Origin of the sequence: Pseudomonas citronellolis (assembly GCF_001586155.1) — a bacterium.
Taxonomy (GTDB): Bacteria; Pseudomonadota; Gammaproteobacteria; order Pseudomonadales; family Pseudomonadaceae; genus Pseudomonas; species Pseudomonas citronellolis.
In genome coordinates, this window is sequence record NZ_CP014158.1 from 2,704,017 (window position 1) to 2,760,786 (window position 56,770).

At 68.8% G+C, this 56,770-nt stretch carries 46 protein-coding genes (2 of these 46 only partly in view); 23 read left to right on the forward strand and 23 right to left on the reverse strand.

Translation table 11 applies throughout. From position 1 onward, the window contains the following. On the reverse strand, positions 1 to 627 hold the 5' portion of the coding sequence (locus tag PcP3B5_RS12030; protein ID WP_043266618.1) for a LysR substrate-binding domain-containing protein. Its footprint begins 240 nt before the window's first position; 627 of the gene's 867 nt are visible here — the first part of the coding sequence; its start codon is at positions 625 to 627; its stop codon lies off the left edge, out of view. A 132-nt stretch (positions 628 to 759) separates the two neighbouring features. On the opposite strand from PcP3B5_RS12030, the gene PcP3B5_RS12035 reads away from it, so the two are divergent. The 6 genes from PcP3B5_RS12035 (at position 760) to PcP3B5_RS12060 (ending at position 6,094) form a co-directional block, all read left to right on the forward strand. Then, on the forward strand, positions 760 to 1,818 hold the full coding sequence (locus PcP3B5_RS12035) for an agmatine deiminase family protein (RefSeq protein ID WP_043266616.1): 1,059 nt from the start codon (positions 760 to 762) through the stop codon (positions 1,816 to 1,818). Continuing rightward, a complete protein-coding gene (aguB, locus tag PcP3B5_RS12040; RefSeq protein ID WP_043266615.1) occupies positions 1,815 to 2,714 on the forward strand; it encodes an N-carbamoylputrescine amidase in 900 nt (299 codons plus the stop codon). The genes PcP3B5_RS12035 and aguB overlap by 4 nt, the downstream gene beginning before the upstream one ends. After that, on the forward strand, positions 2,711 to 3,808 hold the full coding sequence (locus PcP3B5_RS12045) for an extracellular solute-binding protein (RefSeq protein ID WP_061561350.1): 1,098 nt from the start codon (positions 2,711 to 2,713) through the stop codon (positions 3,806 to 3,808). The genes aguB and PcP3B5_RS12045 overlap by 4 nt, the downstream gene beginning before the upstream one ends. 136 nt (positions 3,809 to 3,944) lie before the next feature. Further along, entirely contained in the window at positions 3,945 to 4,289 is a 345-nt protein-coding gene (locus PcP3B5_RS12050) for a metalloregulator ArsR/SmtB family transcription factor (protein WP_061561351.1), read from the forward strand. 22 nt (positions 4,290 to 4,311) lie between these two features. Beyond that, entirely contained in the window at positions 4,312 to 5,595 is a 1,284-nt protein-coding gene (locus PcP3B5_RS12055; RefSeq protein WP_009619491.1) for an arsenic transporter, read from the forward strand. A 28-nt stretch (positions 5,596 to 5,623) separates the two neighbouring features. Beyond that, the gene (locus PcP3B5_RS12060; RefSeq protein WP_061561352.1) at positions 5,624 to 6,094 is read left to right on the forward strand and encodes an arsenate reductase ArsC; all 471 of its coding nucleotides are present in this window, start codon (positions 5,624 to 5,626) and stop codon (positions 6,092 to 6,094) included. Positions 6,095 to 6,234: 140 nt separating this feature from the next. Here PcP3B5_RS12060 and PcP3B5_RS12065 read toward each other — a convergent pair whose 3' ends face one another. The 5 genes from PcP3B5_RS12065 to PcP3B5_RS12085 all read right to left on the reverse strand — a co-directional run bounded on the left by PcP3B5_RS12065 (position 6,235) and on the right by PcP3B5_RS12085 (position 11,031). Beyond that, complete coding sequence (locus PcP3B5_RS12065) at positions 6,235 to 7,515, reverse strand: OprD family porin (protein ID WP_043266605.1); 1,281 nt, start codon at positions 7,513 to 7,515, stop codon at positions 6,235 to 6,237. Positions 7,516 to 8,353: 838 nt separating this feature from the next. Continuing rightward, on the reverse strand, positions 8,354 to 9,553 hold the full coding sequence (locus PcP3B5_RS12070) for an MFS transporter (RefSeq protein ID WP_082816294.1): 1,200 nt from the start codon (positions 9,551 to 9,553) through the stop codon (positions 8,354 to 8,356). Between the two features lie 269 nt (positions 9,554 to 9,822). Further along, positions 9,823 to 10,380, reverse strand: a complete 558-nt coding sequence (locus PcP3B5_RS12075; protein ID WP_061561354.1) for a putative glycolipid-binding domain-containing protein — start codon at positions 10,378 to 10,380, stop codon at positions 9,823 to 9,825. After that, on the reverse strand, positions 10,377 to 10,739 hold the full coding sequence (locus PcP3B5_RS12080; protein ID WP_009619514.1) for an MmcQ/YjbR family DNA-binding protein: 363 nt from the start codon (positions 10,737 to 10,739) through the stop codon (positions 10,377 to 10,379). Before PcP3B5_RS12080 ends, PcP3B5_RS12075 begins: the two co-directional genes overlap by 4 nt. Before the next feature lie 13 nt (positions 10,740 to 10,752). After that, on the reverse strand, positions 10,753 to 11,031 hold the full coding sequence (locus PcP3B5_RS12085) for a peptidylprolyl isomerase (protein WP_009619516.1): 279 nt from the start codon (positions 11,029 to 11,031) through the stop codon (positions 10,753 to 10,755). Positions 11,032 to 11,222: 191 nt separating this feature from the next. Here PcP3B5_RS12085 and PcP3B5_RS12090 point away from each other — a divergent pair, with 191 nt between their 5' ends. The 4 genes from PcP3B5_RS12090 to PcP3B5_RS12100 all read left to right on the forward strand — a co-directional run bounded on the left by PcP3B5_RS12090 (position 11,223) and on the right by PcP3B5_RS12100 (position 14,679). Then, positions 11,223 to 12,425 carry a PilT/PilU family type 4a pilus ATPase gene (locus tag PcP3B5_RS12090; RefSeq protein ID WP_176707187.1) on the forward strand — a complete coding sequence of 401 codons (1,203 nt, stop codon included), beginning with the start codon at positions 11,223 to 11,225 and terminating at the stop codon, positions 12,423 to 12,425. 239 nt (positions 12,426 to 12,664) lie between these two features. Further along, positions 12,665 to 12,796, forward strand: coding sequence for a hypothetical protein (locus PcP3B5_RS32130; protein ID WP_374046694.1), 132 nt, complete (start codon positions 12,665 to 12,667; stop codon positions 12,794 to 12,796). Between the two features lie 206 nt (positions 12,797 to 13,002). Beyond that, a complete protein-coding gene (locus tag PcP3B5_RS12095; RefSeq protein WP_061561355.1) occupies positions 13,003 to 13,944 on the forward strand; it encodes an MBL fold metallo-hydrolase in 942 nt (313 codons plus the stop codon). Positions 13,945 to 14,406: 462 nt separating this feature from the next. Then, the gene (locus PcP3B5_RS12100) at positions 14,407 to 14,679 is read left to right on the forward strand and encodes a hypothetical protein (RefSeq protein ID WP_009619536.1); all 273 of its coding nucleotides are present in this window, start codon (positions 14,407 to 14,409) and stop codon (positions 14,677 to 14,679) included. A 500-nt stretch (positions 14,680 to 15,179) separates the two neighbouring features. Here PcP3B5_RS12100 and PcP3B5_RS12105 read toward each other — a convergent pair whose 3' ends face one another. Continuing rightward, positions 15,180 to 16,013, reverse strand: a complete 834-nt coding sequence (locus tag PcP3B5_RS12105; RefSeq protein ID WP_061561356.1) for an oxidoreductase — start codon at positions 16,011 to 16,013, stop codon at positions 15,180 to 15,182. 93 nt (positions 16,014 to 16,106) lie between these two features. Here PcP3B5_RS12105 and PcP3B5_RS12110 point away from each other — a divergent pair, with 93 nt between their 5' ends. Together PcP3B5_RS12110 and PcP3B5_RS12115 are read left to right on the forward strand one after the other, a co-directional pair. Further along, positions 16,107 to 17,051: an AraC family transcriptional regulator gene (locus tag PcP3B5_RS12110; RefSeq protein WP_145923889.1), complete on the forward strand. Its 945-nt coding sequence runs from the start codon at positions 16,107 to 16,109 to the stop codon at positions 17,049 to 17,051. 331 nt (positions 17,052 to 17,382) lie between these two features. Further along, positions 17,383 to 18,312, forward strand: a complete 930-nt coding sequence (locus PcP3B5_RS12115; RefSeq protein WP_061561358.1) for an AraC family transcriptional regulator — start codon at positions 17,383 to 17,385, stop codon at positions 18,310 to 18,312. Between the two features lie 36 nt (positions 18,313 to 18,348). Here PcP3B5_RS12115 and PcP3B5_RS12120 read toward each other — a convergent pair whose 3' ends face one another. From PcP3B5_RS12120 to PcP3B5_RS12130, 3 genes are all read right to left on the reverse strand, one after another. Next, the gene (locus PcP3B5_RS12120; RefSeq protein ID WP_061561359.1) at positions 18,349 to 20,268 is read right to left on the reverse strand and encodes a tyrosine-protein phosphatase; all 1,920 of its coding nucleotides are present in this window, start codon (positions 20,266 to 20,268) and stop codon (positions 18,349 to 18,351) included. 144 nt (positions 20,269 to 20,412) lie between these two features. After that, a complete protein-coding gene (locus PcP3B5_RS12125; protein ID WP_061561360.1) occupies positions 20,413 to 20,805 on the reverse strand; it encodes a GFA family protein in 393 nt (130 codons plus the stop codon). 118 nt (positions 20,806 to 20,923) lie between these two features. Further along, complete coding sequence (locus tag PcP3B5_RS12130; protein WP_009619550.1) at positions 20,924 to 21,703, reverse strand: AraC family transcriptional regulator; 780 nt, start codon at positions 21,701 to 21,703, stop codon at positions 20,924 to 20,926. A gap of 322 nt (positions 21,704 to 22,025) precedes the next feature. On the opposite strand from PcP3B5_RS12130, the gene PcP3B5_RS12135 reads away from it, so the two are divergent. From PcP3B5_RS12135 to uvrA, 8 genes are all read left to right on the forward strand, one after another. Beyond that, positions 22,026 to 23,654: an APC family permease gene (locus PcP3B5_RS12135; RefSeq protein ID WP_061561361.1), complete on the forward strand. Its 1,629-nt coding sequence runs from the start codon at positions 22,026 to 22,028 to the stop codon at positions 23,652 to 23,654. A 46-nt stretch (positions 23,655 to 23,700) separates the two neighbouring features. After that, positions 23,701 to 24,627, forward strand: coding sequence for a 4-hydroxyproline epimerase (locus PcP3B5_RS12140; protein WP_061561362.1), 927 nt, complete (start codon positions 23,701 to 23,703; stop codon positions 24,625 to 24,627). A gap of 52 nt (positions 24,628 to 24,679) precedes the next feature. After that, positions 24,680 to 25,627: a dihydrodipicolinate synthase family protein gene (locus PcP3B5_RS12145; RefSeq protein ID WP_061561363.1), complete on the forward strand. Its 948-nt coding sequence runs from the start codon at positions 24,680 to 24,682 to the stop codon at positions 25,625 to 25,627. 95 nt (positions 25,628 to 25,722) lie between these two features. Next, a complete protein-coding gene (locus PcP3B5_RS12150) occupies positions 25,723 to 27,312 on the forward strand; it encodes an aldehyde dehydrogenase (NADP(+)) (protein WP_061561364.1) in 1,590 nt (529 codons plus the stop codon). Further along, on the forward strand, positions 27,305 to 28,594 hold the full coding sequence (locus PcP3B5_RS12155) for an NAD(P)/FAD-dependent oxidoreductase (protein WP_043266578.1): 1,290 nt from the start codon (positions 27,305 to 27,307) through the stop codon (positions 28,592 to 28,594). Before PcP3B5_RS12150 ends, PcP3B5_RS12155 begins: the two co-directional genes overlap by 8 nt. A 170-nt stretch (positions 28,595 to 28,764) precedes the next feature. Continuing rightward, complete coding sequence (locus PcP3B5_RS12160) at positions 28,765 to 29,442, forward strand: GGDEF domain-containing protein (protein WP_061561365.1); 678 nt, start codon at positions 28,765 to 28,767, stop codon at positions 29,440 to 29,442. 333 nt (positions 29,443 to 29,775) lie between these two features. Continuing rightward, entirely contained in the window at positions 29,776 to 30,354 is a 579-nt protein-coding gene (gene gfa, locus PcP3B5_RS12165; protein ID WP_061561366.1) for an S-(hydroxymethyl)glutathione synthase, read from the forward strand. Between the two features lie 98 nt (positions 30,355 to 30,452). Then, the gene (gene uvrA, locus PcP3B5_RS12170) at positions 30,453 to 33,020 is read left to right on the forward strand and encodes an excinuclease ABC subunit UvrA (protein ID WP_061561367.1); all 2,568 of its coding nucleotides are present in this window, start codon (positions 30,453 to 30,455) and stop codon (positions 33,018 to 33,020) included. A 49-nt stretch (positions 33,021 to 33,069) separates the two neighbouring features. Here uvrA and PcP3B5_RS12175 read toward each other — a convergent pair whose 3' ends face one another. From PcP3B5_RS12175 to PcP3B5_RS12205, 7 genes are all read right to left on the reverse strand, one after another. Beyond that, entirely contained in the window at positions 33,070 to 34,281 is a 1,212-nt protein-coding gene (locus tag PcP3B5_RS12175; protein WP_009619569.1) for an MFS transporter, read from the reverse strand. 266 nt (positions 34,282 to 34,547) lie between these two features. After that, positions 34,548 to 36,863, reverse strand: a complete 2,316-nt coding sequence (metE, locus tag PcP3B5_RS12180; protein ID WP_061561368.1) for a 5-methyltetrahydropteroyltriglutamate--homocysteine S-methyltransferase — start codon at positions 36,861 to 36,863, stop codon at positions 34,548 to 34,550. Between the two features lie 1,031 nt (positions 36,864 to 37,894). Next, complete coding sequence (locus tag PcP3B5_RS12185; RefSeq protein WP_061561369.1) at positions 37,895 to 38,593, reverse strand: anaerobic ribonucleoside-triphosphate reductase activating protein; 699 nt, start codon at positions 38,591 to 38,593, stop codon at positions 37,895 to 37,897. Then, positions 38,590 to 38,736, reverse strand: coding sequence for an anaerobic ribonucleoside-triphosphate reductase (gene nrdD, locus PcP3B5_RS32290; protein WP_009619575.1), 147 nt, complete (start codon positions 38,734 to 38,736; stop codon positions 38,590 to 38,592). The genes PcP3B5_RS12185 and nrdD overlap by 4 nt, the downstream gene beginning before the upstream one ends. Positions 38,737 to 38,782: 46 nt before the next feature. Then, positions 38,783 to 40,804, reverse strand: coding sequence for a ribonucleoside triphosphate reductase (locus PcP3B5_RS12195; protein ID WP_061561370.1), 2,022 nt, complete (start codon positions 40,802 to 40,804; stop codon positions 38,783 to 38,785). 394 nt (positions 40,805 to 41,198) lie between these two features. Then, the gene (locus tag PcP3B5_RS12200; protein ID WP_061561371.1) at positions 41,199 to 43,475 is read right to left on the reverse strand and encodes an OsmC domain/YcaO domain-containing protein; all 2,277 of its coding nucleotides are present in this window, start codon (positions 43,473 to 43,475) and stop codon (positions 41,199 to 41,201) included. Between the two features lie 88 nt (positions 43,476 to 43,563). Continuing rightward, the gene (locus PcP3B5_RS12205; protein WP_061561372.1) at positions 43,564 to 44,349 is read right to left on the reverse strand and encodes a substrate-binding periplasmic protein; all 786 of its coding nucleotides are present in this window, start codon (positions 44,347 to 44,349) and stop codon (positions 43,564 to 43,566) included. Positions 44,350 to 44,741: 392 nt separating this feature from the next. Between PcP3B5_RS12205 and PcP3B5_RS12210 the strand changes: the two genes are divergently transcribed. Next, positions 44,742 to 45,485, forward strand: coding sequence for an SDR family NAD(P)-dependent oxidoreductase (locus tag PcP3B5_RS12210; protein WP_061561373.1), 744 nt, complete (start codon positions 44,742 to 44,744; stop codon positions 45,483 to 45,485). A 92-nt stretch (positions 45,486 to 45,577) separates the two neighbouring features. Here PcP3B5_RS12210 and PcP3B5_RS12215 read toward each other — a convergent pair whose 3' ends face one another. From PcP3B5_RS12215 to PcP3B5_RS12230, 4 genes are read right to left on the reverse strand one after another with little or no spacing between them, the layout of a single operon-like run. Beyond that, a complete protein-coding gene (locus PcP3B5_RS12215) occupies positions 45,578 to 45,799 on the reverse strand; it encodes a formate dehydrogenase subunit delta (RefSeq protein ID WP_061561374.1) in 222 nt (73 codons plus the stop codon). Next, on the reverse strand, positions 45,796 to 48,675 hold the full coding sequence (fdhF, locus tag PcP3B5_RS12220; RefSeq protein WP_061561375.1) for a formate dehydrogenase subunit alpha: 2,880 nt from the start codon (positions 48,673 to 48,675) through the stop codon (positions 45,796 to 45,798). Before fdhF ends, PcP3B5_RS12215 begins: the two co-directional genes overlap by 4 nt. Continuing rightward, positions 48,672 to 50,234, reverse strand: a complete 1,563-nt coding sequence (locus tag PcP3B5_RS12225) for an NADH-ubiquinone oxidoreductase-F iron-sulfur binding region domain-containing protein (RefSeq protein ID WP_061561376.1) — start codon at positions 50,232 to 50,234, stop codon at positions 48,672 to 48,674. The genes fdhF and PcP3B5_RS12225 overlap by 4 nt, the downstream gene beginning before the upstream one ends. Then, complete coding sequence (locus tag PcP3B5_RS12230; protein ID WP_009619595.1) at positions 50,228 to 50,710, reverse strand: formate dehydrogenase subunit gamma; 483 nt, start codon at positions 50,708 to 50,710, stop codon at positions 50,228 to 50,230. Before PcP3B5_RS12230 ends, PcP3B5_RS12225 begins: the two co-directional genes overlap by 7 nt. Positions 50,711 to 51,228: 518 nt before the next feature. Between PcP3B5_RS12230 and PcP3B5_RS12235 the strand changes: the two genes are divergently transcribed. Beyond that, complete coding sequence (locus PcP3B5_RS12235) at positions 51,229 to 52,416, forward strand: acyl-CoA dehydrogenase family protein (RefSeq protein ID WP_061561377.1); 1,188 nt, start codon at positions 51,229 to 51,231, stop codon at positions 52,414 to 52,416. 8 nt (positions 52,417 to 52,424) lie between these two features. Then, the gene (locus PcP3B5_RS12240; protein ID WP_061561378.1) at positions 52,425 to 53,522 is read left to right on the forward strand and encodes a sigma-54 interaction domain-containing protein; all 1,098 of its coding nucleotides are present in this window, start codon (positions 52,425 to 52,427) and stop codon (positions 53,520 to 53,522) included. Between the two features lie 448 nt (positions 53,523 to 53,970). Here PcP3B5_RS12240 and PcP3B5_RS12245 read toward each other — a convergent pair whose 3' ends face one another. Then, positions 53,971 to 54,984 (reverse strand): aldo/keto reductase, encoded by a 1,014-nt coding sequence (locus PcP3B5_RS12245; protein ID WP_061561379.1) that lies wholly within the window; start codon positions 54,982 to 54,984, stop codon positions 53,971 to 53,973. A gap of 21 nt (positions 54,985 to 55,005) precedes the next feature. Then, a protein-coding gene (locus PcP3B5_RS12250; protein WP_061561380.1) for an ABC transporter ATP-binding protein crosses the window boundary here: on the reverse strand, positions 55,006 to 56,770 show its 3' portion. Its footprint extends 53 nt past the window's final position; 1,765 of the gene's 1,818 nt are visible here — the last part of the coding sequence; the start codon falls outside the window, past its right edge; its stop codon occupies positions 55,006 to 55,008.

A 56,770-nucleotide genomic window follows, 5' to 3' on the forward strand; every position in this document is an offset into this window, starting at 1 on the left:
GTTCAGCCCCGCGCTGCGCTGGCCGACGTCGGCGCCGCCCTGCAGTTGCCAGTAGGCCCAATCCATTTCCCGTTCGCCGTGCAGCGTGGTGCGTTGCTCCGCGGCCAGCAGGCCGGGATGGCACGCCGGTAGCAGGCGGTCTTCCAGCAGCACGCGGAACTGGCAGTCGGCCTGGGCGCTGAGGTCGTCGCGGACGGCGACGTCGACGGTCTGGGTGGCCAGGTCCGGGGTGTCGTCGGTGGTCAGCAGCCAGAGATCGATCTGCGGATGGCGGGCGTGGAAGTCGGCCAGCCGCGGCACCAGCCAGTGGCGGGCGAATGCCGGGGTGGTGTTGAGCACCAGTTGGTTGGGCTTGCGGTACTGGTCCAGGCGGCGGATGCCAACGGCCAGTTGCTGCAGCAGCGCCTGGGTACTGCTGAGCAGGTCGAGGCCGGCATCGGTGAGGGCTACCTGGCGCCCGTGGCGATGGAACAGCGGTTGTTCCAGGAAGCTTTCCAGGCTGCGGATCTGCTGGCTGATGGCCGATTGGGTGAGGTGCAGCTCCTGGGCCGCCTTGTGGAAGCTGCCCAGGCGCGCCGCCGCCTCGAAGCCGCGCAGGGCGTTCAGCGGGGGCCAGTGTTTGAGCATGTTTGATAAGTCCTGCTAATCAGAAGTCCGCAAAATCTATCGTTTGTCGTTGTGCATGGCCAGCCATAGGATGGATTCCGGCGCCGCTGAATCCATCGCATTAGATTAGAAAATCTTACCTGGAGGTTTGGTATGCATCGCATTGGCGATCAGCAGAACGGCTGGCGTATGCCCGCCGAATGGGTCACCCACGCCGCGACCTGGATGTGCTTCCCGCACAACCGCGAAGTCTGGGAGTCCGGCTGGCGGGTGACGCTGGAAGAGGTGCAGGAGGATTTCGTCGGGGTGGCCAACGCCATCGCCCGCTTCGAGCCGGTGAAGATGGTGGTGGCGCCCTCGGCCGTGGAGCGTGCCGCGCAATTGTGCGGGGCGAACGTCGAGCTGGTGGTGCTGCCCATCGATGACAGCTGGTGCCGCGACTCCGGGCCGACCTTCGTCTACCACCCGCAGCTGGGCGTGGCGGGCGTCAGCTGGCGCTTCAACGCCTGGGGCGGCAAGGGCCAGCACGGCCTGGACGAGGGCCTGGGCCGGCGCCTGCTCAACCACCTGGGCCTGGACTGCTTCGGCACGCCGCTGGCCAACGAGGGCGGCGCCATCCACGTGGATGGCGAGGGCACGCTGATCACCACCGAGTCGGTGTTGCTCAACGGCAACCGCAACCCCGGCGTGAGCAAGCGCGAGATGGAGGAAATCTTCGCCCGCCTGCTGGGCGTGACCAAGACCATCTGGCTGCCCGGCGACCCCGACTACGTCACCGGCGACATGACCGACGGCCATGTCGACGGCGTCTGCGCCTTCGCCCGGCCCGGCACCTTGCTGGTGGACGCGACCCATGACCGCAGCTCCGTTTATGCCGAGGTGGCGCGGGAAAATCGCCGCGCCCTGGAGCTGGCGACCGACGCCCAGGGGCGCGCCTTCGAGCTGATCGACCTGTTCGAAGCCAGCGACGCGGTGGACCCGGACGCGCAAGTGTTCTGTGCCTCCTACACCAACTTCTACCTGGCCAACGGCGCGGTGATCATGCCGGCCTACGGCATCGACGCCGACCGCGAGGCGGCGCAGACCCTCGCCCGCGCGTTCCCCCGGCGCGAGGTTGTGCCGGTGCGCATCAACCGCCTGGCCCATGGCGGCGGTGGCGTGCACTGCATCACCCAGCAGCAGCCGGCCTGGCCGCTGGAGGTGGCGCGATGAGCCGTGTCCTCAAGGTCGCCGTGGTGCAGTTCGCCTGCGGCTGGGACCTGCCGCGCAACCTCGACGAGGCCGAACGCCGGGTGCGCGAGGCGCACGCCGCCGGCGCGCGGCTGATCCTGCTGCCCGAGCTGTTCGCCACGCCGTACTTCTGCATCGAGCAGGATCACCGTCACCTGGCGCTGGCCCAGCCCTACGCCGACAGCCCGCTGCTGCGGCGCTTCGCCGCCCTGGCCGCGGAGCTGCAGGTGGTGCTGCCGCTGAGCTGGTTCGAGCGCGCCGGCAACGCCCACTTCAACTCGCTGACGGTGGCCGACGCCGACGGCCGCCTGCTCGGCGTCTACCGCAAGACGCACATCCCCAACGCCATCGGCTACCAGGAGAAGGAGTACTTCAGCCCCGGCGACACCGGCTTCCGCGTCTGGGACACGGCGGTCGGGCGCATCGGCGTCGGCATCTGCTGGGACCAGTGGTTCCCGGAAACCGCCCGCTGCCTGGCCCTGCAGGGCGCCGAGCTGCTGCTGTTCCCCACCGCCATCGGCTCCGAGCCCGGCGCCGCCGGCCTGGACTCCCGCGACCATTGGCAGATGGCGCAGCGCGGCCATGCCGCCGCCAACCTGCTGCCGGTGCTGGCGGCCAACCGGATCGGCGAGGAGATCGCGCCCGGCGACGAAAGCCTGCGCATGCGCTTCTACGGCTCCTCGTTCATCAGCGACCACAAGGGCCGGCTGCTGGCCGAGGCCACGCGCGATACCGCGCAGGTGCTGGTGCAGGCGCTGGACCTGGCGGCGATGGAAGAGGACCGCCTGCACTGGGGCGTGTATCGCGACCGCCGTCCGGACATGTACGGCGTGCTGCTGAGCCTGGACGGCCGGCAGCCTGCGGGAGAACGCCCATGAAACGCGCACTGATCGTCGCCCTGGGGCTGTCGTTCGCCGGCACGCTCTGCACCGCGGCCGCGGCGGAGGAAAAGGTCTTGCGGCTGTACAACTGGGCCGACTACTTCGCCCCCGACACCCTCGCCGGGTTCACCCGCGAGACCGGCATCCGCGTGGTCTACGACGTGATGGACAGCAGCGAGACCCTGGAGGCGAAGCTGATGGCCGGGCACAGCGGCTACGACCTGGTCTTCCCCGGCGACACCGTCGCCGAGCGCCTGGCCCGCGCCGGCGCGCTGCAGAAGCTCGACAAGGCGCGCCTGGAGCACCTGGCCGAAGTGTCCGCCGGGCTCGACCGGCTCCACACCCAGTACCGCAATTCGGTGGACTACACCGTGCCCTATACCTGGGGCACCATCGGCCTGACCTACAACGCGGCGGAAATCCGCAAGCGCCTGCCCGAGGCGAAGACCGACAGCCTGGACCTGCTGTTCAAGCCGGAGCTGGCGGCGCACTTCGCCGACTGCGGCATCTCCATGATCGACTCGCCGGACGAGGTGCTCACGGTGGTGCTCAACTACCTGGGCCGCGATCCGCGCAGCGCCAGGCCCGGGGACCTGGACGCCGCCCTGGCGCTGCTGCGCGGCATCCAGCCGTACATCCGCAAGTTCCAGTCGCAGCCGGTGACGCAACTGGTGAACGGCGACGTCTGCCTGTCGCTGGGCTACAGCGGCGACGTCACCGCCGCCCAGCGTGCCGCCGACGAGGCCGGCAAGCCGCTGCGCTTCGAGTACCGGCTGCCCCGCGAGGGGACCTCGGTGTGGATGGACAACATGGCCATCCCGGCGGACGCGCGGCACCCGGAGTACGCCTACGCGCTGATCAACTACCTGATGCGCCCGCAGGTGATGGCCGCGATCACCAACGCCACCGGCTACCCGACGTCCAACGCCAAGGCGACGCCCATGGTCGATGCGCGGATGCGCGATGACCCGGACATCTACATCGACGAGGCCACCTACGCGCGGCTGGTCACCGGCCGGGACATCCCGCAACGCGACATGCGTGCGCGGATGCGCGCCTGGACCACCTTCAAGACCAATACCGGGCGCTGAAGCCGGCCGGGTGCCGGAGACGCCGGCGGGCGTCCCCGGCGTCCGGGCCCGAGGGGCGACGGGGAAGGGCGCCCGGAGTTGTCTTTTACATATGGAAATCCGTATATTCGGATTTCCATATATTCTGGTGCCCCCGATGATCGCGCCCCCCGAAGTCTTCAAGTGCCTGGCCGACGAGACCCGCGTCCGCGCCACCCTGCTGATCGCCGAGCAGGGCGAGCTGTGCGTCTGCGAGCTGATGTGCGCGCTGGGCGACAGCCAGCCCAAGGTCAGCCGCCACCTGGCGCAGCTGCGCGCTGCCGGGCTGCTGCTCGACCGCCGCCAGGGGCAGTGGGTGTACTACCGCCTCAACCCGGCGCTGCCCGCCTGGGTCCACGAGGTGCTGCGCGTCACCCTGCAGGCCAACGCCGACTGGCTGAAGGAAAGCGCCGCCCGCCTGCGCGACATGGATGGCCGCCCCGTGCGCGCCAGCTGCTGCTGAACCCCTCCCGGAACCCGCCTCGATGCTGCTCGCCGCTGCCGTCTTCCTGTTCACCCTCGTCCTCGTCATCTGGCAGCCCAGGGGGCTGGGCGTCGGCTGGAGCGCCAGCGCCGGCGCGCTGGTCGCCCTGGCCCTGGGCGTGGTGTCGCTGCACGACATCCCCACCGTCTGGGCCATCGTCTGGAACGCCACCGCCACCTTCATCGCGGTCATCGTCATCAGCCTGCTGCTGGACGAGGCCGGCTTCTTCGCCTGGGCGGCGCTGCACGTGGCGCGCTGGGCGGGCGGCAGCGGCCGGCGCCTGTTCGCCTTCTGCGTGCTGCTGGGCGCCGCCGTTTCCGCGCTGTTCGCCAACGACGGGGCGGCGCTGATCCTCACCCCCATCGTCATCTCCATGCTGCTGGCGCTGCGCTTCTCGCCGGCGGCGACCCTGGCCTTCGTCATGGCCGCCGGCTTCATCGCCGACACCGCCAGCCTGCCGCTGGTGGTGTCGAACCTGGTGAACATCGTTTCCGCCGACTATTTCGGCCTGGGCTTCGCCGAGTACGCCGCGGTGATGGTGCCGGTGAACCTGGCCAGCGTCGCCGCGACGCTGCTGGCGCTGTACCTGTTCTTCCGCCGCGACCTGCCGCAGCGCTATGCCGTGGACCAACTGCCGGCGCCGCGGGAGGCGATTCGCGATCCGGCCACCTTCGCGGTCGGCGCCTGGATGCTGCTGGCGCTGCTGCTCGGGCTGTTCGCCCTGGAGCCGCTGGGCATCCCGGTCAGCGCGGTGGCGGCGCTGTGCGCGGCGGTGCTCTTCGCCGTCGCCGCCCGCGGTCATGTGATCTCCACCCGCCGGGTGCTGCGCGAGGCGCCCTGGCAGGTGGTGGTGTTCTCCCTGGGCATGTACCTGGTGGTCTACGGCCTGAAGAACGCCGGCCTCACCGACTTCCTCACCCGCCTGCTGGACGGCCTGGCGGGGCAGGGCGTGTGGGCCGCGGCCCTGGGCACCGGCCTGCTGTCGGCGGCGCTGTCCTCGCTGATGAACAACATGCCCAGCGTGCTGGTGGGCGCATTGGCGATCCAGGCCAGCGCCGCCGAGGGCGTGGTCCGCGAGGCGATGATCTACGCCAACGTCATCGGCTGCGACCTGGGGCCGAAGATCACCCCCATCGGCAGCCTGGCCACGCTGCTCTGGCTGCACGTGCTGGCGCGCAAGGGCATCCGCATCACCTGGGGCTACTACTTCAGGGTCGGCATCCTGCTGACCCTGCCGGTCCTGCTCGTCACCCTCTCGGCCCTGGCGCTGCGCCTGAGCCTCTGACGTCCGCCACGAAGCGGAGGAGTTCTGCATGCGAGTCCTGTTCATGTGCACGGCCAACAGCTGCCGCAGCATCCTTTCCGAAGCGCTGTTCAACCACCTGGCCCCGGAAGGCTTCGAGGCGGTGAGCGCCGGCAGCTTTCCCGGCGGACAGGTGCTGCCGCGCAGCCTGGCGACGCTGGAGCGTGCCGGCATCGCTACCGAAGGCCTGAGCAGCAAGGGCAACGACGCCTTCGCGGACAACCCGCCGGACGTCGTCATCACCGTCTGCGACAAGGCCGCGGGCGAAGCCTGCCCGCTGTACTTCGGCCCGGCGCTGAAAGCCCACTGGGGCCTGCAGGACCCTTCCACGGCGCAGGGCGACGAAGCGCAACTGGACGACGCCTTCCGCGCCACCCTGGCGCACATCGAGCGACGCTGCCGGGCCTTCTTCGCCTTGCCCTTCGCCAGCCTGGAGCGCGACGGGCTGCAGCGCGAGCTGGCGCGGATCGGCGACCTCTGACTGGCGGTGCGGCATAGCCGGCGGTCGCCGTTCGGTGCCGCTTCCGCTGCCTTCTGAGCCACGGACTGGACAGCCCCATGAAAAAAGCCCCGTGGCGTGCGCCACGGGGCTTTTTCGTTCACGTCAGGTCGCGAAGCCGATCAGAACACGCTGAACGGGTACTCGACGAAGATGCGCACTTCGTTGCCGTCGTCGTTGTACTCGCGGGCGTCGTTGGAAACGCGTACCCAGGAGCCGCGCAGCTTGACCGACAGGTCCTTGGCCGGGCCGCTCTGTACGACGTACTTGGCCTGGTTGAAGATCTCGCGCTCGTGGCCGTTGTTGGTCTGCGAGGTCTTGATGTTGTCGCCGTAGACGTAGGCGACGGTGTAGCTCAGGCCCGGGATGCCGTACTCAGCGAAGTTGATGCTGTAGTTGGCCTGCCAGGAACGCTCGTCCTCGGCGTTGAAGTCCGACCAGTAGGAGTTGGCCAGCCAGATGGTGGTGCCGCCGTCGCCCAGGCCGCCAGCGTTCTGGTACCAGCCGTAGTTGTAGCCGGTGTCGCCGGTGTTGCGCTGGTGGGCGATCATGAACGAGTGGGCGCCGATGGCGTAGGTGGCCGCCAGGCTCCAGATGGTGTTGTCGCGGTCGCCGCCGAAGTTCAGGTTGGCGAAGTCCTTGTTCAGCTTGGTCTTGTAGCCGTTGAAGTCGAAGGTCAGCGACTGCGCATCCTGCATCGGGATGACGTAGTTCAGGTTCATGTACTGCTTGCGCGCCACGTCCTTGTTGTCCGAGGCGTACAGCGAACCGCTGAAGTTGTCGGTGAACTTGTAGCTGCCGCCGTACACGTCGATGCGCTTCAGGCCGCCGCTGTCGCGCCCTTCGGCGCTCTTGCGGGCTTCTTCGGTGAAGCTACCGACGTTCAGCTCCAGGCCCTCGATCTCCTTGGAGGTGATCAGGGTGCCGGTGTAGCTCTCCGGCAGCAGGCGCGAGTTGTCGTAGCTCAGCACCGGCAGGCTGGGCATCTGGTCACCGTACTTGATCACGGTGTTGGAGATGCGCGCCTTGACCGCGCCACCGGCGCGGGCCAGGTCGTCGGCCGGGTTGCCGTCGCTGTCCTGCTTGAAGAAGTCGATGCCGGCGGCGCCGGTGCGGCCCTTGCCACCGTCCAGGCGCAGGGCATACAGGCCGAAGGCGTCGACGCCGAAGCCGACGGTGCCCTGGGTGAAGCCGGAGGTGAAGGTGGCGGTGGCCGACTGGCCCCACTCGGCCTTGTCATCGCGACCGTGCTTGTAGTCACGGTTCATGTAGGCGTTGCGGAAGAACAGGTCCAGGTGGCTGTCTTCGACGAAGCCCTTGGCGGCTGCCTGGTCGTCGGCCATGGCCTGGGTGCTGGCAGCGAGGATCCCCAATGCAAGCAAACTGAACGCTTTGTTAGTCATTTTGTTATTTCCTGCAGTCTGTTTATTCGCAGCCCCCCCGAGCGTGGGAAAAAGCCTGCCGTCCCGGATGCTCCAATCCAGGTCTGGCAACGCGTGGGTGCTGGCGTTTCTTGGATGTCTCGAGGCCCCTCACAGGCCCCGATGGCGCGGGATGATAGCAGAACGTGGATAAAATCCAGGAATTTCGATGGCAGGTTACGGGCCCGACGGAGCCGGGCTACCCTCGCGAACTCCCCGCCACGGAGGCCCGCCCGAGCATGTGGCATGACCTCCTGAGCGCCGGTTTCGCTCGGCCTTCTGAAGGGGGGCAGCGTGCGCGGATGTTTCTCTGGAAATCCGAATCGCGGACGGAGTCCGCTCGGTTACAGGGAGGCACGGGCGTAGGAGCAACTGTCTTGCCGACTGCGCCGGGGTGCGCCTCAACGGATGGGTTGAGCTTGCGAAACCCATCGGGCCATGGTGATGGGTATCGCTTCGCTCAACGCCATCCTACGAAAAAACGTGCTTTCCCGGAGGTGTAGGATCTCATCCGCGAATCGCGCCGATACGTCCGGCTATCGCGGACAGAGTCCGCTCCTACGGGGATACGCCATGCCTCACGGCGAAACTGTAGGAGCGGGCCCTGCCCGCGAATCGCGCGCAGGGCGCGCTCCTACAATGGGAATGGCGTGGGTGGAGCAGCGGACTCCGTCCGCGATTGGATTCACCGGCCACGCCGGACGCTCCAGTGGCACGAACAGCCCCTCTCCCTCCGGAAGAGGGCTGGGGTGAGGGAGCGAAGCCGGCATTGCGCACCTTCCCCAAACCAACGAATCGCTTAACTGAACAACACCACCGCTCAGACCGAACCCGTTTCACGATTGCGCCTTTGCAACCACAGACTCAGACCCAAGCCGAGCAGCGCAGCGACGCAGGCGAAGGGGAAGATCGAACGGAAGCCCCAGGCAGTGGCGATGGCGCCGGCCACCGGCCCGGTGATGCCCAGGGACACGTCGATGAACAGCGAGTAGGCGCCCAGCGCCGCGCCACGGCTGGAGGCCGGCACCAGGCGCACCGCCTCCACGCCCAGGGCGGGGAACACCAGGGAGAAGCCGAAGCCGGTCAGCGCCGCGCCGGCCAGCGCCGACCAGGGGCCCGGGGCCAGCCACAGCAGGAGCAGGCCGAGGCTTTCCACCAGCAGACAGCCGATGGCCACGGCGAAGCCGCCATGGCGGTTGATGGCGTTGGCGAACAACAGCCGCGCGCCGATGAAGCAGGCGCCGAAGGCGCTCAGGCAGTACACCGCGCCGCCCCAGCTGCGGCTGGCGTAGTACAGGGTGATGAAGGTGGCGATGCAGCCGAAGCCGATGCCGCCCAGGGCCAGCCCGGTGCCGTGGGGCGCCACGCGGCCGAGCACATGGTGGAAGGGCAGGCGCTCGCCGTGGACGATGGCCGCGGCGCGCTTGGGCCAGGCCAGGGCGAAGCCGATGGCCGCCAGCAGCATCACCACCGCGCCCATGCTCCATAGCCCCAGGCCCTGCACCAGCAGCACGCCGAAGGGCGCGCCCACGGCCAGCGCGCCGTAGCTGGCGATGCCGTTCCAGGAGATCACCTTGGCGGTGTGCAGCGAGCCGACGCGGTCGATGCCCCAGCTGATGGCGCCGGTGCCCACCAGGCTCTCGGCGGTGCCGAGGATCATCCGGCCGAGCAGCAGGCAGCCCAGGCTCAGCGCCGGCATGCCCTGCAGCCACACCGAAAGCAGCATCAGCAGGCCGCTGCCGGCGCAGCCGAGCATGCCGTAGAGCACCGCGCGCTTGGGCCCGAGGTTGTCGATCACCTTGCCGGCGTAGGGCCGGGTGAGCAGGGTGGCCAGGTACTGCACGCTGATCACCAGCCCGGCCAGCACCGAGCCGAAGCCCAGCTCGCCATGCACGTAGCCCGGCAGCACGGCCAGGGGGATGCCGATGGTCAGGTAGGCGAGGAAGGTGAACAGCACCACCGACACCACCTCGAGCGTGATGGCGGCGTTGGAGCGGGGCATGGCGGTATCGGCGGACATGGACACGAACAGCGGGGCGGAGAGGGGAGGAACATGATGAACCGCCGCCGGCTTGTAGGAAAGCTAGCTAACGAACTACCTGAGGGGTTTGCACGAAGCCGGGTGTATCGGCGTACAACCGCGAACGGTTGTACGCCCTACGTTACGGGTGAGCTTGGCGTAGGGCGGATAACCGTTCGCGGTTATCCGCCGTTTGACCGTGATCCCCGGCGCGCCCCGGATTCGAGCACGAAGCGCCTGTTCGGGGGCGCTCCGCGTTTACCGGGGAATCAGACGCGCCGGAACAACGTCGGGTAATCCACCACCAGCCCCTGCCCATCCACCTCCAGCAACGCCTGGAAGTCCGTACCCTCCAGGTTGCGGTACAGATAATGATGGGCATCCTGCCGCGTATAACCCTGGCGCATTTTCCTCGGCTGCAACCTTGGAGCCTCCACGTAGACCACCTCCAGCGCCACCGACTGGCCATCGCCCAGGCCCAGGCGGCGGATCGGGAAGGTGTTGGTGAAGGGGCTGGGCCAGATGTCGATGTCCAGGCAGCCGTCCAGTTCCGCCAGCGCAGTGCCGTCACCCAGCGTCCAGCGGCCCTGGCCGTCGGCCAGCAGTACCAGATGACGTTGCAGGTGTTCGCCTTCCACCAGCAGCTCGGCCTCGCGCAGGCGCCAGTCGGTGTCCCATTCCAGGCGGTATTCCAGTTGGTAGGGCGGTTGGCCGTCGGCGGCGGCCACGCGCAACTGGCTGTCGGCGCGGCCGTCCTGCAGCAGCAGACGCTCCCAACTGGCCGGCGGGGCCTGCCACAGGCCTTCCCAGGTGAGCTGGCGGTTCATGCCGGGTCCAGCAGCAGGCCCAGGCGCAGGCGCTTGGGCAGGCGGGCGACCACCAGTTGGTGCGAGCGGGTGAGGGCCTCGCGCAACTCGTCGGCGCCCATGGGGTAGGGGCGCTGCATGGCGATCCAGTGGGCGCGGGCCAGGTAGGGCGCGGGGCGGATGCCGGGGCGGTCGACGAAGCCGAGGAAGAGTTCCGGGCCCACCTTGAAGGCCAGGCCGCCGCGGCCCTCGTCGAGGAAGTCGAGGATGGCGAACATCTTGTTGCCGGCCACCGAGAACACCCGGTTGCTGCCCCACTTGAGGTCTTCGCGGGCGCCGGGCAATTGCAGGCAGAAGCGGGCGATCTGGTCGGGCGTCATGGGTTCTCCGGCGTCAGTCGCGGAAATAGACCTGCACCAGATGGTAGCCGAACTGGCTTTTCACCGGGCCGTGGACGACGTTCAGCGGCTTCTTGAACACCACCGCGTCGACGCTGCGCACTAACTGCCCGGGGCGCAGCTCGCCGAGGTCGCCGCCGCGCTTGCCGGAGGGGCAGGTGGAGTGCTTCTTCGCCAGGGCGGCGAAGTCTTCCCCCTTGGCCAGGCGCTGCTTGAGCTGCTCGGCCTCGGCGGCGGTCTTGACCAGGATGTGGCGGGCCATGGCGACGGGCATGGAAGGTTCTCGGCTGAAGGAAATGGCCGATTGTACTCCCGCTCGGTCGCCCGCGAGGCAGTGACGTACATCGCATTTTTCCGGGGCTGGCATTGTGCCTGTCTGACGGCCTACCTAGAGTCTGATGATTATTCCTACAAGCGCTTGCCTGTCGTGGGCAGCGCCTCCCCTAGCGTGCGGATGCAGTACAGATGGAAATCCAAGCGATGCTGCGGATCCTGTCCAGCCAGGACGGTTCCGACCTTTACCTTTCCACCGGCGCGCCGCCCTGCGCCAAGTTCAACGGCGTGCTCAAGCCGCTGTCCAGCGAACCGCTGAAGGCCGGCGACGTGGCGCGCATCGCCGACGCCATCATGGACGAGGAACAGAAGGCCGAATTCGAGCGCGAGCTGGAGATGAACCTGGCGATCTCGGTCGCCGGCGTCGGGCGCTTCCGCATCAACATCTTCAAGCAGCGCAACGAGGTGTCCATCGTCGCGCGCAACATCAAGCTGGACATCCCGTTGTTCGAAGACCTGAAGCTGCCCGAGGTGCTGCTCAAGGTGGTGATGGAGAAGCGCGGCCTGGTGCTCTTCGTCGGCGGCACCGGCTCGGGCAAGTCGACCTCCCTGGCGGCGCTGATCGACCACCGCAACCGCAACAGCGGCGGGCACATCATTACCATCGAGGACCCCATCGAGTACGTGCACCGGCACCGCAAGTCGATCATCAACCAGCGCGAGGTGGGGGTGGACACCCGCAGCTTCCACGCCGCGCTGAAGAACACCCTGCGCCAGGCGCCGGACGTGATCCTGATCGGCGAAATCCGCGACCGCGAGACCATGGAGCACGCCCTGGCCTTCGCCGACACCGGGCACCTGGCGATCTCCACCCTGCACGCCAATAACGCCAACCAGGCGCTGGACCGCATCATCAACTTCTTCCCGGAAGAGCGCCGGCCGCAACTGCTCAACGACCTGGGCAACAACCTCAAGGCCTTCGTTTCACAGCGCCTGGTGCGCACCCAGGACGGCAAGCGCCGCGCCGCGGTGGAGGTGCTGCTGGGCACCGCGACCATCAGCGACATCATCAAGCGCGGCGACTTCAGTTCGATCAAGGAGATCATGGACAAGTCCCGCGCCCTGGGCATGCAGACCTTCGACCAGGCGCTGTTCGACCTGGCGGTGGAAGGCGCGATCAGCGAGGAAGAGGCGGTGAAGAACGCCGACTCGGCGAACAACCTGCGGCTGAAGCTCAAGCTGCACCGGGACAACCCGGCCGCGGCCCAGACCCAGGCCGCCAGCGCCCAGCCGGCAACCCCGGCCGCGCCCGCGGTGGAAGCCTCCAGCTGGGGCCTGGAACTGGCCCTGGAAGAGATCAAGGCCGAGGACGAGGAAGACAAGAAGGGCGGTTGAAGGGTGGGCGAGGCGTAGGGCGAATAACCGTTCGCGGGTATCCGCCGTTTGACCTTGACCCCCGGCGCGCCGCCGCATCAGCCATGGCGCGCCAATAAATGTAGGAGCGCGCCCTGCGCGCGAATCTCCTACAGGAGGGCTCGGAGGTGGGCGCATTGTAGGCGCGAGCTTGCTCGCGAACAGATTCCGCTGCGGGGTTCATTCGCGAGCAAGCTCGCTCCTACGCGGTGGATTCCGACGTGGACTTCAAGCGCCTGTCCGAGGCCGGCGTGGACGGCTTCTTCACCAACCGCGCCGACCGCCTGCTGGCCTTCTACGGGCGCCCGGCCGCCAAGTCGGTGGGGGAGATACTGGCGGGGCTGGGCTACTGATAGAAATACCTTCGTATATCCCCCCGCCACAGAGGTATGGCCCCGCCGTCCCGATGGAGAAGTGCGCCAGGAAGTCCCCCTCAATAGCATGGACTCACAGCGGACGATTCGCTGCAACGGCCCTGCATTTCGGTGCTTGCCTATCGCCCAGCCGAGCCCGAAGGAACGACTTCCAGGTTATTGGCCACTTCTTCCGAGGAAACGTCATGAACATGCATCTGAACTATTCCGTCCAAAAGAATTCCGCCCCAAAGAATGCACAACACCAGGAGAGGGAAGAGCTGGTGCCTTCGCGCTATGCGCTGCGGGTCGGCGAGATCGACGTGCTGGTGGTCAGCGATGGGGTGCTGCCGCTGCCGACCGCGACCATGTCCACCAATGCCGAGCCGGCCGCCCGCGCGGCCTGGTTCAAGGACATGTTCCTGGGCCCGGAGGCGTTCGACTGGGCCCTGAACGTGCTGGTGGTGCGCAGCGGCGAGCAGACCATTCTGGTCGACGCCGGCCTGGGCGGGCAGTTCCCCGGTTTTCCGCGGGCCGGGCAGTTCCCCCGGCGCCTGGAGGCGGCCGGTATCGACCTGGCGTCGGTGACCGACGTGGTGATCACCCACATGCACATGGACCATATCGGCGGGCTGCTCGTCGACGAGGTGAAGAACCGGCTGCGCCCGGATGTGCGCATCCACGTCGCGGCCACCGAGGTGGCGTTCTGGGCGGCGCCCGATTTCTCCCTCACCTCCATGCCGGCGCCGGTGCCGGACGTCCTGCGCGCGACTGCCGGGCAGTTCATGGAGGCATACCGCGACAAGCTGCATACCTTCGAGGATGAGCACGAGGTGGCGCCGGGCGTGGTCGCCAGGCTCACCGGCGGCCACACGCCGGGGCATAGCGTGGTCCATGTCACGTCTGCCGGCGAGCGCCTGACCTTCGCCGGCGACGCCCTGTTCCCGGTGGCCTTCGATCACCCCGACTGGCACAACGGCTTCGAGCACGACCCCGAGGAATCGGTGCGCGTGCGCGTCCGTCTTATGCAGGAGGCGGCGGCCAGCGGCGAGCTGCTGGTGGCCACGCACCTGCCGTTCCCCTCCGTTGGCCGGGTGGCCGTCGACGGCGATGCCTTCCGTTGGATTGCGGCCTTCTGGGATTACTGACGGTCCGGCCCGCCCGGATGGGCTGCACACCTTCACCGGCCAGGAGCCCGGCGCCGGCCCGCTCCTGGCCTTCATGGATTCTCCTGAAATTTCCCACCCACATTCTCCCTTGTGAGCCTACAAGCCCCCTCGCTAGATTCCCTTCCGCCACGGTCAATCCCGTGGCCCGGATCGCAGTCCGGTACTGTTCAAAGCACACGTAGCGCCACCGCACCTTGCACAGGCGCTTTTTTGCGCCTGCTGCTTGGTGCAGCTATGGCGGATCGTGTGGGGCAGGCTACGGCCTGGCCGGGCACTGCTTTGAACAGCCGGTACTGCGACCCCGCACGATCCGCCACCCATTCCCGGGTTGGCGGCTCCTTCCTCCGTACTAAGGAGCAATGGAAATGCCGTATCACTTCGTGTCTGTCGTGTATCCCCCGTTGTCCCATTCGTCCTTCGCCTTCCCCCGGGAGGTGCGCCATGGCTGATCGCAGGCTGGTTGCGTTGCAGGCCCAGGCGTCCGAGGGCGTGCTCTATGTCGATACCGCCGCGCCGGCGGAGCATATCTACGATGTGGCCGAACGCCGGCTGAATGCGCTGGAGGACCTGTTGCGGGTGCTGGAAGTGCATGACGTCGGCGACGTGCTGGTGCACGAGACGTCGCGCCTGGCTTCCGCCCTGGTGCCGCTGGTGGGCGAGGCGCGGCAGTTGTACGGGCTGGCGCGGGAGAAGGCTCTGGTGGCTGGCCGGTAGGAGCAGCAGTCTTGCGCCGAGGCGCTCTTCGTAGGATGGGTTGAGCTTGCGAAACCCATGCGGTTGCGCTGATGGGTATCGCTTCGCTCAACGCCATCCTACGAAAAGCCGTGCTGCCTGGAACCGTAGCGGGCCCTACCCGCGATTCGCGCGCAGGGCGCGCTCCTACAGGGGAATGGCGTGGGTGGGGCGGCGTAGGAGCGAGCTTGCTCGCGAATGGGGTTTACCGGTGGCTTGGGCGTCGGGTTCAAGAGCGCCCGCTCCCCAACCCTCTCCCGCAAGCGGGAGAGGGGGCTGTCCGGCGCGGGCGGGAGGTTCGGCGTCAACCTGTAGCAGCGACTGTCTTGCAGGCCGCGCCGAGGCGCTCTTCGTAGGATGGGTTGAGCCTTGGCGAAACCCATGCGGTCGTGGTGATGGGTATCGCTTCGCTCAACCCATGTCATATCTGCCGGAAGGGGTAGGAGCGGACTCTGTCCGCGATTCGCGTGCAGGCCGACGCCTCATCCATCCGTGGAGCGGGTGGTGGCTTCCCAGGCCGCTATTTCCTTTTCCAGCGCTCCCAGTTTCTGGCGCACCAGGCCGAGTGCATCGCTGCCCAGCAGCAGGTGGGCCGGGGGATTCGCCGAGGCTATCGCTTCCAGCATGGCCCTGGCCGCTTTCCTTGGGTCGCCCAACTGCTTGCCGCTTTTTTCCTGGCGCGCCTGGCGCACGGGGTCGAAGAGTGCGTCGTAGTCGGCGATGCTGCGGGGGCTGCGGACCATGGAGCGGCCAGCCCAGTCGGTGCGGAAGGAGCCGGGCGCGACGGCGGTCACGGCGATGCCGAAGCCTTCGACCTCCTTGCCCACCACTTCTGATATGCCCTCCAGGGCGAACTTGCTGCCGCAGTAGTAGGCAATGCCGGGCAGGGTGATGAAGCCACCCATCGAGGTGATGTTGAGGATATGGCCGCGGCGCCGCTGACGCATGTATGGCAGCACCGCCTTCATCATCGCAACGGCGCCGAACACGTTCACGTCGAACTGCCGGCGCATTTCCGCCAGCGGGGATTCTTCGAGAATGCCTTCGTGACCGTAGCCGGCGCTGTTCACCAGCACATCCAGCGGGCCGACGGTCTTTTCGATCTCGGCGACCAGCGGCTCGATGGCCGCGAAGTCGGTCACGTCCAGCAGGCGCCCCAGCGCCCGGCCGGGGGCCAGGGCTTCGAGCGCAACCCTGGCCTGTTCGCTGCGGACGGTGCCCACCACGCGGTGTCCGTCCGCCAAGGCCTCCTGGGCGAGGGCCAGCCCGAAGCCGCTGCTGGCTCCGGTGATCAACAAGGTTTTGTGAGGTGACATGGCGGTGGCTCCATTTCAGTGGGGATGAGCGCACAATACTTATCCGCCGGCCTGTTTCAGAGACCGCATCTTCTGACTTTATTGCCTAATCCTATGAACCGACATCATCCCCCGGAGCGGGAACGCATGGTCGCCCTGCTAGAGGCGTTGGCCCCCAACGAGGGGTACAACCTCACGTCGCTGGCCAGCGTGCGCATCCTGAGGTCGGACCGGCCCCTGGCGCGGACGCCCGTGCTCTACGACCCCGGCATCGTGATCGTGTGCCAGGGCTACAAGCGCGGGTATTTCGGCGATCAGGTGTATGTGTACGACGAGCAGCATTACCTGGCCGTCGCAGTGCCCGTGCCCTTCACCATGGAAACGGACGCGACGGCCGAGCGCCCGCTGCTGGCCATCTACCTGCACCTGGATTTTCAGCTCGCCGCCGAGCTGATGATCCAGATCGACCAGCAGCAGGCGCCCTCGCCGAAGGAGGCGCCGCGCAGCATGATGTCGAGCCCCATGGATGACGCGCTCGCCGCTTCCGTCCTGCGCTTCCTGGCGGCGCTGAACAACCCGCTGGAGGCGACGGTGCTCGGCCCGGCCTTGCTGCGCGAGCTGTATTTCCGCGTGCTGACCGGCGCCCAGGGCACCGCCATGCGCGCGGCGCTGGCCATGCAGGGGCGGTTCGGGCGGATCGCCAGGGCGCTGCGGCGCATCCACACCGATTACGCGCAGCCGCTCGACTTGCCGCAGCTGGCCGAGGAGGCCGGCATGAGCGTTCCTTCGTTCCACAGCCATTTCAAGGCGATCACCCAGACCTCGCCCATGCAGTACGTGAAGTGCACCCGGTTGCACCAGGCGCGGCTGCTGATCGTGCGCCAGGGCATGACAGCGCAGGCCGCCAGCCATGCCGTGGGCTACGCCAGCCCGTCGCAGTTCAACCGGGAGTTCAAGCGGTTGTTCGGGCGTTCGCCGCAGGCGGAGGCGCGGCGGATGCGGGAGAGTTTTGCGATTCCGCCGGTGCATGGGGAGGGGGTGTATGTGTCTTCCCATTAGGCCGTTCGGCGCAATCGCGGATGGAGTCCGCTCCTACGGGTGCAGGAGAAACGTCGTCGTAGGATGGTGTTGAGCGAAGCGATACCCATCAGCGCAACCGCATGGGTTTCGCAAGCTCAACCCATCCTACGAAAAGCCATGCTCGCTCATGCTGCAGGGGCGGACTTTGGGAGGAGGGCGCGGTATCACATCGTTGTAATCCGCGGCCGCTACCCTGGCGCCCGCATGCTGCCCGCCGCGGTGCGGGCGGCTTCCTGGCATTGCCGGCAGATGGGGCAGGACGGTGGACACAGGTACTTCGCGCAGACCGTTTCTCATCCGTTCCGAGGATATGCACGCCGACGAGTTCGGCGCGCTGTTCACGCGGATGTTCGGCGATCTCTATTCCGGCCTTCCGCCCCTGCGGCGCAAGGTCGCCATCGCCGGCGTATACGGGCGCTACGAGGGCGTCAGCTTCCGGCGCCTGAGCTTTCGCGGCGACTTCCTCACCGCGCTGCCCGACATGGATGACGAGATCACCTTCGTCTTTCCCACCGCCGGGCGCATCGTGTTCAACCAGGCGAGCGAGACCGTGGGCGTGCCCCAGGTCGGCCTGGCCATCGAGAAGGCCGCGGTGCGCTCGGTGGGCTTCGGCGACGGCCATGCGCAGTATGGGCTGTCGGTGCGCCGCGGGCTGTTCGCCAGGCGGCTCGCCACGCTGCTCGGCCGCCCGGTGGTGCGCCCGGTGCGCTTCCAGCCGGTGGTGGACTTGAAGGTGGAAGCCTTCCAGGGGATCAAGGCGATCGTCGGCATGGCCACCGGTGCGGAGTTCGACGCTCTGGCCAGTTCCAGCGCGCTGATGCCCGCCCGCCTGCAGGAGATGCTGGTGGATTCGGTGCTGGAAGCCTGGCCGCACAACTACAGCGAGGCGCTGCGCCGGCCGGGGCCGCTGATTGCGCCGCGCCACGTGAAGCTGGCCGTGGAATACATCCGCGAGCACCCCGACGCCCTGGTCAGCGGCGGCGAGCTGGCGGCGCTGACGAACGTCAGCCTGCGCGCCTTGCAGGAGGGCTTCCGGCGCTTCGTCGGCTGCTCCATCGTCGCCTACCAGCGCCAGGTCCGCCTGGAGCGGGCGTACGACGCGCTGCGCCAGGACGCTTCGCCCTCGGTCAGCGAAATCGCCCTGGGCCTGGGCTTCAGCAACGTCGGCCGCTTCTGCCAGTACTTCCAGGGCGCCTTCGGGCTGAGCCCGGCGGATGTGCGCAAGGGCATCCGCCATTAGCGATGCCCGGCCAGTCGGCCGGGCAGGGGCGGGCGGTCAGAACTGGTAGCTGGCCTTGAGGCTGCCGCTGTAGCCATGGCTGCCGCTGCCGCTCAGGGCGCCGACTTCCGCGCCCAGGCTCAGGTCGCCGAGGCTGGCCATGACGTTCACCGCGCCGCTGAACTGGTCGCGGTTGTCGAAGGCGGCGCGCTGGGCGACGTCCAGGCCCAGCAGGTGGCCTTCGCTGTCGACCTTGTAGTCGCCCAGCGCGTGGTCGTAACCCAGGTCCAGGCCCGGCACCAGTTGCCAGCCGCCGCTCAGGGCGATGGGCATGAAGCTCACCTTCAGGTTGGCGACGGCGCTGCGGCGGGTCTGCTCGATGCCGTCGACGTCCAGGGCCAGTTCGCTGCCTTTTTCCTGGAAGCCGGACAGGTCCAGGTGGCTGATGCGCAGGCCCAGGCTCGGTTCGAGGATCGCGTCGCGCACCGGGATGCGGTAGCCCAGCGCCACGCCGGCGCCGCTGAGGGTGCCGTGGCTGTCGCCCTTGGCGGTGCCCAGGCCGCCGCCCAGCTCGCGCTTGCTGTCGTAGTCGAGCCAGCCGGTGTTCAGGTCGGCGTCGACGAACAGGCCCTGCTCCAGGCTGCCCGGGGCGAAGCGCGCGCCGGCGCGGAGGAAGGTCAGGTCGGTGTCCACCTCGCCACCCGCGCCGCCGACGCTGCCGCGGCTGTAGCCGAAGCCGGCGTTGGCGCTGAGCTGCTCGCTGAAGCGCTGGGTCAGGCCGACCATCAGGCCCTGGGTGTGCTCGTTGCTGCTGGCAGCCTGGGACGAGCCGTCGTTGCCCTGGTAGCCGGCCAGGGCGGTGCTCCACAGGCGGCGCTGGCCGGGCTTGAGGTCGGTGCCGCTGGCGAAGGGCGCGGCGGCCCTGTCGATCAGCGCGTCCTGGCGCAGCAGGTAGCTGGCGGCATCGGCGTGGGCCTGGCCGCCGACGGTGGACTCGACGCCGCCGAGGCTGCCGGCGTCGATGGCCGATTGCAGGTAGTAGTTGTAGGCGCTGTAGGCGCCGGAGAGGCTGCTGTTCTGCAGTTGCTGCAGCAGTTGCGCGCCGGCGGCGGCGTTGCCGGCCAGGCCTTCCATGCCGGGCAGGCTGTTGTAGTAGACCATCTTGCCGCGCAGCACGTAGAGGGTTTCCTGGGACAGGCCCAGGCCTTGCTTGAGGTAGTTGTCCATGCTGCCGTACCGGGCCACCACTTCGTCCAGGCCGGCCTGCAGGTAGCTGGCCTGCACGCCGAGCAGGGGCGCGTAGATGGCGGCCATGCTCGGCGGCAGCGCCGCCAGGGTCGCGGCGATGCGCTGGGCGGTGTAGTCGTTGGTGGCCAGGTAGTTGGCCATGATGGTGGCGTTGTCCACCCCGGCGATGCTCAGCAGCACGGCGGCGGTCCAGCCGGTGCGGTCCTTGCCGGCGGTGCAGTGGAAGAGGGCGGCGCCGTCGGCCACGGCCAGTTCGTTGAACAGCTCGGCGAACTGGCTGCGCATGCCCGCGTCGCTGACGAAGGCGCGGTTGGTTTCTTCCATCATCGCCACCGCCTCGGCGGCGCTGCCGAAGGAGATGTTGGTGACGTTCGCCCCGGAGGTGGTGCTGCCGATGATGTCGATGTTGCGGTAGGCGGCGCCGGCGGGCAGGGTGTCGGGCGTAGCGGCGATTTCGCTGGCGGTGCGCAGGTCGAAAACGTTGCTGATGCCCAGGCCATCGAGCGTGGTCAGGTCCGAGGCCGTGGGCGTCAGCGCGTTGGAGCGGTAGAACACCCCGGAGCGCATGGTGCCGTCGTTGGCGGTGGTGTAGGCGGTGGTGGTTCCGGCGATGTCGCGGAAGTTGTCCATGCCGGTCAGCCGCGGGGTGTCGAGGGTATAGGTCTCGGCGGCGTGGGCGGCGATGGACAGGCTGAGGGCGGACAGGGAGAACAGAACACGATGCAGCACGATGTAGCCTCTTCGAGCGGGTTGGCGGGGCTACTATCGGCATCGTTGCGAACCGGGATATTACAGTTCGTGGCGCCGGGAAAATCACGGCGCGAATTGTCCGTGGGCTGCGTTTTTCGTCCGTTGTGCTGTGGGTGTGGCCGCCTACTCCTCGAAGCGGCCGGTGCCCTCGCGGTCGCGCTCGTAGTGCCTGGCCAGCGGGAACGCCGGCAGCCAGGATTCGCGGCGAAGGGTCCAGAGTTCGTAGGTCGGCACGAACTGGTCCGGGGCATCCAGGGCGCCCAGGTTCACTTCCACCTCGTCGGCGCTGCGCAGGAACACCGGCGAGCCGCAGCGCGGGCAGAAGAAGCGCCCCGCGTAGTCGCGGGTTTCGCCCTCGATGCTTACCGCGGCTTCGGGGAATATCGCCGAGGCGTGGAACAGCGCGCCATGGTGCTTGCGGCAGTCGAGGCAGTGGCAGAGGCCGACCCGGTAGGGGCGCCCCGAGGCCACGAAGCGGACGTTGCCGCACAGGCAACCGCCGGTGAACTGGTCCATGCTGCATCTCCTCTGGAATCGAAGGTTCGGAAGTCCGTCGTGAAAAATAGCAGCCGGGCCGTCGCCGGGTTTCGGCTTCCGACGTTCGTTGCCGGGCGGGGGAGCGGCGGCGAGCCCGCTAGTCTTCGAGGCCGGTCGCCTGGCGGTATTGCCGCGGAGTGAAACCGGTCAGTTGCTTGAACTGCCGGCTGAACGCGCTGTGGTCGGTATAGCCGCACTGCAGGGCGACTTCGGTGATCGGCAGGTCGGTGTGCAGCAGCCGGTGGGCGTGCTCCAGGCGCACCTTGTGGATCAGCTGCCGTGGCGTCAGGTGGAACACGCGCTTGCAGTAGCGCTCGAGCTGGGCCACGGAGAGGTCGGTGATGCGCGTCAGTTCGTCCAGGCTGATGGGCTGGTGGAAGTGCGCGCGGATGTATTCGTCCACCGCGGCAAGGCGCTGGTAGGCCGGGTGGGTGGCGCTGGCCGACTGCAGGTCCACCGAGATGCCCACCAGGCCGATGATCTCGCCGTCGCGGTTGTACAGCGGCCGCTTGTGCGTCAGGCACCAGCCCGGCTCGCGGCTGCCGTACAGGTGCAGTTCCAGTTTGTCTTCCAGTACCTGGCCGTGTTCCAGCACGCGGCGATCCTGCTCGGTATAGCCCGGCCCCAGTTGCGCCGGGAACACCTCGGCGCTGGTCTTGCCCAGCAGCGGCTGCAACTGCTTCAGGCCGCAGCGCTGGACCAGCGTGCGGTTGGCCATGACGTAGCGCGCCTGGGTGTCCTTGATGAAGATCGCGGCATTGGGGATCACGTCCAGCATCGGCAGCAGCATCGACACGCTGGCCAGCAACGCCTCCATGCTCTCCGGGCGCTGCAGTTCATGCCCCTGGCACAGCATGGCGAGCACGTTCTGCGACATGGTTTCCAGCCTCCCGAAAGCCGCCTGGCAACAAGCTGCAGGGCAGCTTGCCGCAAGGCTCGCAGCCTGTCGAGGGTATGCAGAGGCGGCGTGATCCAGGCGCGGACGAGCGGGGCAATTGTGCCGATTTCGTCATTCGTGCTGAAGAAAACCATCAAGCGCGCCGGCGCCGCCCCGGTCCACTCTATGGCCAATGCGTGCAGCCGAACTTCATAGAACAAGCGGTTGCCGCCGGCCGACTCGTCCCTGCGGGCAGCACCCGGAGCGCAGCGTCGAGTGGCAATGCATCTGCCTATCCAACAACGCACAAGAAGGCAACGCCATGTCAGGCAAGTTCAAGAAGCAACTCTCGTTGATGGACCTTACGTTTATCGGGCTGGGAGCCATCTTCGGCTCCGGCTGGTTGTTCGCGGCCAGCCACGTTTCCGCCATCGCCGGCCCGGCAGGGATCTTCTCCTGGCTGCTGGGCGGGTTCGCCGTGCTGCTGCTGGGCATCGTCTACTGCGAGCTGGGGGCGGCCCTGCCGCGCGCCGGTGGCGTGGTGCGCTACCCGGTGTACTCGCACGGCCCGCTGCTGGGCTACCTGATGGGCTTCATCACCCTGATCGCCTTCTCCAGCCTGGTGGCGATCGAGGTCGTCGCCTCCCGCCAGTACGCGGCCGCCTGGTTCCCCGGGCTGACCAAGTCCGGCTCCAGCGACCCCACGGCCATCGGCTGGCTGGTGCAGTTCGGCCTGCTTTGTCTGTTCTTCCTGCTCAACTACCGCAGCGTGAAGACTTTCGCCAAGGCCAACAACCTGATCAGCATGTTCAAGTTCATCGTGCCGCTGCTGGTCATCGGCGTGCTGTTCTGCTTCTTCAAGCCGGAGAACTTCTCGGCCCAGGGCTTCGCGCCCTTCGGCCTGTCGGGCGTGGAGATGGCGGTTTCCGCCGGTGGCGTCATCTTCGCCTACCTGGGGCTGACGCCGATCATCTCGGTGGCCAGCGAGGTGAAGAACCCGCAGCGCACCATCCCCTTCGCGCTGATCCTTTCCGTGCTGCTCTCCACGGCCATCTACGTGCTGCTGCAAACGGCCTTCCTCGGCGGCGTGCCCACGGAAATGCTGGCCAACGGCTGGGCCAGCGTGTCCAGGCAACTGGCCCTGCCTTACCGCGACATTGCCCTGGCCCTTGGGGTGGGTTGGCTGGCCTACCTGGTGGTGGCCGATGCGGTGATATCCCCCAGCGGCTGCGGCAACATCTACATGAACGCCACCCCGCGGGTGATCTATGGCTGGGCGCAGACCGGGACCTTCTTCAAGCTGTTCACCCGCGTCGACGAGAAGTCCGGCATCCCGCGCCCGGCGCTGTGGCTGACCTTCGGCCTGTCGGTGTTCTGGACCCTACCGTTCCCCTCCTGGGAAGCGCTGATCAACGTGGTGTCGGCCGCGCTGGTGCTCAGCTACGCCGTGGCGCCGGTCTCGGTGGCCGCCCTGCGCCGCAGCGCGCCCGGCATGCCGCGCCCGTTCCTGGTCAAGGGCATGGGCGTGCTCGGCCCGCTGTCCTTCATCATCGCCGCGCTGATCGTCTACTGGTCGGGCTGGGGCACGGTGTCCTGGCTGCTCGGCCTGCAGATGCTGATGTTCGTGGTGTACCTGCTGTGCGGCCGCTTCGTGCCGACCCGCCACCTGGACCTGCGCCAGCAGGTGCGCTCCTCGGCCTGGCTGATCGGCTTCTATGCCGTGACCATCGTGCTGTCCTGGCTCGGCAGCTTCGGTGGCATCGGCGTGCTCGGCCACCCGTTCGACACCCTGGCCGTGGCCGCCTGCGCCATGGGCATCTACTACTGGGGCGCGGCCACCGGCGTGCCTGCCCACCTGGTTCGCCTGAGCGGCGACGATGAAAGCGACGCCGAGGCCGACGTGGCCGGCGACCAGCGCCCCCTGGGCGGCTACGCCCAGGCTTCGTCCTGACGGCCCGCGCCCTCAACGCCTTCGGGCTCTCTTACTGGACGGCTACATGAAACGCGTACACATCATCGACTCCCACACCGGCGGCGAACCCACCCGCCTGGTGATGAAAGGCTTCCCCGAGCTGGCCGGCGCCAGCCTGGCCGAGAAGCGCAACGCCCTGCGCGAGCAGCATGACCACTGGCGCCGCGCCTGCCTGCTGGAACCGCGCGGCAACGACGTGCTGGTGGGCGCGCTGTATTGCGAGCCGGTGTCGGCGGACGCCACCTGCGGGGTGATCTTCTTCAACAACGCCGGCTACCTGAACATGTGCGGCCACGGCACCATCGGCCTGGTCGCCTCGCTGCAGCACCTGGGGCTGATCGGCCCGGGCGTGCACAAGATCGACACCCCGGTGGGCCCGGTCAGCGCCACCCTGCACGAGGACGGCGCCGTCACCATCGGCAACGTGCCGGCCTACCGCTACCGCCGGCAGGTGCCGGTGGAGGTGCCCGGCCATGGCCGGGTGTACGGCGACATCGCCTGGGGCGGCAACTGGTTCTTCCTGGTATCCGAGCATGGCCAGCGGCTGGCGCTGGACAACGTCGAGGCGCTGACCGACTTCACCTGGGCGCTGCTCCAGGCCCTGGAGGCCCAGGGCATCCACGGCGAAGGCGGCGCGCCGATCGACCACGTCGAGCTGTTCGCCGACGACGAGGAGGCCGACAGCCGCAACTTCGTCATGTGCCCGGGCAAGGCCTACGACCGTTCGCCCTGCGGCACCGGCACCAGCGCCAAGCTGGCGTGCCTGGCCGCCGACGGCAAGCTGGCCCCCGGGCAGGCCTGGGTGCAGGCCGGCATCACCGGCAGCCGTTTCGAAGGCCGCTACGAATGGGAAGGCGAGCGCATCCGCCCGTTCATCACCGGCCGCGCCTACATGACCGCCGACAGCACCCTGCTGATCGACGAACAGGACCCCTTCGCGTGGGGCATCTGAGCCCCCACGCCGTTTTTCCCTACCCGAACGAGTGCTTCAAGGAGCCCGAACAATGAGCGACAACATCTTCACCGGCTGCATCCCCGCGCTGATGACCCCCTGCACCGCCCAGCGCAAGCCGGACTTCGACGCCCTGGTCGCCAAGGGCCGCGAGCTGATCGACGTCGGCATGAGCTCGGTGGTGTACTGCGGCTCCATGGGTGACTGGCCGCTGCTCACCGAGGCCGAGCGCCAGGAGGGCGTGGCGCGCCTGGTGGCCGCCGGCGTGCCGACCATCGTCGGCACCGGCGCGGTCAACACCCGCGAGGCGGTGTCCCACGCGGCGCATGCCGCCAGGGTCGGCGCCCACGGCCTGATGGTGATTCCCCGCGTGCTCTCCCGCGGCGCCTCGCCGGCCGCGCAGAAGGCCCACTTCTCCGCCATCCTCGCGGCCGCCCCGGAACTGCCGGCGGTGATCTACAACAGCCCCTACTACGGCTTCGCCACCCGCGCCGACCTGTTCTTCGAACTGCGCCGCGAGTTCCCCAACCTGATCGGCTTCAAGGAGTTCGGCGGCGGCGCCGACCTGCGCTACGCGGCCGAGAACATCACCTCCCAGGACGACGAGGTGACGCTCATGGTCGGTGTCGACACCCAGGTGGTCCACGGTTTCGTCAACTGCAACGCCACCGGAGCCATCACCGGCATCGGTAATGCCCTGCCGCGCGAAGTGCTGCAACTGGTGGCCCTGAGCAGGCAGGCCGCCAAGGGCGACGTCAAGGCGCGCCGCCTGGCCGGCGAGCTGGAGGCGGCGCTGGCGGTGCTTTCCTCCTTCGACGAGGGTTGCGACCTGGTGCTGTACTACAAGCACCTGATGGTGCTCAACGGCGACAGGGAATACAGCCTGCACTTCAACGAAACCGACGTGCTCAGCGAGGCCCAGCGCCGCTACGCCGAGAACCAGTACGCGCTGTTCCGCCAGTGGTACGCCAACTGGTCGGCCGAGCAGAACCTCGCCTGAACCGGCCGGCGGCGGGGCCCGATGCCCCGCCGCGATCCGCCCCCTGCGCGACGGGCGTCGCGCAGGGGGCCCACTTTCTTGATCCAGGACGCACCATGAACCTGACAGGCAGCATGCTGATCGGCCAGCAGGCGGTCGCCGGGCGCCGCGAGGCGACCCGGGCCATCGACCCGGCCACCAATGAACCCCTCCAGCCGCCCTATGCCGGCGGCACCGGCGAGCAGGTGGAGCAGGCCTGCGCCCTGGCCTGGGCCGCCTTCGACCGCTACCGCGAAACCTCCCTGGAGGCGCGCGCCGGCTTCCTTGAAACCATCGCCGAGGAGATCGAGGCCCTGGGCGAGCAACTGATCGAGCGCACGATGGCCGAGACCGGCCTGCCGCGCCAGCGCATCCAGGGCGAGCGTGGCCGCACCTGCCAGCAGTTGCGCACCTTCGCCCGCACCGTGCGCGCCGGCGAGTGGCTGGACGTGCGGGTGGACAGGGCGCTGCCCGAGCGCCAGCCGCTGCCGCGCCCGGACCTGCGCCAGCGCCAGGTGCCGCTGGGACCGGTGGCCGTGTTCGGCGCCAGCAACTTCCCGCTGGCCTTCTCCGTTGCCGGCGGCGATACCGCCTCGGCCCTGGCCGCTGGCTGCCCGGTGGTGGTCAAGGCCCATGGCGCCCACCCCGGCACCAGCGAACTGGTGGGGCGCGCCGTGGCCCGCGCTGTGGCCAGGTGCGCCTTGCCGGATGGCGTCTTCTCGCTGCTGTTCGGCTCCGGCCGCGAGGTCGGCACTGCCCTGGTGGCCGACCCGCGCATCAAGGCGGTGGGCTTCACCGGCTCGCGCAGCGGCGGCCTGGCCCTGTGCCGGGTGGCCCAGGCCCGCCCGGAGCCGATCCCGGTGTATGCGGAGATGAGTTCGATCAACCCGGTGTTCCTCTTCCCCGCGGCCCTGCAGGCGCGCGGCGAGGCGTTGGCGCAGGGCTTCGTCGCCTCGCTGACCCAGGGCGCCGGCCAGTTCTGCACCAACCCGGGCCTGGTGGTCGCCCGCCAGGGGCCGGCGCTGGAGCGCTTCATCGCCGCGGCCGCCGAGCGGGTGCGGCGCAGCCCGGCGCAGACCATGCTGACGCCGGGGATCTTCCAGGCCTTCGAAGCCGGCGTCGCTGCGTTGGCCGGGCAGGCCCAGGCGCGTGTCCTGGCGAAGGGCCTGGAAGGCGAGGGGCCCAACCAGGGCCAGGCCCATCTGTTCGCGACCCGGGCGCAGGCGTTCCTCGCCGAGCCGGCGTTGCAGGCCGAGGTGTTCGGCGCCGCGTCGCTGATCGTGGAGTGCGCCGACGACGAGCAGGTGCGCCAGGTCGCCGAGCACCTGGAAGGCCAGCTAACCGCGACCTTGCACCTCGACGAGGCCGACCTGGACAGCGCCCGTGCGCTGCTGCCGACCCTGGAGCGCAAGGCCGGTCGCCTCTTGGTCAACGGCTGGCCGACTGGCGTGGAGGTGTGCGATGCCATGGTCCATGGCGGCCCCTTCCCGGCCACCTCGGATACGCGCACCACCTCGGTCGGCACCGCGGCCATCCTGCGTTTCCTGCGCCCGGTCTGCTACCAGGACTTCCCCGACGCCCTGCTGCCCGCCGCGCTGCGCCACGGCAACCCGCTGCAGTTGCGCCGCCTGCTCGATGGCCAGAGGGAAGCCCGGGAACATGCGTGACGTCCAGGCTTCGAACGGCCCGCAACCCCAGGCGGACATCGCCGTGATCGGCGCCGGCATCGTCGGCGTCGCCTGCGCCTTGCAACTGGCGCGCCAGGGGCTGCGGGTGCAGGTCGTCGACCAGCAGGCGCCGGGGCAGGGTGCCTCGTTCGGCAATGCCGGGCACCTGGCCACCGAGCAGGTGTTCCCCATCGCCGACCTGTCGATCCTCAGGCGCCTGCCGGCCATGCTCATGGACCCCATGGGCCCGCTACGCCTGGACTGGAAGTACCTGCCGCATGCTCTGCCATGGTTCGTGCGGCTGCTGCTGAACCTGCGCCCGGCGCCGTTCCGCCGCACCGTCGCCGGTATCCGCGCGCTCAACGAGGGCAGCCTGGAGGCCTGGCGGCGGATGTTGGCGGCCATCGGGCGCCCCGGCCTGTTGAAGGAGGACGGTTCCTTGCTGGTGTTCGAGCGCGCCGAGTCGCGCCAGGCGCTGGACGCGCTGCAGGCGCGCATGCGCCAGCAGGCGGTGCCGGTCGACTTCTGGCCCGCCCAGGCCGTGCGCGCCGCCGCCCCGCAACTCAGCGAGCGCCTGCTGGGCGGGCTGTTCTTTCCGCGCACGGGGCATTTCATCGACCCCTACCTCGTGGTCCGCGAACTGGTGGACGCCGCCCGTGCCCTGGGCGTGCAGTTCCTCCAGCGCAAGGTTCTCGGCGGGCAACTGCGGCAGGACGGCGTGGCGCTGGCCACGGCGGAAGGCGGCCTGCGGGCCCGCCAGGTGCTGATCGCCTGCGGCGCCCACTCGGCCGGGCTCACCGCGGCGCTGACCGGCCGCAAGGTACCCCTGGACACCGAGCGCGGCTATCACCTGATGCTGCCCCACGAGCACGATCGCCTGCCGTTCGCCGTCACCTCGCTGGAACGCCGGTTCATCATGACGCCCATGGCCGACGGCCTGAGGCTGGCCGGCACCGTGGAGTTCGCCGGCCTCGAAAGCCCGCCGAGTATGGAGCGCGCCTGGCAACTGCACCGGCTCAGCAAGGGCCTGTTCGGCCGCGACCTGAGCGCCGAGGCGGCCACGCCCTGGATGGGCATGCGCCCGTCGCTGCCGGACTCGCTGCCGATCATCGACCGGGTGTGCGAGGGCAGGGTGCTGCTCGCCTTCGGCCACCAGCACCTGGGCCTGACCCAGGCGGCGATCACCGCCGAGCATGTCGCCCGGCTGGCAACCGTGCCGGCAACGGGCAATGCGCCGCACGGCCTGCCGGGGCTCGACGCCTACAGGTTGGATCGGTTCTGACCCCTGGCCGGGGCCGCGGGACAGGTGCGGCCTCGCCAGCGTGACCCGGCGAAGCGGCTATGCGCGTGGGAGCGGGCTTCCCGTCGACAGGGCGGGAAAGGCCCTGCGAAAAAACGCCGCGAACGCTTAGAATCCGCCCCCCACCGTCCAGGCAGCCCCGTCCAGAAGTCATGGCGCTCGATCCTCCCACGATGTTGACCCTCTCGATCGCCCTGGCAGCGGCGGCTGCCCTGTACCTGGCGATCGAGTGGCGCAACGTTCGCGAACCCTCGCTGCTGTTCTGGAGCGCGGGCTTTTCCACCATCGCCGTGGGCTCGACCCTGGTCCTGTTGCGCATGGCCCGGCTGGCCGCCCGCGATCCGCTGACCGCGCTGTACAACCGCCGCGCCCTGGAAGTGCGCGCGCCGCGGTTGCTGGAGGAGGTCTGCAGCGCGCGGCCGGGCGCGCTGCTGCTGATCGACATCGACAATTTCAAGCTGGTCAACGACCTGCACGGCCACATTGCCGGCGACCGGCTGCTGGTCATGCTGAGCGAGATGATCCGCGCGCTGCTGCCCGGGGGCGCGCTCGCGGCCCGGCTGGGCGGCGACGAGTTCGTCATCCTGCTCGGCGACGTGACCGACGAGCGTGTCGTGGCGCTGGGCAGCGCGCTGCGCGAGCAGTTCCACCGGGCCGCCGCGCAGGCCTTCGCCACGCCCGAGGCGGTGACCCTGAGCATAGGCGCCAGCCTGTTCGACCGGCCGCCGGCCAGCCTGGCGGCGCTGATCGAGCAGGGCGACGCGGCGCTGTACGAATCCAAGCGCGGCGGGCGCGACAGCATCCGCCTGGTGGCCGGCGGCGAGGCGTAGGCCATGCCGAGACGCTCTTCGTAGGATGGGTTGAGCTTGCGAAACCCATCGGGCCATGGCGATGGGTATCGCTTCGCTCAACCCATCCTACGGTTCCGCTGCCGGGCAACTATGCTGCAGGCTATGCCGAAGCGCTTTTCGTAGGATGGGTTGAGCTTGCGAAACCCATCGGACCATGGTGATGGGTATCGCTTCGCTCAACCCATCCTACGGTTTCCGCTGCCGTGGACTCACCGTCCACGCCTCGCGCCACCCATTTCGACCGCCAGGGCTTCGCGGCGCGGCATGTCGTCGTGCCGGCCCTGGCGCAGCGAACGCCAGGAGGTCAACCCCATGAGCGCGATTCACATTCACCCCTCGCTGGACAACGGCATCCGCCCGGAACAGCCCGGCTTCGCCGGCGGCACCCTGCAATGCCTGTGCGCGACCGACAAGGTGGAGGTCGCGGTGGGAGCCCAGACGCTGCACAACCACGCCTGCGGCTGCACCAAGTGCTGGAAGCCCGCGGGGGCGATCTTCTCGGTGGTGGCGGTGGTGCCGCGGGACAAGGTCAGCGTGGTGGCCCACCCCGAGAAGCTGCAGGTCGTCGACGAGAGCGCCGTCATCCAGCGCCACGCTTGCCGCGAGTGCGGCGCGCACCTGTTCGGGCGCATCGAGAACCAGGCGCATGCCTTCTACGGCCTGGACTTCGTGCATACCGAACTGTCCCCGCAGGAGGGCTGGTCGGCGCCGGGCTTCGCCGCCTTCGTCTCCTCGGTGATCGAGGGCGGCACCCCGCCGGCGCAGATGGACGCCATCCGCCAGCGCCTGCGCGAACTCAACCTGGAGCCCTATGACTGCCTGTCGCCGCCGCTGATGGACGCCCTGGCCACCCACGCCGCCAAGCAGAAGGGCACCTACCGCGAGGCCTGACGGCGCCGCCGGGGCGGCCGGCCACCTGATAGAGGCCCTCGGTCAGCGCGGGCCTCCTCAGGCATACTCCTGGCCAACAGAGCCCCGAGTCCGTCCCCATGCCCCACAGCAAGCCCCCGGCCGGCGCCCCCGGCGCCAGCGGTTTCGTCGAAGTGCGCGGCGCGCGCGAGCACAACCTCAAGGACGTGGATGTCGCCATCCCGCGCGATGCGCTGGTGGTGTTCTCCGGCGTGTCGGGTTCCGGCAAGTCCTCGCTGGCGTTCGGCACCCTGTATGCCGAGGCGCAGCGGCGCTACTTCGAGTCGGTGGCGCCCTATGCCCGGCGCCTGATCGACCAGGTGGGCGTGCCGGACGTCGACGCCATCGACGGCCTGCCGCCAGCGGTGGCGCTGCAGCAGCAACGCGGCGCCAGCAACGCGCGCTCCTCGGTGGGCAGCGTGACCACCCTGTCCAGCCTGGTGCGGATGATGTATTCGCGCGCCGGCACCTACCCGCCGGGCCAGCCGCTGCTGTACGCCGAGGACTTCTCGCCGAACACACCCCAGGGCGCCTGCCCGGCCTGCCACGGCCTGGGCCACGTGTACGAGGTGACCGAGGCGCTGATGGTGCCGGACCCGTCGCTGAGCATCCGCGAAAAGGCCATCGCCGCCTGGCCGCCGGCCTGGCACGGGCAGAACCTGCGCGACATCCTCGTCACCCTGGGCTACGACGTCGACCGGCCCTGGCGCGACCTGCCGAAGAAGGACCGCGACTGGATTCTCTTCACCGAGGAAACGCCCACGGCGCCGGTGTACGCCGGCCTCACCCCCGCCGAGACCCGCATCGCGCTCAAGCGCAAGCAGGAGCCCAGCTACATGGGCACCTTCACCGGCGCGCGGCGCTACGTGCTGCACACCTTCGCCAGCACCCAGAGCGCCCTGATGAGAAGGCGCGTGTCGCGCTTCATGGAGGGCCGGCCGTGCCCGGCGTGCGGCGGCAAGCGGCTCAAGGCCGAGGCGCTGGCGGTGACCTTCGGCGGGGTGGACATAGGCGCGCTGGCGCAGTTGCCCCTGGACCAGGTGGCGGCGCTGCTGGAGCCCATCGCCCAGGGCGACTTCCGCGCCCAGCCCGGCGCCGCGCTCTCGGAAGAGAAGCAACTGGCGGCGCGGCGCCTGGCAGAGGGCGTGGTGGCGCGGCTGCGCACGCTGCAGCAGCTGGGCCTGGGCTACCTGAGCCTGGACCGCGCCACGCCGAGCCTGTCCACCGGCGAGCTGCAGCGCCTGCGGCTGGCCACGCAGCTGAGTTCCATGCTGTTCGGCGTGGTCTATGTGCTCGACGAGCCCTCGGCCGGGCTGCACCCCTCCGACAGCCAGGCCCTGTACGACGCCCTGGACAGGCTGCGCGACGCCGGCAACTCGGTGTTCGTGGTGGAGCACGACCTGGAGCTGATGCGCCGCGCGCAATGGCTGGTGGACGTCGGGCCCGACGCCGGCGAGCGCGGCGGCCGGGTGCTCTACAGCGGCGCCCCGGCGGGCCTGCGCGAGGTGGCGGAGTCGCGCACCGCCCGCTACCTGTTCGACGAGATTCCCGCGCCGCCCAGCCACGGGCGCGAGGCCGCCGGCTGGCTGGAGCTGCGCGGCATCCACCGGCACAACCTGCGCGGGGTGGACGCGCGCATTCCATTGGGCGTGCTCACCGCGGTCACCGGCATCTCCGGTTCGGGCAAGTCCAGCCTCATCGCCCAGGCGCTGCCCGAGCTGATGCTGGCGCACCTGGGGCACGAGCCCGAGGAGGAGGGCGCGCCAGCCACCGACGAAGGCCCGGCGATCCTCGAAAGCACCGGCGGCCACCTGGCCGGCGACCTGGCGGCGGTGCAGCGCGTGGTGCAGGTGGACCAGAAGCCCATCGGCCGCACGCCGCGCTCCAACCTGGCCACCTACACCGGCCTGTTCGACCACGTGCGCAAGCTGTTCGCCGCCACCCCCGATGCGCGCCGCCGCCGCTACGACGCCGGGCGCTTCTCGTTCAACGTGGCCAAGGGGCGCTGCGACACCTGCGAGGGCGAGGGCTTCGTCAGCGTGGAACTGCTGTTCATGCCCAGCGTGTATGCGCCATGCCCCAGTTGCCACGGCGCCCGCTACAACGAGGCGACGCTGCAGGTGCGCTGGAACGGCCGCAACATCGCCGAGGTGCTGGGCATGACGGTGGAGGAGGCCGGCGACTTCTTCGCCGATGAGGACGCGGTAGCGCGCCCGCTGCGGCTGCTGCGCGAGATCGGCCTGGGCTACCTGCGCCTGGGGCAGCCGGCCACCGAGCTGTCCGGCGGCGAGGCGCAGCGCATCAAGCTGGCCAGCGAACTGCAACGCAGCCAGCGCGGCCGCAGCCTGTACGTGCTGGACGAGCCCACCACCGGCCTGCACGTGGCGGACATCGACCGGCTGATGCTGCAACTGCAGCGGCTGGTCGATGCCGGCAACAGCGTGGTGATGATCGAACACGACATGCGCGTGGTGAGCCAGGCCGACTGGGTGATCGACGTCGGCCCGGGCGCCGGCCAGGCCGGCGGCCGCGTGGTGGCCAGCGGCACCCCGCAGCAGCTGGCGCGGGCGAAGGGCAGCAGGACCGCGGCCTATCTCGCCGCGGAACTGGCGCGCTGCGCGCCGAACACGCGGCGCGCAAGGCGCTGAGGGCGGAACCGCTGGCGCAGAAGGCGCTCCTTCGAGCGCCTTCGCGCCGTCAGGCCCGCTTGGTGGAGGGCAGCAGGATAGTCAGGCAGCCCAGCAGCGGCAGGTAGGAGCACAGCTTGTACACGTACTCGATGCCGTGGATGTCGGCCAGGTGGCCGAGCAGGGCGGCGCCGATGCCGCCGAAGCCGAACATCAGCCCGAAGAACACCCCGGCGATCATGCCGACGTTGCCGGGCACCAGTTCCTGGGCGAACACCACGATGGCGGAGAACGCCGAGGCGAGGATGAAGCCGATGATCATGCTCAGCACGCCGGTCCAGAACAGGTCGACGTAGGGCAGGGCGAGGGTGAAGGGGGCTACGCCGAGGATGGAGAACCAGATAACCGTCTTGCGCCCGATGCGGTCGCCCACCGGGCCGCCGAAGAAGGTGCCGGCGGCCACCGCGCCGAGGAACAGGAACAGGTACAGCTGCGAGCTGGCCACCGAGAGCTGGAACTTCTCGATCAGGTAGAAGGTGAAGTAGCTGGTGAAGCTGGCCATGTAGAAGTACTTGGAGAACACCAGCAGCGCCAGCACCACCAGCGCGGCGTTCACCCGGCCCCTGGACAGGCCGTGGGTAGCCTTGCCGCCCTGCTTGAGCTTGAACAGGTTCAGGTGGTTGCGGTACCAGCGGCTCAGCCCGTACAGCACGCCGATGGCGAACACCGAGAACAGGCCGAACCAGGCCACGTGGCCCTGGCCGTAGGGCACGATGATCGCCGCGGCCAGCAGCGGGCCGAAGGCGCTGCCGGCGTTGCCGCCGACCTGGAAGGTGGACTGCGCCAGGCCGTAGCGCCCGCCCGAGGCCAGGCGCGCGATGCGCGAGGTTTCCGGGTGGAAGGTCGAGGAGCCGATGCCCACCAGCGCCGAGGCCAGGAGGATGGCCGGGAAGCTGCCGACGAAGGCCAGCAGGAGGATGCCGATCAGCGTGCAGACGCTGCCGGCCGGCGCCAGCCAGGGCTTGGGATGGCGGTCGGTGTGGTAGCCCACCCAGGGCTGCAGCAGCGAGGCGGTCAGCTGGAAGGTCAGGGTGATCAGGCCGACCTGGGTGAAGCTCAGCCCGTAGTTGGCCTTGAGCACCGGGTAGATCGACGGCAGCACCGCCTGGATCAGGTCGTTGATCAGGTGGGCCAGGGCGCAGGCGCCGATCACGCGCATGACCAGGGGGCTTGCTTGGCTGGCGACGGACGCGGCAGCCGTGGGGGCGGCAGTAGTGGACATGGGACTCCGGGCAGCAAGGGGCGGCCGGCTCGCTGGCGCGGCCATCGTTTTTGGCGGAGGCCCTATGCTAGGCAGTACGTGTCCGTCCGTCTTGCGAGTTTCGGACGTCGGGTATCGAGAAACGGGCAATTCGTTCCGGGCAGGCCGCCGTAGGGGGGCTGCAACGCGCGGGGAGCGCAAAGCAAAACGGGACGCCAGGCGTCCCGTTTCGTCATTGACCGTAGGATGGCTCGAGCGAAGCGATACCCATCACCATGGCGGGTGGATCAGGCCAGCGCGGCGAGGTCGTTGCGCAGCTCGCGGGCCGCCGCGACCATGTTCACCAGCGCCGCTTCGGTCTCCGGCCAGGCGCGGGTCTTCAGGCCGCAGTCAGGGTTCACCCACAGGCGCTCGGCGGGGATGCGCTGGGCCGCCTTGCGCAGCAGCTTGACGATCTCTTCCCGGCTCGGCACGCGCGGCGAGTGGATGTCGTAGACGCCCGGGCCGATCTCGTTCGGGTAGTCGAACTTCTCGAAGGCCTCCAGCAGCTCCATGTCCGAACGCGAGGTCTCGATGGTGATCACGTCGGCGTCCATGGCGGCGATGGATTCGATCACGTCGTTGAACTCGCTGTAGCACATGTGGGTGTGGATCTGGGTTTCGTCGCGCACGCCGGACGCGCACAGGCGGAAGGCCTCGGTGGCCCATTCCAGGTAGTGCGCCCAGGCGCTCCTGCGCAGCGGCAGGCCTTCGCGGAAGGCGGCTTCGTCGATCTGTACGATCCTGATGCCGGCGGCTTCCAGGTCCACCACTTCGTCGCGGATGGCCAGGGCCAGTTGGCGCGCCTGCACCTCGCGGGGCACGTCCTCGCGCGGGAAGGACCACATCAGCATGGTCACCGGGCCGGTCAGCATGCCCTTCATCACCTTGTCGGTGAGGCTCTGGGCGTAGGTGATCCACTCCACGGTCATGGCCTTCGGGCGGCTCAGGTCGCCGTAGATCACCGCCGGCTTCACGCAGCGCGAACCGTAGCTCTGCACCCAGCCGAAGCGGGTGAAGACGTAGCCGTCGAGCTGCTCGGCGAAGTACTCGACCATGTCGTTGCGCTCGGCTTCGCCGTGCACCAGCACGTCCAGGCCCAGGTTCTCCTGGATCTGTACGGCATGGCGGATCTCGCTGTGCATGGCCTCGGTGTACTCGGCCTCGCTCAGCTTGCCCTGCTTGAACGCCTGGCGCGCCAGGCGGATGGCCGAGGTCTGCGGGAAGGAGCCGATGGTGGTGGTGGGGAAGGCCGGTAGGTCCAGGCCGGCGCGCTGCTTGGCAATGCGCTCGGCGAAGGCGGAATGGCGCTGGGCGTCGGCCGGCTGGATGGCGGCCAGGCGGGCCTGCACGGCCGGCTTGTGGATGCGCGGCGAGGCGGCGCGGCTGGCCTGTACGGCGCGGCTCTGCTCCAGGGCGGCAACCACGTCGGCGGCCTGCGGCTCGGTGGCAGCGCGGGCCAGCACGGCCACTTCGGCGCACTTCTGCACGGCGAAGGCCAGCCAGCTCTTCAGCTCGGCATCCAGCTTGTCTTCACGCTCCAGGTCCACCGGGCTGTGGAGCAGCGAGCAGGAGGGCGCGAGCCACAGGCGCTCGCCGAGGCGTTCCTGGGCGTGGCGCACCACGTCCAGGGCCTTTTCCAGGTCGCAGCGCCAGACGTTGCGGCCGTTGACCAGGCCCAGCGACACGACCTTGTAGGCCGGCAGGCGGTCGAGGATGCTGGGGTACTGTTCCGGCGCGCGCACCAGGTCGATGTGCAGGCCGTCGACCGGCAGGTTCGCGGCCAGGCCGAGGTTGTCTTCCAGGCCGCCGAAGTAGGTGGCCAGCAGCTTTTTCAGCGGCTCGCCCTGCAGCAGGTTGTAGGCGCGCTCGAAGGCGTTCTTCCAGTCCTGCGGCAGGTCGAGGACCAGGATCGGTTCGTCGATCTGCACCCATTCCACCCCCTGGGCGGCCAGGCGCTGGAAGATCTGCCCGTAGAGCGGCAGCAGGCGGTCGAGCAGGTCGAGCTTGTTGAAGCTGTTCGTTTCAGAGTCAGCACCTTTGGTCTTGCCCAGCCACAGGTAGGTCAGCGGGCCGATCACCACGGGCTTGACGTCATGGCCGAGGGCCTTGGCTTCGTCGACCTCTTCGAACAGCTGTTCCCAGCTCAGCGCGAACTGCTGGTCGGCAGTGAACTCGGGGACCAGGTAGTGGTAGTTGGTGTCGAACCACTTGGTCATCTCTTGCGCATGGGCGCCGCCGCAGCAGCTGTCAGTGACGCCACGGGCCATGCCGAAGAGGGTCTGCAGGGTCGGCTTGGCATCGCCATGGCCGCGGAAGCGCTCGGGGATGACGCCGAAGGTCAGCGAGTGGGTCAGCACCTGGTCGTACCAGGCGAAATCGCCCACCGGCAGCAGCTCGATGCCGGCATCCTTCTGTGCCTGCCAGTGGGTGGCGCGCAGCTGCTTGCCGACGGCGCGCAGGCCGGCTTCGTCCAGCTCGCCTTTCCAGAAGGCTTCCAGGGCTTTCTTCAGTTCGCGGTCCCGGCCGATACGCGGGAAGCCGAGGTTGTGGGCCAATGCCATGGGTGAATCTCTCCATTGAAAAACCAGTGGAGGGATTCTCGGGATCGGTGGTTCATGAGACAAACTCAATTTATTTACGATGAAATCAAGTTTTACTCATGATCGAGCTTCGTCATCTACCTCGGCGCTGGGGCTTTCCCCGGATCGCGGATGAATCCGTTCCTACCGTTCGGCCTCTTGCGCCGAGCCTCCCTGTAGGAGCGGGCCCTGCCCGCGAATCGCGCGCAGGGCGCGCTCCTACATGGGAATGGCGTGAGTGGCGCAGCTTAGGAGCGGATCTCATCCGCGAACCGCGCCGGAATTCCCGGCTATCGCGGACAAGGTCCGCTACGCCCTCCGGCAAACACAAGACACGTAGGATGGCGTTGAGCGAAGCGATACCCATCACCACGACCGCATGGGTTTCGCCAAGGCTCAACCCATCCGTTGAGGCGCGCCTTGGCGCAGCCGGCAAGACAGTTGCTCCTACCATTCGGCCTCTTGCGCCGAGTCTCCTTGTAGGAGCGGGCCCTGCCCGCGAATCGCGCGCAGGGCGCGCTCCTACAGGGCAATGGCGTGGGTGGAGATCGCGTAGGAGCGGACTCCGTCCGCGATTTTCGGCTACAGGCTGGAGCATTGGTGCGAGGTCCAAGAGCCCCTCACCCCAGCCCTCTCCCGGAGGGAGAGGGGGCTGGCCCGTGCCGAGAGGAGGCCGGGTTTCCGCCGGCAATCCCTGTGCTGGCCGGATAACGCCGAAACACTTGCCGACTGCGCCGAGGCGCTTTTCGTAGGATGGGTTGAGCGAAGCGATACCCATCCTACGACGGCGTTTCCCTCGCGATTGCCAACACACGCCGGCCTGCCGGCCGGATCGCGGATGAATCCGCTCCTACCGTTCGGCCTCTTGCGCCGAGTCTCCTTGTAGGAGCGGGCCCTGCCCGCGAATCGCGCGCAGGGCGCGCTCCTACATCGGAATGGCGTGGGTGGGATAGCGTAGGACTTCGTCCGCGATTTTCGGCAACCGGCGAACACCCTCCGCGAGCAGGAACTCGCTAGGCATCCCGCAATTCGAATCGCGGGAACAGCGCTTCCAGCTCGCCCCACAGTGCCGCTGCGCCTTGCGGGGCCGGCGTTGCAATGAGCTGCGGATCGAGCTGGCGCCCACTGCGGGCCAGTTGCACCACGAAATTTTCCACGCCCACCCCGCGCAGGCGCGTGGCCAGGCGCCGCAGTCGCTCCAGGTCGAACAGTTGCCAGTGCACCGTGGTCCTGCATTCATAAGCCACGTTGCTTTCCAGCAGCAATTCCAGGCTGCGCCAGTTGGCCTGGCCGCTGCGGGGCACGCCGGTGATGGCGTCGCTGTCCTCGGCCAGGGCCTTCACGTCGAACCCCACCCAGTCGCTGTGCGGCAACGCCCGGGCGAAGGCGCGCGGCTGGATGCCGGCGCTGTGCAGGCCGGCGTGGAAGCCCATCTCGCGCACCCCTGCCATGGCCCCGGGCAGCGCGGCCTGGAGGGTCGCTTCGCCGCCGCTGAACACCACTGCCTGCAGCAGGCCCTGGCGGCGCTGGAGGAAGGCGAGGACGTCCTCCCAGCGGATTTGTGCCTCGCCGCGTGCCGGGATCAGCTGCGGGTTGTGGCAGTAGCGGCAGCGCCAGGCGCAGCCCTGGCAGAACAACACGCAGGCCAGCAGGCCGGGGTAGTCGAGGGTGGTCAGGGGCACCAGGCCCCCGACCCTGAGCTCAGCGCTCATCGCGTCTCGCGGAAGTGGCAGCGCTCGCGGTGCTCGGACTGCTTGCCGGCGTTGAAGGCCGACACCGGGCGGTGGTAGCCCATCACGCGGGTCCAGACTTCGCAGCGTTGGCGTTGGCTTTCGGGCAGTTGGTTGGCTTTCATCGGTAGAGCTCCTTTCTTGCGGTTGGTAAAGCGGGGTGTCGCCGGCTCAGCCGCCGCAGCTGCCGCAGCAACTGGCGGCGCGTTGTTGCAGCAGGGCTTCGTCGCACTTCGGGCAGAACTCGTGTTCGCCGGCGAGGTAGCCGTGCACCGGGCAGATGGAGAAGGTCGGCGTGACGGTGAGATAGGGCAGGCGGAAGCGCCCGAGGGCGTTGCGCACCAGGGTCTTGCAGGCCTCTGCGCTGGAGATGCGCTCGGCCATGTACAGGTGCAGCACGGTGCCGCCGGTGTACTTGCATTGCAGGGCGTCCTGCAGTTCCAGCGCCTCGAACGGGTCGTCGGTGAGGCCCACCGGCAGCTGCGAGGAGTTGGTGTAGTAGGGCGCCTCCGGCGTGCCGGCCTGGAGGATGTCCGGGTGGCGCTTGCGATCCTCGCGGGCGAAGCGGTAGGTGGTGCCCTCGGCGGGCGTCGCCTCCAGGTTGTAGAGGTGGCCGCTGTCTTCCTGGAAGCCCACCAGGCGCGCCCGCACGTGGTCCAGCAGCTCCAGCGCCATCTGCCGGCCGGCCTCGCTGTGCAGGCCTTCGCGGTCGCCGGTGAAGTTGCGCACCATCTCGTGCAGGCCGTTCACGCCGATGGTGGAGAAGTGGTTGCGCAGGGTGCCCAGGTAGCGCTTGGTGTAGGGGTAGAGCCCGGCGTCCATGTGCTGCTGGATGACCTTGCGCTTCACCTCCAGGCTGTCGAAGGCCAGTCCCAGCAGGTAGTCCAGCTGGCGGTAGAGCCCGGCGAGGTCGCCGCGGTGGCGGTAGCCCAGGCGCGCGCAGTTGAGCGTCACCACGCCGAGGGAGCCGGTCTGCTCCGCCGAGCCGAACAGCCCGTTGCCGCGCTTGAGCAGCTCGCGCACGTCCAGCTGCAGGCGGCAGCACATGGAGCGCACCTGGTTGGGCTGCATGTCCGAGTTGAGGAAGTTCTGGAAGTACGGCAGGCCGTAGCGCGCGGTCATCTCGAACAGGCGCGTGGCGTTGTCGCTGTGCCAGGGGAAGTCGTGGGTGATGTTGTAGGTGGGGATGGGGAAGGTGAACACCCGGCCGTGGGCGTCGCCGGCCTGCATCACCTCGATGTAGGCGCGGTTGATCAGGTCCATCTCCGCCTGCAGCTCGCCGTAGGCGAAGGGCATTTCCTCGCCGCCGACGTAGGGAATCTGCTCGCGCAGGTCCTCCGGGCAGACCCAGTCGAAGGTCAGGTTGGTGAAGGGCGTCTGGGTGCCCCAGCGCGACGGCACGTTGAGGTTGTAGATGAATTCCTGGATGGCCTGGCGCACCGCGTCGTAGCCGAGGCCGTCCTTGCGCACGTAGGGCGCGAGGTAGGTGTCGAAGGAGCTGAACGCCTGGGCGCCGGCCCACTCGTTCTGCAGGGTGCCGAGGAAGTTCACCATCTGCCCGAGGGCGCTGGACAGGTGCTTCGGCGGCCCGGCCTCGACGCGCCCCGGCACGCCGTTGAGGCCTTCGTTGAGCAGGGTGCGCAGCGACCAGCCGGCGCAGTAGCCGGCGAGCATGTCGAGGTCGTGGATGTGCAGGTCGGCTTCGCGGTGGGCGGCGGCGATGGCTTCGTCGTAGACCTCGTCCAGCCAGTAGTTGGCGGTGACCTTGCCGGAGACGTTGAGGATCAGCCCGCCCAGGGAATAGCCCTGGTTGGCGTTGGCGCGCACCCGCCAGTCTTCCCGCGAGAGGTATTCGTTCATCGAGGCGGCGACGTCCACCAGCGTCTTGCGCTCGCGGCGCAGGCGGCCGTGGCGCTCGCGGTAGACGATGTAGGCCCGCGCGGTGGGGTAGTGGCCGGCCTCCATGAGGATGCGCTCGACCACGTCCTGCACCTGCTCCACGTCCAGCTCGCCCTCCGGCAGGCGCGACAGCACGCGGCGCGTCAGCGCCTGGGCATGGGCGGCGCTGAACTCGCCGCTGGCTTCGCCGGCGGCGGCGATGGCGCGTTCGATCTTGCTCGGGTCGAAGGGGGCGGCGGCGCCATTGCGCTTGCGCAGGCGGGTGGAGAGAGGGGCGTTCCGGGGCTGAGTCATTGGACTGGATTCCACAACATGATGTGTTTTGAATTTTCAAGACAACAAGATGTTGTGGAATCTAATGGCGTCGGCCGGAGAAGGATTGACCTCGGTCAATGTTCGGCGCCGGAGGGTTTTCGCCATCGGAGGTATTGACCGGCTGGGTCTGGTGCTCGCTCCTACGAAGAGCGCCCTCTCCCCAGCCCTCTCCCGCAAGCGGGAGAGGGGGCCGTCCCGAGTCGCCGGGAAATCTGGAGTTGTCCTGATACTTCCGGACCGTCGGCCGTGCCGCCGGGGCGCCCGACACCGCACCCGTAGGATGGGTTGAGCGCAGCGATACCCATCACCGGGATCCCATGGGGATCGCAAGCTCAACCCATCCTACGAAGAGCCCCTCGGCGCAGTCCCATCATCAGCGCTTGCGAATCGCCACGCGCCGCGGCTTGAGGCCGCCTCCCGCGTCGGCGGCGCTGTCCTGCGCAGGCTGCAGCCTGGCCCGCGCCGCATGCAGTTTCTTGTAGCTGTCGATCAGCCGCAGGTGCCTGTCCAGCCCTTCCAGTTTCATGCTGGTCGGCGTCAGGCCGTGGAAGCGCACGCTGCCGTCCACCGAGCCCAGCGCCGCGTCCATCCGCTCGTCGCCGAACATGCGGCGGAAGTTGGCCTCGTAGTCGGCGATCTCCAGTTCGTCGTCCAGCACTACCTCCAGCACCACGTTCAGGGCCTGGTAGAACAGGCCGCGCTCGACGGTGTTGTCGTTGTACTGGAGGAAGGCTTCCGCCAGTTCCTTGGCCTCTTCGAAGCGCCGCAGGGCGAGGTTGATCAGCAGTTTCAGTTCGAGAATGGTCAGTTGGCCCCAGACCGTGTTGTCGTCGAACTCCACGCCGATCAGGGTGGTGATGTCGGTGTAGTCGTCCACCTCACAGCCTTCCAGGCGCTCCAGCAGCGCTTCGAGGCGGGCGTCGTCCAGGCGGTGCAGGTCGAGGATGTCCTCGCGGAAGGCCAGCGCCTTGTTGGTGTTGTCCCAGACCAGGTCCTCCACCGGGTAGATCTCCGAGTAGCCCGGCACCAGGATGCGGCAGGCCGTTGCGCCCAGGTGCTCGTACACCGCCATGTACACTTCCTTGCCCAGGTCTTCGAGGATGCCGAACAGGGTGGCGGCTTCCTCGGTGTTGGACTCTTTTCTTTCACTGGAGCCGCGCCGGCCGGAGAAGTCCCACTCGACGAATTCGAAGTCGGCCCTGGCGCTGAAGAAGCGCCACGACACCACGCCGCTGGAGTCGATGAAGTGCTCGACGAAGTTGTTCGGCTCGGTCAGCGCCTGGCTTTCGAAGGTGGGTTGCGGCAGGTCGTTCAGGCCTTCGAAGCTGCGGCCCTGGAGCAGTTCGGTGAGGCTGCGCTCCAGCGCCACCTCCAGGCTGGGGTGGGCGCCGAAGGAGGCGAACACGCCGCCGGTGCGCGGGTTCATCAGGGTCACGCACATCACCGGGAAGCGGCCGCCCAGGGAGGCGTCCTTGACCAGCACCGGGAAGCCCTGTTCCTCCAGGCCGCGGATGCCGGCGAGGATGCCGGGGTACTTGGCCAGCACCTCTTGCGGCACGTCCGGCAGGGCCAGTTCGTTTTCGAGGATTTCGCGCTTCACCGCGCGCTCGAAGATTTCCGACAGGCACTGCACCTGGGCTTCGGCCAGGGTGTTGCCGGCGCTCATGCCGTTGCTCAGGTAGAGGTTCTCGATCAGGTTGGAGGGGAAGTACACCACCTTGCCGTCGGACTGGCGCACGAACGGCAGCGAGCAGATGCCGCGCGCCACGTTGCCCGAGTTGGTGTCGTACAGGTGCGAGCCGCGCAGCTCGCCGTCGGGGTTGTAGATGGCCAGGCAGTGGGCGTCGAGGATTTCCGCCGGCAGTTCGTCCTGGCGGCTGGGCTTGAACCAGCGCTCGTCGGGGTAGTGGACGAAGGGCGCGTTGGCGATGTCCTCGCCCCAGAACTGGTCGTTGTAGAAGAAGTTGCAGTTCAGCCGCTCGATGAACTCGCCCAGGGCCGAGGCCAGCGCGCTTTCCTTGGTCGCGCCCTTGCCGTTGGTGAAGCACATCGGCGACTGCGCATCGCGGATGTGCAGCGACCAGACGTTGGGCACGATGTTGCGCCAGGAGGCGATCTCGATCTTCATGCCCAGGCCGGCGAGGATCGCCGACATGTTGGCGATGGTCTGCTCCAGCGGCAGGTCCTTGCCCGGTATGTAGGTGCGCGAATCCGCGTCGGCGCTGGGCATCAGCAGCGCCTGGGCGTCGGCGTCGAGGTTTTCCACTTCCTCGATGACGAACTCGGGCCCGGTCTGCACCACCTTCTTCACCGTGCAGCGCTCGATGGAGCGCAGGATGCCCTGGCGGTCCTTTTCCGAGATGTCCGCCGGCAGCTCCACCTGGATCTTGAAGATCTGCTTGTAGCGGTTCTCCGGGTCGACGATGTTGTTCTGCGACAGGCGGATGTTGTCGGTGGGGATGTTGCGCGTCTGGCAGTACAGCTTGACGAAGTAGGCCGCGCACAGCGCCGACGAAGCCAGGAAGTAGTCGAACGGACCCGGTGCGGAGCCATCGCCCTTGTAGCGGATCGGTTGGTCGGCCACCACGGTGAAATCGTCGAACTTGGCTTCGAGCCGAAGGTTATCTAAGAAATTAACCTTTATTTCCATGCGGGTTTACCACGACAAAAAATGAGATGAATAACCCGCCATTGTAAGCGTTTTGCGCAGCGCTCCGCCCGTTCGCCCGTCCGGCGCGCTACTGCCCATCCGTGCGCTGATAGCGCGCGGCCGCCCGTTGCACCCAGCCCTCGTCGAGCATCTGCCGCAGCGCGCCTTCGATCAGTTGGCGCTCGGCCGTCAGCGGGCGCTGGTGGGAGAAGCCCAGGTAAAGCTCGGTGCGGCTGTCCGGCTGGAAGCGGGTGCGCACGATCTGCCGGGCCAGTTGCGGGTCGCGCAGTTCGTAGTCCACCTGGCAGTCGGTGCCGATCACCAGTTGCAGGCGGCCGAGGGAGAGCATCTGCAGCAGTTGCGTCTCGTTGTTCACGCCGAATTTCTTCAGGCGCTTGTCGGAGTCGAAGGGTTCGAAGTAGGCGGACTCCAGCACGTAGCCGATGGTGGGGCCGAGCAGGTCGTCGTAGCGGGCGATGCGCGGCGCCTCCTGCGGCGAGGCGTACAGGCGCGGGGCGCAGGCGTAGTAGGGCTGCGGCAGGTAGTCGATGTACTGCTCGCGCTCCGGGGTGCGCGCAAGGCCCGTCATCAGGTCCGCCGCGCCGCTCTGCAGGGCGGCCAGGCCGCGGGCCCAGGGCGCGCGGTGCACTTCGAAGCGCAGGCCGGTGCGCTTTTCCAGCTCGGCCAGCAGGTCCATGTCCAGACCGCTGATGCGGCCGTCGGCGCCTTCGATGCGGAAGGGCGGCCAGTAGTCGGTCATCACCCGCAGCGGCGGGTATTCAGTGGCATCGGCCGCGGCTGCAAGCGCGAGCAGGCCGATGCCCAGCCAGCGGCGAGCGGACACGACGAATCTGGCGAAGGGCTGGCAAGGCATACCGGCTCCCGGAACTGGAATGGGTGGCGAAGTCGGCGGCTCCCTTGCCGAGGGGCGGTGCGCGCCCCGGAGCGTTCGGTCGGCGGACGCCCCCTCAGGCGACGTCGCAGAATCCTTCCGAATTATCTGAAGGATAGCCTTCTGCCGCTACGTTGCAGAATGCCCGGCGTGAAGGAAAGACATGGACGCTCGGGCTCGCCATCAAGTCCTAAGTACCTCGTTTGCAGTCGAAAGAACTCGCCGTGCGGAGAGTCATGATGACTTCGTTGGCCTTCAACACCTTGAAAAGCTGAGGGTTTTACCCTGGCACGGAAGTTGGTGATGGTTCCTGGCGCCGATGCGCGAATCCCCGCGCCAGGCGTATCCCACTGACGACCATCAGGAGCATGTACATGCCAAGCAATGATTCCAGGTCCCCCCTGGCGGTGATCACCGGCGCCGGTTCCGGCATCGGCCTGGCCGTGGCCCGGCGGCTGTTGCGCGAGGGCACCCGGGTAGTGGCCATGGCCCGGCGCGAGGTGCCGCCGGCCGAACTCGACGAGGCCGGCGGCCACTTGTGCTGGTTGAGCGGCGACGTCACCCGCGCCGAGGACCTCCAGTGCCTGGCGGACCTGGCCCGGGAACTGGGGCCGGTGGACTACCTGCTGCCCAATGCCGGCATCGCGCAACTGGCCGACGGCCTGGACCAGGCGGCGTTCCAGCGGCAATGGGCGGTCAACGGCGCCGGCGCGCTGAACACCCTGGCCGCCCTGCGCGGGCAGATGGCGCGGCCGTCTTCGGTGGTGTTCATCGGCACCTTCCTGTCCCAGGTGAGCTTCCCGGGGCTGGCCGCCTACATTGCCTCGAAGTCGGCGCTCAAGGCCCAGGCCCGCACCCTGGCGGTGGAGCTGGCGGGCGAGGGCATCCGCGTCAACGTCGTATCGCCCGGGCCCACGGCGACGCCGATCTGGGGCACCCTGGGGCTGGACGACGAGGCCCTGGGCAAGGTCGCCGCCAGCGTCAACGGGCGCCTGCTGGACGGCCGCTTCCTGGAGGCGGAGGCGGTCGCCGATGCGATCCTCTTCATGCTCTCGGACCAGGCCCGCGGCATCCACGGCCAGGACCTGGTCGTCGACAACGGCTACACCCTGCGCTGAAACCCGCCTGCGCCGCCCCCCGTGCGGCGCAGGCCGCTCAGGGCTCCTGCGGCCGGTGGCCGGGGGGCGGTATCGTAGTCTGGCCGTCTCCGCTAGGCGCTCTCCGCCGGCTCCTTCAGCGCTTCCTGCACCAGCGGGTGCAGGTCGGTCTCCGGGTGCTGCGCCAGCCAGGCCGCCAGGTCGCGGCGCATGGCCGGCGTCCAGAAGCTCTGCAGGTGCTGGCGCACGCCGCGCACGGCCAGTTCGCGGTCGGCCTCGCTGGCGAAGTACTGGCCGATCTGGTTGGCCATCTTGACCAGGTTGTCGATGCTCATCGGCGCACCTCGGCTTTCTCGGCGTGGCGGCGTTCCTTCAGCAGGCGGCGCTGTTCGTCGCTGAAGGCCTGGTAGCGCTTCTGCCATTCCGAGGGCTGGAAGACGCGCACCACTTCCACCGCGGTGACCTTGTATTCCGGGCAGTTGGTGGCCCAGTCGGAGTTGTCGGTGGTGATCACGTTGGCGCCGGACTCGGGGAAGTGGAAGGTGGTGTAGACCACCCCCGGCGCCACCCGCTCGCTGACCTTGGCGCGCAGCACCGTCTGCCCGGCGCGGCTGCCCACTCCGACCCAGTCGCCGTCGGCGATGCCGCGGCTCTCGGCGTCGCTGGGGTGGATCTCCAGGCGGTCCTCGGGGTGCCAGGCGACGTTGCCGGTGCGCCGCGTCTGGGCGCCGACGTTGTACTGGCTGAGGATGCGTCCGGTGGTCAGCAGCAGCGGGTAGCGGTTGTTGACCTTCTCGTCGGTGGGCACGTAGCCGGTGAGCATGAAGCGCCCCTTGCCGCGCACGAACTGGTCGATGTGCATGGTCGGGGTGCCGTCGGGCGCGGCGTCGTTGCACGGCCACTGCAGGCTGCCGTGGCGGTCCAGCTCGGCGTAGCTGACGCGGGCGAAGGTGGGCGTCAGGCGGGCGATCTCATCCATGATCTCGGACGGGTGGCGGTAGTTCATCGGGTAGCCCAGGGCGTTGGACAGCGCCATGGTCGCCTCCCAGTCGGCCTTGCCGCCCAGCGGCTCCATCACCTTGCGCACCCGCGAGATGCGCCGTTCGGCGTTGGTGAAGGTGCCGTCCTTTTCGAGGAAGGAGCTGCCCGGCAGGAACACGTGGGCGAACTTGGCGGTTTCGTTGAGGAAGATGTCCTGCACCACCACGCATTCCATGGCCGACAGGGCGGCGGTGACGTGCTGGGTGTTGGGGTCGCTCTGGGCGATGTCCTCGCCCTGGCAGTACAGCGCCTTGAAGCTGCCGTCCAGGGCCGCCTCGAACATGTTGGGGATGCGCAGGCCCGGGTCGGGCTGCAGGGTGACGCCCCAGGCCTGCTCGAACTGGCTGCGCACCTCGGCGTTGGAGATGTGCCGGTAGCCGGGCAGCTCGTGGGGGAAGGAGCCCATGTCGCAGGAGCCCTGGACGTTGTTCTGCCCACGCAGCGGGTTCACCCCCACGCCCTCGCGGCCGACGTTGCCGGTGGCCATTGCCAGGTTGGCGATGCCCATCACCGCGGTGCTGCCCTGGCTGTGCTCGGTGACGCCCAGGCCGTAGTAGATGGCCGCGTTGCCGCCGGTGGCGTAGAGCCGCGCGGCGGTGCGGATCAGTTCGGCGGGCACGCCGCACACCGGGCCGAGCACTTCGGGGGCGTTCTGCGGCTGGCTGACGAAGTCGCGCCAGTGGGCGAAGTCCGCCGCCTCGCAGCGCTGTTCGACGAAGCGCTGGTCGACCAGGCCCTCGGTGACGATGACGTGGGCCAGGGCGTTGAGCATGGCCACGTTGGTGCCCGGGCGCAGTTGCAGGTGCAGCTCGGCGCGGGCGTGGGGCGAATCCACCAGGTCGATGCGCCGCGGGTCGATGACGATCAGCCGCGCGCCCTGGCGCAGGCGGCGCTTGAGCTGGGAACCGAACACCGGGTGGGCGTCGGTGGGGTTGGCGCCCATCACCAGGATGACGTCGGCCTGCATCACCGAGTCGAAGCTCTGGGTGCCGGCGGATTCGCCGAGGGTCTGCTTCAGGCCGTAGCCGGTGGGCGAGTGGCAGACGCGGGCGCAGGTGTCGACGTTGTTGTTGCCGAAGGCGGCGCGCACCAGCTTCTGCACCAGGTAGGTCTCTTCGTTGGTGCAGCGGCTGGAGGTGATGCCGCCGATGGAGTCGCGCCCGTACTTGAGCTGGATGCGGCGGAATTCGCCGGCTGCGTGGTTGAGCGCCTCTTCCCAGCTGACTTCCTGCCAGGGGTCGCTGATGCTCTGGCGGATCATCGGCTTGGTGATGCGCTCGGGGTGGGTGGCGTAGCCCCAGGCGAAGCGGCCCTTGACGCAGGCGTGGCCGTGGTTGGCCTGGCCGTTGCGGTCCGGGACCATGCGCACCAGCTGCTCGCCCTTGAGTTCGGCGCGGAACGAGCAGCCCACGCCGCAGTAGGCGCAGGTGGTGACGACGCTGCGCTCCGGCTGGCCCAGCTGCACCACGCTCTTCTCCATCAGCGTGGCGGTGGGGCAGGCCTGCACGCAGGCGCCGCAGGACACGCACTCGGAGTCGAGGAAGTCGTCGCCGCCGGCCGCCGCCACCCGTGAGTCGAAGCCGCGGCCGTCGATGGTCAGGGCGAAGGTGCCCTGGATTTCCTCGCAGGCGCGCACGCAGCGGTTGCAGACGATGCACTTGCTCGGGTCGTAGTCGAAGTAGGGGTTGGAGACGTCCTTGGCCTCGCTCAGGTGGTTGGCCCCGGCGTAGCCGTAGCGCACCTCGCGCAGGCCCACCTGGCCGGCCACGGTCTGCAGCTCGCAGTTGCCGTTGGCCGGGCAGGTCAGGCAGTCCAGCGGGTGGTCGGAGATGTACAGTTCCATGACGTTGCGCCGCAGCGTCGCCAGCTTCGGCGTCTGCGTGCGCACCACCATGCCCTCGGCCACCGGCGTGGTGCAGGAGGCGGGGTAGCCGCGCATGCCGTCGATTTCCACCAGGCACATGCGGCAGGAGCCGAAGGCTTCCAGGCTGTCGGTGGCGCAGAGCCTGGGAATGCTGGTGCCCAGCAGCGCGGCGGCGCGCATCACCGAGGTGCTGGCGGGCACGCTGATCTCGCGGCCGTCGATGCTCAGGCTGACCTGCGCCTCGCTGTCGCGGGGCGGGGTGCCGAGGTCGACGATGTCGGTGGAGGGATCGAAGAGGTTGATCACTGGTCGGCCTCCGTATTCGCCAGACCGAAGTCGGCGGGGAAGTGCTTGAGGGCGCTGGTCACCGGGTAGGAAGTCATTCCGCCCAGGGCGCAGAGCGAGCCGTATTGCAGGGTGTCGCAGAGGTCCACGAGCAGCCGCGCCTGTTCCTCGCGGGCGCCGAGGTCGGTGGCGGCGATCAGCCGGTCCACCACCTCCACGCCGCGGGTGGAGCCGAGCCGGCAGGGCGTGCACTTGCCGCAGGATTCCTCGGCGCAGAACTGCAGGGCGAAGCGGGCCATGCGCGCCATGTCCAGGCTGTCGTCGGCCACCACCACGCCGCCGTGGCCGAGCATGGCGCCCATGGCGGCGAAGGCCTCGTAGTCCAGCGGGGTGTCGAACTGCGCCGGCGGCACCCAGGCGCCCAGCGGGCCGCCCACCTGCGCCGCCTTCAGCGGGCGGCCGCTGGCGGTGCCGCCGCCGTAGCCTTCCACCAGCTCGCGCAGGCTCAGGCCGAAGGCGCGTTCCACCAGGCCGCCGTGGCGCACGTTGCCGGCCAGCTGGAAGGGCATGGTGCCCAGCGAGCGGCCCATGCCGAAGTCGCGGTAGAACGGCGCGCCGCGAGCCAGGATCACCGGCACCGAGGCCAGGGTGAGCACGTTGTGCACCAGCGTCGGCTGGCCGAACAGGCCCTGCAGGGCCGGCAGCGGCGGCTTGGCGCGGACCACGCCACGCTTGCCCTCAAGTGAGTCGAGCAGGGCGGTTTCCTCGCCGCAGATGTAGGCGCCGGCGCCCACCCGCACCTGCAGGTCGAAGGCGCGGCCGCTGCCCAGCACGTCGGCGCCCAGGTAGCCGGCCTCGCGAGCGATGGCCAGGGCCTGCTCCAGGGTGTCGATGGCGTCCGGGTATTCCGAGCGCACGTAGATGTAGCCCAGGCTGGCGCCCACGGCGAGGCCGGCGATGGCCATGCCCTCGACCAGCAGGAAGGGGTCGCCCTCCATCAGCATGCGGTCGGCGAAGGTGCCGGAGTCGCCTTCGTCGGCGTTGCACACCACGTATTTCGGCGTGGCCGGGGCCTCGCGCACGGTGCGCCACTTGATGCCGGCGGGGAAGGCCGCGCCGCCGCGGCCGCGCAGGCCGGAGTCGAGCACCGCGGCGACCACCTCGGCGCCGTCCAGGGCGATGGCCCGCGCCAGGCCCTCGAAGCCGCCGTGGGCGCGGTAGTCCTCCAGGGACAGCGGCCGGGTGATGCCGGCGCGGGCGAACAGCAGGCGCTGCTGGCTCTTCAGGTAGGGGATGTCCTCCACCGGCCCCAGGGCCAGCGGGTGAGGGGTGGCGTCGGCGGCCAGGGCGTCGAGCAGGGCGGGCACGTCCTGCTCGCTGAGCGGGCCGAAGCCCAGGCGGCGGCCGTCGGCGTCTTCCACCTCCAGCAGCGGTTCCAGCCAGTAGAGGCCGCGGGAGCTGGTGCGGCGCAGTTCCAGCGGCAGTTGCCGGCGCTCGGCCTCGCGGGCCAGGGCGGCGGCCACTTGTTCCGCGCCCACGGCGCGGGCGACGGAGTCGCGGGGGAGGAAGAGCTTCAGCATGCGCCATCCTCCAGGCAGCCGTTGACCAGCTCGCGCAGGCGCTCGGCGGTGAGCCGCGCGTGCAGCCGGCCGTCCAGCTCCAGGGCCGGCGAGCAGGCGCAGGCGCCCAGGCAGTACACCGGGCGCAGGCTGATGTTGCCGTCGGCGCTGGTGCCGTGGTCGTCCAGCGCCAGCTGCTCGCGCAGCTGCGCGGCCAGGCGCTCGGCGCCCATGCTCTGGCAGGACTCGGCGCGGCACAGGCGCAGGGTATGGCGCGCCGGCGGCGCGGTGCGGAAGTCGTGGTAGAAGCTGATCACCCCGCGCACCTCGGCCTGGCTGAGGTTGAGGGCATGGGCGATTTCCGCGACGGCGAGGTCGGGAACGTACCCGCAGCCGTCCTGGATGGCGTGGAGGATCGGCAGCAGGGCGCCGGGGGTGTCCTTCTCGCGTGCCAGCACGTCGTGGATCAGGGGCAGGTGAAGCGTCTCATCAGGCATACAGCGTACCTCGGCATCGCGGACCGGCCTGCCTTGGCGGCAAACCTCCGGTGTCTTCGGCTGCGGCGTACCGTCCACGTCACGGCGGCGTGGTCACCCGGTCGCCCTCCCTGCCGCCGGCCGGGTGTCTTGACGCACCGGTCCGGGGGCATCCTGCAAGCTTGCCATCCTGCTCGCCCGGGGTTTGCACCCAAGCGACCCGGCGCATCCTGAAACCGACCTGCGCCCTGGCCCGGCGTCTTCCCTATTAGCGGGTTTAGCTGGTGTGCAGGCGCGGCGCCAGGGGTTGCCGATCGGCGGAAGCGCCGGGGCAACAGCGAATCAACAGTTGTTGCTCAGATAACAACAAGCCGCCCGCGCCAGGCCGCGCAAACCGGCCCGGCGGCCGCTGGAATGGTTATTGCTCGGCCCTGCGTGCAGTTCAATTTCGCCGGCCGGGCCCATGGCGGCCGCGGCCGAAGGTTCATTGCCGGGGCGGCGCCCGCCTGAAGGCCGCCCCGACCGACGAGGGATCCCGTGTGAGCGCCAACCAGCAAAGCCGCATCCTCAACCCTTTGCAGATCGCCCGCCAGCTGGCCGCCGGTTTTGCCGAGAACGCCGCCGAACGCGACGAGCGCGGCGGCACGCCCAAGGCCGAGCGCGACGCCATCCGCCACAGCGGCCTGCTGGCCCTGAGCATTCCCGGCGCCTTCGGCGGCCATGGCGCGGACTGGTCGCTGACCCTGGAGGTGGTCCGCGAGTTCGCCCGGGCCGACAGTTCCGTGGCCCACGTGTTCGGCTTCCACCACCTGATGCTGGCCACCGTGCGCCTGTTCTCGCGCCCGGAGCAGTGGCAGCCGTGGTTCGAGCTGACCGCGCGCAAGAACTGGTTCTGGGGCAATGCCCTGAACCCGCTGGACACCCGCACCCAGGTGAAGTGGTTCGACGGCTGGTGCGAGTTCTCCGGCAAGAAGAGCTTCTGTTCCGGCGCCAACGACTCGGAGATGCTGATCGCCTCGGCGGTGGACGAAAGCGCCGGCGGCAAGCTGCTGATCGCCGCGCTGCCCAGCGGCCGCAGCGGCATCGGCGTGCACGACGACTGGGACAACATGGGCCAGCGGCAGACCGACAGCGGCAGCGTGACCTTCGAGCGGGTGCGCGTGGAGCGCTCCGAGCTGCTGCTGGACCCGGGCCCGCTGAGCACGCCCTTCGCCTGCCTGCGCCCGCTGCTGGCGCAGCTGATCTTCGCCCACATGTTCCTCGGCATCGCCGAAGGCGCCTTCGAGGAATTCCGCGGCTACACCCTCAAGGAGGCGCGGCCCTGGTTCCGCTCCAGCGCCGAGAGCATCAGCGAGGACCCGTACGTGCTGCGCCACTACGGCGACTTCTGGGTCGGCCTGGAAGGCGTGCGCCTGCTGGTGGAGCGCGCCGCCGCGCAGTTCGACGCGGCCTGGCGCAAGGAGCAGCGCCTGGGCGCCGAGGAGCGCGCGGAGCTGGCCATTGCCATCGGCACCGCCAAGGTCGCCGCCACCCGCGTGGGCCTGGAACTCTGTAGCCGCCTGTTCGAAGTCACCGGCGCCCGTGCCACCCACGCCGCGCTGCGGCTGGACCGGCACTGGCGCAACCTGCGCACCCAGAGCCTGCACGACCCCCTCGATTACCGCGTCCAGGAGCTCGGCGCCTGGGCGCTCAACCGGCAGCGACCTTCGCCCACGTTCTACTCGTAAGGAAGCCCATGCAACTGCTGACCCTCCCACCCAACCCGACACTGGCCACCTCGATCCGGGCAACCGCACAGGTCTTCGAAGACCCGAAATCGCAGGCGCTTCTCTCCCATTTGCAACAGGTCGCCCCCAGCGAGGCCAGCGTCCTGATCATCGGCGAGACCGGCACGGGGAAGGAGCTGGTCGCACGTCACATCCACAATTTGAGCGGCCGGCGCGACCGGCCCTTCGTCGCGGTGAACTGCGGGGCCTTCTCCGAATCCCTGGTGGAGGCCGAGCTGTTCGGCCACGAGAAGGGCGCCTTCACCGGCGCTCTCAGTGCCAAGGCTGGCTGGTTCGAGGCGGCCAACGGCGGCACCCTGTTCCTCGACGAGATCGGCGATTTGCCGATGCCCATCCAGGTCAAGCTGCTGCGCGTGCTGCAGGAGCGCGAAGTGGTGCGCCTGGGCTCACGCAAGGGCATCCCGATCGACGTGCGGGTGCTGGCGGCCACCAACGTGCAACTGGAGAAGGCGATCAACGCCGGGCACTTCCGCGAGGATCTGTACTACCGCCTCAACGTCGTCACCCTGCAACTGCCTGCGCTGCGCGAACGGCGCGGCGACATCCTGCCGCTGGTGCGGCACTTCATCGGCACCTACGGGCGCAAGCTCGGCTTCGAGGCGGTCGACCTGAGCGACGCGGCGGCGCGCAAGCTGGCGGCGTACGACTGGCCGGGCAACATCCGCGAGCTGGAGAACGTCATCCACCACACCCTGCTGGTCTGCCAGGGCGGCCGCATCGAGGCCGACGACCTGCGCCTGCCGGGGCTGCGCCCGGAACGCCTGGAGGGCGCGGCCGGCGCCGACGAGCCGCTGGAGGCGCAGCTGGAACGCGCCTTCCTGCGCCTGTTCCGCGAGCGCGGCGGCGACGTGCATGGGCAGGTGGAAAGCCTGCTGGTGCGCGAGGCTTACCAGTTCTGCCATGCCAACCAGGTGCACACCTCCGACCTGCTGGGGCTCAGCCGCAACATCGTCAGGGCCCGGCTGATCGCCGCCGGCGAACTGGTGGTGAACAAGCGCCGCACGCCGGCGCCGTTGGCCAGCCGTATCGTGCGGCTGTCGATCTGAACTGGGTGGAGGAGGACGGGCGAGCACAGCTTTTCGTAGGAGCGAGCTTGCTCGCGAACGGGGCTTCCCGTGGCTTCGGTGCTAGGACCAAGAGCACCCTCTCCCCAGCCCTCTCCCTGAAGGGAGAGGGGGCTTGTCTGTGCCAGCGGAAAGCATGGCTTCAGCCGGAAACCACCGGCGTGTCCGGCTAACTCCAGACTACCCAGCTCTGCCGAACGGTCCCCTCTCCCTTCAGGGAGAGGGTTAGGGAGAGGGGCGGAGTCAGCCCAATGCACCGGCACAACCGGGAAACGCCTGTAGCGCTCCCTGCAATCGCGGATAAATCCTACACAAGGAAAGACGCACCCGTAGGATGGGTTGAGCGAAGCGATACCCATCACCGCAACCGCATGGGTTTCGCAAGCTCAACCCATCCTACGAAAAGCACTTCGGCGCCGCTGGCGTCCCGTCATGCCCCGCGCGGGCGGCGGCCGGGGACGAAGTGGGTCGGGTCGTTGTAGCCCGGCGTGGAGGCGTGGCCGGGGGTGACCAGGGCGTCGACGAAGGCTTCGTCCTCGGCGTCCAGGCGCACGTCCAGCGCCTTCAGGTAGTCCTGCCATTGCTCCTCGGTGCGCGGGCCGACGAGGGCCGCGCTGACCAGGGCGTTGTTCAGCACCCAGGCGATGGAGAATTGCACCACGCCGACGCCACGGGCCTCGGCGTGGGCCTTCAGCTTCTGCGCGATCTCCAGGGACTCCGCGCGCCATTCGGTCTCCAGGATGCGCTTGTCCTGGCGCCCGGCGCGGCTGTCGGCGGCCGGCTCCACGCCCGGCAGGTACTTGCCGCTGAGCACGCCGCGGGCCAGCGGGCTGTAGGGCACCACGCCCAGGCCGTGGAATTCGGCGGCGGTGAACTGCTCGGTCTCGGCCTGGCGGTTCACCAGGTTGTACAGCGGCTGGCTGGCGATGGGCCGGGGCACGCCCAGGCGCTCGGCCACGTGGACCACCTCGGCGATGCGCCAGCCGCGGTAGTTGGACAGCCCCCAGTGGCGCACCTTGCCTTGGGCGATGGCGTCGCCGATGGCCGCGACCGTCTCCTCCAGCGGCGTCTGCGGGTCCTCGCGGTGCAGGTAGTAGAGGTCCAGGTAGTCGGTGCCCAGGCGCTTAAGGCTGGCATCCAGGGCCGCGGCGATGTGCTTGCGGCCCAGGCCGCGGCGGTTCGGCCAGGCGTCCGCCGGGCCCATGCCGACCTTGGAGGCCAGCACCCAGTCGTCGCGGCGCGCGGCGATGGCCTGGCCGACGATTTCCTCCGAGCGCCCGTCGTTGTAAACGTCGGCGGTGTCGATGAAGTTGATCCCGCGTTCCAGCGCCTGGTCGATGATGCGCCGCGAGGCGGCGGCATCGGTCTGGCCGCCGAACATCATGCTGCCCAGCGCCAGGGGGGAGACCTGCAGGCCGGAGCGGCCCAGGGTTCGGTAGTTCATGTCGCTCTCCGGTTGGGAAATTCAGACCGCCTCGGCCTCTTCCTGGAACAGCCCGTCGGACTGCCGGCTCCACAGGCGGTAGTACTGGCCGCGCTTCTTCAGCAGCTCCTGGTGGCTGCCGTCCTCGACCACGCGGCCCTTGTCGAAGACGATGATGCGGTCAAGGTGCGCCACCGTCGACAGGCGGTGGGCCACCACGATCACGGTCTTGCCCTGCATGATGCTGTCCAGCTGGTCCTGGATGAAGCGCTCGGTGATGGAATCCAGGCTGGAAGTGGCCTCGTCCATCACCAGGATGGGCGCGTTCTTCAGCAGCACCCGGGCGATGGCGATGCGCTGCCGCTGGCCGCCGGACAGCTTGACGCCGCGCTCGCCCACCAGGGAATCGTAGCCGTGCTCCATGCGTTCGATGAAGGCGCTGGCGCCGGCGCCGTGGATGGCCGCGGCCAGTTCCTCGGCGTTGGCCTCCAGGCGCCCGTAGTGGATGTTCTCGCGGATGCTGCGGTGGAACAGCCCCGGCTCCTGGGGGATCAGGCCGATCTGCCGGTGCAGCGAGTGCTGCGTCACCTCGCGGATGTCCTGGCCGTCGATCAGCACCTGGCCGCCGTCGACGTCGTACAGGCGCAGCAGCAGGTTGAGCAGGGTGGACTTGCCGGAGCCGGAGAAGCCCACCAGGCCGACGCGCTGGCCGGCCGGGATGCGCAGGTCGAGCTGCTCGAAGATCGGCTGGCCGGGGTGGTAGCCGAAGCGCACGCCGCGGAACTCGACGTTGCCCTGGCGCACTTCCAGGCGGCGGGCGTCGGGGCGGTCGACCACCTCGTGGGGGCGGATCAGGGTACGCACGCCGTTGGCGATGTTGCCGGTGGCCTCGAACAGCTCCAGGAAGCGCCGCGACAGGCTGGCCACGTCGTTGATGATCAGCAGCGCCATGCTGGTGGCCATGACGAAGGCAGCGATGCTGATGGCGCCGCTGCGCCACAGCCACAGGGTGAGCAGCAGCATGCCGATCTTCAGGGCCATGCCGCAGCTGTTCTGGAACCAGCGGATCTTCTCCATGTAGCCCAGCGAGCGGCCGGCCGCCGCCAGTTCGCGGTCCAGGTAGCCGGACAGGTAGTCCAGCTCGTGGGAATGCCGGGCGAACAGGCGCACGTTGCTCAGGTTGGTCACCGCGTCCACCACCTTGCCGGTGCTGATGCTGCGCGCCGCGGAGTACTGCTGCGCCAGCGGGTGGCTGCGCCGGGCGAGCAGGAAGGAGATGCCGATGAACAGCACCGACCAGCCCAGCATGAACGCCGCCAGCAGGCCCGAGGCGCTGGCCAGCACCAGGCTCGCCAGGCTCAGGGTGACCAGCAGCGGGATCAGGTCGAAGAGCAGGATGTTCATGGTCTGGTTCACCCCCATGGCGACTTCCGAGACCTTGTGCGCCAGGGCGCCGGCGAACTCGTTGCTGACGAAGCGGTGCGAGTGCTGCTGCAGGTAGGCGTAGACGGTGTGGGTGACGCGCGCCCGCTGGCGCGGCAGCACGCGGATGTTGATGGTGTTGGCGCTGCGGGTGAAGACCACCTCCAGGGCCACCAGCACGGCGAAGCCGGCCACCGGCCAGAACAGCGCCTCGGGCGTGCTGCTGGCGTTCACCAGGCGGGTGACCTGGCCCAGGCTCCAGGGGATCAGCACGGTGCAGACCACCGCGGTGATCTGCAGCAGCAGGATCGCCAGGTAGGCCCAGCGGTACTGGCTGACGAAGTGGATGACGAAAGGTACTGGCGCCTCCGGCAGGTAACGGATG

Bases quoted from the DNA above. Each gene is read 5' to 3' on its own strand.
- PcP3B5_RS12205 (WP_061561372.1), bottom strand. From the start codon at position 44,349: ATGCCTTGCCAGCCCTTCGCCAGATTCGTCGTGTCCGCTCGCCGCTGG.
- PcP3B5_RS12080 (WP_009619514.1), bottom strand. From the start codon at position 10,739: ATGACGCCCGACCAGATCGCCCGCTTCTGCCTGCAATTGCCCGGCGCC.
- PcP3B5_RS12245 (WP_061561379.1), bottom strand. From the start codon at position 54,984: ATGAACTACCGAACCCTGGGCCGCTCCGGCCTGCAGGTCTCCCCCCTG.
- PcP3B5_RS12130 (WP_009619550.1), bottom strand. From the start codon at position 21,703: ATGTCGCAGAACGTGCTCGCCATGCTGTGCCAGGGGCATGAACTGCAG.
- PcP3B5_RS12050 (WP_061561351.1), top strand. From the start codon at position 3,945: ATGATCGCGCCCCCCGAAGTCTTCAAGTGCCTGGCCGACGAGACCCGC.
- PcP3B5_RS12210 (WP_061561373.1), top strand. From the start codon at position 44,742: ATGCCAAGCAATGATTCCAGGTCCCCCCTGGCGGTGATCACCGGCGCC.
- PcP3B5_RS12115 (WP_061561358.1), top strand. From the start codon at position 17,383: ATGCACGCCGACGAGTTCGGCGCGCTGTTCACGCGGATGTTCGGCGAT.
- PcP3B5_RS12100 (WP_009619536.1), top strand. From the start codon at position 14,407: ATGGCTGATCGCAGGCTGGTTGCGTTGCAGGCCCAGGCGTCCGAGGGC.
- PcP3B5_RS12095 (WP_061561355.1), top strand. From the start codon at position 13,003: ATGAACATGCATCTGAACTATTCCGTCCAAAAGAATTCCGCCCCAAAG.
- aguB (WP_043266615.1), top strand. From the start codon at position 1,815: ATGAGCCGTGTCCTCAAGGTCGCCGTGGTGCAGTTCGCCTGCGGCTGG.
- PcP3B5_RS12110 (WP_145923889.1), top strand. From the start codon at position 16,107: ATGAACCGACATCATCCCCCGGAGCGGGAACGCATGGTCGCCCTGCTA.
- PcP3B5_RS12070 (WP_082816294.1), bottom strand. From the start codon at position 9,553: ATGTCCGCCGATACCGCCATGCCCCGCTCCAACGCCGCCATCACGCTC.
- PcP3B5_RS12155 (WP_043266578.1), top strand. From the start codon at position 27,305: ATGCGTGACGTCCAGGCTTCGAACGGCCCGCAACCCCAGGCGGACATC.
- PcP3B5_RS12175 (WP_009619569.1), bottom strand. From the start codon at position 34,281: ATGTCCACTACTGCCGCCCCCACGGCTGCCGCGTCCGTCGCCAGCCAA.
- PcP3B5_RS12065 (WP_043266605.1), bottom strand. From the start codon at position 7,515: ATGACTAACAAAGCGTTCAGTTTGCTTGCATTGGGGATCCTCGCTGCC.
- PcP3B5_RS12055 (WP_009619491.1), top strand. From the start codon at position 4,312: ATGCTGCTCGCCGCTGCCGTCTTCCTGTTCACCCTCGTCCTCGTCATC.
- PcP3B5_RS12160 (WP_061561365.1), top strand. From the start codon at position 28,765: ATGGCGCTCGATCCTCCCACGATGTTGACCCTCTCGATCGCCCTGGCA.
- PcP3B5_RS12060 (WP_061561352.1), top strand. From the start codon at position 5,624: ATGCGAGTCCTGTTCATGTGCACGGCCAACAGCTGCCGCAGCATCCTT.
- uvrA (WP_061561367.1), top strand. From the start codon at position 30,453: ATGCCCCACAGCAAGCCCCCGGCCGGCGCCCCCGGCGCCAGCGGTTTC.
- PcP3B5_RS12135 (WP_061561361.1), top strand. From the start codon at position 22,026: ATGTCAGGCAAGTTCAAGAAGCAACTCTCGTTGATGGACCTTACGTTT.
- PcP3B5_RS12230 (WP_009619595.1), bottom strand. From the start codon at position 50,710: ATGCCTGATGAGACGCTTCACCTGCCCCTGATCCACGACGTGCTGGCA.
- PcP3B5_RS12240 (WP_061561378.1), top strand. From the start codon at position 52,425: ATGCAACTGCTGACCCTCCCACCCAACCCGACACTGGCCACCTCGATC.
- gfa (WP_061561366.1), top strand. From the start codon at position 29,776: ATGAGCGCGATTCACATTCACCCCTCGCTGGACAACGGCATCCGCCCG.
- PcP3B5_RS12045 (WP_061561350.1), top strand. From the start codon at position 2,711: ATGAAACGCGCACTGATCGTCGCCCTGGGGCTGTCGTTCGCCGGCACG.
- PcP3B5_RS12150 (WP_061561364.1), top strand. From the start codon at position 25,723: ATGAACCTGACAGGCAGCATGCTGATCGGCCAGCAGGCGGTCGCCGGG.
- nrdD (WP_009619575.1), bottom strand. From the start codon at position 38,736: ATGAAAGCCAACCAACTGCCCGAAAGCCAACGCCAACGCTGCGAAGTC.
- PcP3B5_RS12125 (WP_061561360.1), bottom strand. From the start codon at position 20,805: ATGGACCAGTTCACCGGCGGTTGCCTGTGCGGCAACGTCCGCTTCGTG.
- PcP3B5_RS12145 (WP_061561363.1), top strand. From the start codon at position 24,680: ATGAGCGACAACATCTTCACCGGCTGCATCCCCGCGCTGATGACCCCC.
- PcP3B5_RS12090 (WP_176707187.1), top strand. From the start codon at position 11,223: ATGGAAATCCAAGCGATGCTGCGGATCCTGTCCAGCCAGGACGGTTCC.
- PcP3B5_RS12185 (WP_061561369.1), bottom strand. From the start codon at position 38,593: ATGAGCGCTGAGCTCAGGGTCGGGGGCCTGGTGCCCCTGACCACCCTC.
- PcP3B5_RS12200 (WP_061561371.1), bottom strand. From the start codon at position 43,475: ATGGAAATAAAGGTTAATTTCTTAGATAACCTTCGGCTCGAAGCCAAG.
- PcP3B5_RS12105 (WP_061561356.1), bottom strand. From the start codon at position 16,013: ATGTCACCTCACAAAACCTTGTTGATCACCGGAGCCAGCAGCGGCTTC.
- PcP3B5_RS12140 (WP_061561362.1), top strand. From the start codon at position 23,701: ATGAAACGCGTACACATCATCGACTCCCACACCGGCGGCGAACCCACC.
- PcP3B5_RS12215 (WP_061561374.1), bottom strand. From the start codon at position 45,799: ATGAGCATCGACAACCTGGTCAAGATGGCCAACCAGATCGGCCAGTAC.
- PcP3B5_RS12195 (WP_061561370.1), bottom strand. From the start codon at position 40,804: ATGACTCAGCCCCGGAACGCCCCTCTCTCCACCCGCCTGCGCAAGCGC.
- PcP3B5_RS12035 (WP_043266616.1), top strand. From the start codon at position 760: ATGCATCGCATTGGCGATCAGCAGAACGGCTGGCGTATGCCCGCCGAA.
- PcP3B5_RS12085 (WP_009619516.1), bottom strand. From the start codon at position 11,031: ATGCCCGTCGCCATGGCCCGCCACATCCTGGTCAAGACCGCCGCCGAG.
- PcP3B5_RS12225 (WP_061561376.1), bottom strand. From the start codon at position 50,234: ATGCTGAAGCTCTTCCTCCCCCGCGACTCCGTCGCCCGCGCCGTGGGC.
- metE (WP_061561368.1), bottom strand. From the start codon at position 36,863: ATGGCATTGGCCCACAACCTCGGCTTCCCGCGTATCGGCCGGGACCGC.
- PcP3B5_RS12075 (WP_061561354.1), bottom strand. From the start codon at position 10,380: ATGAACCGCCAGCTCACCTGGGAAGGCCTGTGGCAGGCCCCGCCGGCC.